Annotated in this window: 38 protein-coding genes; 6 read left to right on the top strand and 32 right to left on the bottom strand. The window is 71.2% G+C overall.

The window, feature by feature from the left end:
- Window positions 1–248: EamA family transporter (locus ACXJMZ_RS32580; RefSeq protein ID WP_457033621.1), on the top strand; the 248-nt coding region annotated here is incomplete at its 5' end.
- A 27-nt stretch (window positions 249–275) separates the two neighbouring features.
- Complete coding sequence (locus ACXJMZ_RS32575; protein ID WP_457033620.1) at window positions 276–1,301, top strand: helix-turn-helix domain-containing protein; 1,026 nt, start codon at window positions 276–278, stop codon at window positions 1,299–1,301.
- Between the two features lie 9 nt (window positions 1,302–1,310).
- On the opposite strand, the gene ACXJMZ_RS32570 is transcribed toward ACXJMZ_RS32575, so the two are convergent.
- The 15 genes from ACXJMZ_RS32570 to ACXJMZ_RS32500 form a co-directional block, all read right to left on the bottom strand.
- Window positions 1,311–2,954: a peptide-N4-asparagine amidase gene (locus tag ACXJMZ_RS32570; RefSeq protein WP_457033619.1), complete on the bottom strand. Its 1,644-nt coding sequence runs from the start codon at window positions 2,952–2,954 to the stop codon at window positions 1,311–1,313.
- A 104-nt stretch (window positions 2,955–3,058) separates the two neighbouring features.
- Window positions 3,059–3,868 carry an Fpg/Nei family DNA glycosylase gene (locus tag ACXJMZ_RS32565; RefSeq protein ID WP_457033618.1) on the bottom strand — a complete coding sequence of 270 codons (810 nt, stop codon included), beginning with the start codon at window positions 3,866–3,868 and terminating at the stop codon, window positions 3,059–3,061.
- Between the two features lie 78 nt (window positions 3,869–3,946).
- A complete protein-coding gene (locus tag ACXJMZ_RS32560) occupies window positions 3,947–4,597 on the bottom strand; it encodes a LysE family translocator (RefSeq protein ID WP_457033623.1) in 651 nt (216 codons plus the stop codon).
- Window positions 4,598–4,777: 180 nt separating this feature from the next.
- A complete protein-coding gene (locus tag ACXJMZ_RS32555; RefSeq protein ID WP_457033617.1) occupies window positions 4,778–5,518 on the bottom strand; it encodes an AAA family ATPase in 741 nt (246 codons plus the stop codon).
- Window positions 5,519–5,546: 28 nt separating this feature from the next.
- The gene (gene aroQ, locus ACXJMZ_RS32550) at window positions 5,547–5,987 is read right to left on the bottom strand and encodes a type II 3-dehydroquinate dehydratase (RefSeq protein WP_457033616.1); all 441 of its coding nucleotides are present in this window, start codon (window positions 5,985–5,987) and stop codon (window positions 5,547–5,549) included.
- Window positions 5,984–7,072 (bottom strand): 3-dehydroquinate synthase, encoded by a 1,089-nt coding sequence (gene aroB / locus ACXJMZ_RS32545; protein WP_457033615.1) that lies wholly within the window; start codon window positions 7,070–7,072, stop codon window positions 5,984–5,986. The genes aroQ and aroB overlap by 4 nt, the downstream gene beginning before the upstream one ends.
- A complete protein-coding gene (locus ACXJMZ_RS32540) occupies window positions 7,069–7,584 on the bottom strand; it encodes a shikimate kinase (protein ID WP_457033614.1) in 516 nt (171 codons plus the stop codon). The genes aroB and ACXJMZ_RS32540 overlap by 4 nt, the downstream gene beginning before the upstream one ends.
- On the bottom strand, window positions 7,581–8,765 hold the full coding sequence (aroC, locus tag ACXJMZ_RS32535) for a chorismate synthase (RefSeq protein ID WP_457033622.1): 1,185 nt from the start codon (window positions 8,763–8,765) through the stop codon (window positions 7,581–7,583). Before aroC ends, ACXJMZ_RS32540 begins: the two co-directional genes overlap by 4 nt.
- A gap of 117 nt (window positions 8,766–8,882) precedes the next feature.
- Window positions 8,883–9,716, bottom strand: a complete 834-nt coding sequence (locus ACXJMZ_RS32530; protein WP_457033613.1) for a shikimate dehydrogenase — start codon at window positions 9,714–9,716, stop codon at window positions 8,883–8,885.
- Window positions 9,713–11,431, bottom strand: coding sequence for an endolytic transglycosylase MltG (gene mltG, locus ACXJMZ_RS32525; RefSeq protein ID WP_457033612.1), 1,719 nt, complete (start codon window positions 11,429–11,431; stop codon window positions 9,713–9,715). The genes ACXJMZ_RS32530 and mltG (ACXJMZ_RS32525) overlap by 4 nt, the downstream gene beginning before the upstream one ends.
- Window positions 11,432–11,543: 112 nt before the next feature.
- Window positions 11,544–12,671: an endolytic transglycosylase MltG gene (gene mltG, locus ACXJMZ_RS32520; RefSeq protein WP_457033611.1), complete on the bottom strand. Its 1,128-nt coding sequence runs from the start codon at window positions 12,669–12,671 to the stop codon at window positions 11,544–11,546.
- A 67-nt stretch (window positions 12,672–12,738) separates the two neighbouring features.
- A complete protein-coding gene (ruvX, locus tag ACXJMZ_RS32515; RefSeq protein WP_457033610.1) occupies window positions 12,739–13,221 on the bottom strand; it encodes a Holliday junction resolvase RuvX in 483 nt (160 codons plus the stop codon).
- The gene (gene alaS, locus ACXJMZ_RS32510) at window positions 13,221–15,890 is read right to left on the bottom strand and encodes an alanine--tRNA ligase (RefSeq protein ID WP_457033609.1); all 2,670 of its coding nucleotides are present in this window, start codon (window positions 15,888–15,890) and stop codon (window positions 13,221–13,223) included. The genes ruvX and alaS overlap by 1 nt, the downstream gene beginning before the upstream one ends.
- On the bottom strand, window positions 15,890–16,321 hold the full coding sequence (locus tag ACXJMZ_RS32505) for a DUF6167 family protein (RefSeq protein WP_457033608.1): 432 nt from the start codon (window positions 16,319–16,321) through the stop codon (window positions 15,890–15,892). The genes alaS and ACXJMZ_RS32505 overlap by 1 nt, the downstream gene beginning before the upstream one ends.
- Window positions 16,322–16,323: 2 nt before the next feature.
- Window positions 16,324–16,803: a DUF948 domain-containing protein gene (locus ACXJMZ_RS32500; RefSeq protein WP_057228183.1), complete on the bottom strand. Its 480-nt coding sequence runs from the start codon at window positions 16,801–16,803 to the stop codon at window positions 16,324–16,326.
- 204 nt (window positions 16,804–17,007) lie between these two features.
- Here ACXJMZ_RS32500 and ACXJMZ_RS32495 point away from each other — a divergent pair, with 204 nt between their 5' ends.
- Complete coding sequence (locus ACXJMZ_RS32495; protein ID WP_457033607.1) at window positions 17,008–19,158, top strand: ATP-binding protein; 2,151 nt, start codon at window positions 17,008–17,010, stop codon at window positions 19,156–19,158.
- Here the strand turns inward: ACXJMZ_RS32495 and rpsD are convergent.
- The 3 genes from rpsD to ppk2 all read right to left on the bottom strand — a co-directional run bounded on the left by rpsD (window position 19,146) and on the right by ppk2 (window position 22,264).
- Window positions 19,146–19,760, bottom strand: a complete 615-nt coding sequence (gene rpsD / locus ACXJMZ_RS32490) for a 30S ribosomal protein S4 (RefSeq protein ID WP_457033606.1) — start codon at window positions 19,758–19,760, stop codon at window positions 19,146–19,148. The two genes, ACXJMZ_RS32495 and rpsD, sit on opposite strands and share 13 nt — an antisense overlap.
- 311 nt (window positions 19,761–20,071) lie before the next feature.
- Entirely contained in the window at window positions 20,072–21,421 is a 1,350-nt protein-coding gene (locus tag ACXJMZ_RS32485; RefSeq protein WP_457033605.1) for a replication-associated recombination protein A, read from the bottom strand.
- Between the two features lie 33 nt (window positions 21,422–21,454).
- Window positions 21,455–22,264, bottom strand: coding sequence for a polyphosphate kinase 2 (ppk2, locus tag ACXJMZ_RS32480; RefSeq protein WP_457033604.1), 810 nt, complete (start codon window positions 22,262–22,264; stop codon window positions 21,455–21,457).
- 184 nt (window positions 22,265–22,448) lie between these two features.
- Here ppk2 and ACXJMZ_RS32475 point away from each other — a divergent pair, with 184 nt between their 5' ends.
- Window positions 22,449–23,345 carry a LysR family transcriptional regulator gene (locus ACXJMZ_RS32475; protein ID WP_457033603.1) on the top strand — a complete coding sequence of 299 codons (897 nt, stop codon included), beginning with the start codon at window positions 22,449–22,451 and terminating at the stop codon, window positions 23,343–23,345.
- Between the two features lie 99 nt (window positions 23,346–23,444).
- Here ACXJMZ_RS32475 and ACXJMZ_RS32470 read toward each other — a convergent pair whose 3' ends face one another.
- From ACXJMZ_RS32470 to ACXJMZ_RS32455, 4 genes are all read right to left on the bottom strand, one after another.
- Window positions 23,445–23,951, bottom strand: coding sequence for a GNAT family N-acetyltransferase (locus ACXJMZ_RS32470; RefSeq protein ID WP_457033602.1), 507 nt, complete (start codon window positions 23,949–23,951; stop codon window positions 23,445–23,447).
- Window positions 23,952–24,048: 97 nt separating this feature from the next.
- On the bottom strand, window positions 24,049–25,839 hold the full coding sequence (aspS, locus tag ACXJMZ_RS32465; protein ID WP_457033601.1) for an aspartate--tRNA ligase: 1,791 nt from the start codon (window positions 25,837–25,839) through the stop codon (window positions 24,049–24,051).
- Window positions 25,836–27,098, bottom strand: a complete 1,263-nt coding sequence (gene hisS, locus ACXJMZ_RS32460; protein WP_457033600.1) for a histidine--tRNA ligase — start codon at window positions 27,096–27,098, stop codon at window positions 25,836–25,838. The genes aspS and hisS overlap by 4 nt, the downstream gene beginning before the upstream one ends.
- 12 nt (window positions 27,099–27,110) lie before the next feature.
- Entirely contained in the window at window positions 27,111–27,818 is a 708-nt protein-coding gene (locus ACXJMZ_RS32455; RefSeq protein ID WP_457033599.1) for an MBL fold metallo-hydrolase, read from the bottom strand.
- Window positions 27,819–28,065: 247 nt separating this feature from the next.
- Here ACXJMZ_RS32455 and ACXJMZ_RS32450 point away from each other — a divergent pair, with 247 nt between their 5' ends.
- Entirely contained in the window at window positions 28,066–28,875 is an 810-nt protein-coding gene (locus ACXJMZ_RS32450; protein WP_457033598.1) for a peptidylprolyl isomerase, read from the top strand.
- Window positions 28,876–29,014: 139 nt separating this feature from the next.
- Complete coding sequence (locus ACXJMZ_RS32445; protein WP_457033597.1) at window positions 29,015–30,244, top strand: DUF349 domain-containing protein; 1,230 nt, start codon at window positions 29,015–29,017, stop codon at window positions 30,242–30,244.
- Window positions 30,245–30,305: 61 nt separating this feature from the next.
- On the opposite strand, the gene ACXJMZ_RS32440 is transcribed toward ACXJMZ_RS32445, so the two are convergent.
- From ACXJMZ_RS32440 to pdxT, 10 genes are all read right to left on the bottom strand, one after another.
- The gene (locus ACXJMZ_RS32440) at window positions 30,306–32,723 is read right to left on the bottom strand and encodes a RelA/SpoT family protein (RefSeq protein ID WP_457033596.1); all 2,418 of its coding nucleotides are present in this window, start codon (window positions 32,721–32,723) and stop codon (window positions 30,306–30,308) included.
- Between the two features lie 133 nt (window positions 32,724–32,856).
- A complete protein-coding gene (locus ACXJMZ_RS32435; RefSeq protein ID WP_457033595.1) occupies window positions 32,857–33,408 on the bottom strand; it encodes an adenine phosphoribosyltransferase in 552 nt (183 codons plus the stop codon).
- Between the two features lie 22 nt (window positions 33,409–33,430).
- Window positions 33,431–34,552: a protein translocase subunit SecF gene (gene secF / locus ACXJMZ_RS32430; RefSeq protein ID WP_457033594.1), complete on the bottom strand. Its 1,122-nt coding sequence runs from the start codon at window positions 34,550–34,552 to the stop codon at window positions 33,431–33,433.
- 4 nt (window positions 34,553–34,556) lie between these two features.
- Window positions 34,557–36,302, bottom strand: coding sequence for a protein translocase subunit SecD (gene secD, locus ACXJMZ_RS32425; RefSeq protein ID WP_457033593.1), 1,746 nt, complete (start codon window positions 36,300–36,302; stop codon window positions 34,557–34,559).
- A 144-nt stretch (window positions 36,303–36,446) separates the two neighbouring features.
- Entirely contained in the window at window positions 36,447–36,860 is a 414-nt protein-coding gene (gene yajC, locus ACXJMZ_RS32420) for a preprotein translocase subunit YajC (protein ID WP_457033592.1), read from the bottom strand.
- 211 nt (window positions 36,861–37,071) lie between these two features.
- Entirely contained in the window at window positions 37,072–38,148 is a 1,077-nt protein-coding gene (ruvB, locus tag ACXJMZ_RS32415) for a Holliday junction branch migration DNA helicase RuvB (RefSeq protein WP_457033591.1), read from the bottom strand.
- A 22-nt stretch (window positions 38,149–38,170) separates the two neighbouring features.
- Window positions 38,171–38,782: a Holliday junction branch migration protein RuvA gene (ruvA, locus tag ACXJMZ_RS32410; protein ID WP_184911742.1), complete on the bottom strand. Its 612-nt coding sequence runs from the start codon at window positions 38,780–38,782 to the stop codon at window positions 38,171–38,173.
- A complete protein-coding gene (gene ruvC, locus ACXJMZ_RS32405) occupies window positions 38,779–39,336 on the bottom strand; it encodes a crossover junction endodeoxyribonuclease RuvC (protein WP_057228473.1) in 558 nt (185 codons plus the stop codon). Before ruvC ends, ruvA begins: the two co-directional genes overlap by 4 nt.
- A gap of 117 nt (window positions 39,337–39,453) precedes the next feature.
- Window positions 39,454–40,212, bottom strand: coding sequence for a YebC/PmpR family DNA-binding transcriptional regulator (locus ACXJMZ_RS32400; RefSeq protein WP_457033590.1), 759 nt, complete (start codon window positions 40,210–40,212; stop codon window positions 39,454–39,456).
- A 66-nt stretch (window positions 40,213–40,278) separates the two neighbouring features.
- On the bottom strand, window positions 40,279–40,890 hold the full coding sequence (gene pdxT, locus ACXJMZ_RS32395) for a pyridoxal 5'-phosphate synthase glutaminase subunit PdxT (protein WP_457033589.1): 612 nt from the start codon (window positions 40,888–40,890) through the stop codon (window positions 40,279–40,281).
- Window positions 40,891–40,952 lie beyond the last annotated feature (62 nt).

Raw genomic sequence — 40,952 nt, 5'->3', positions numbered from 1 at the left:
ACCTGGCGGTGGCCCGCCGCCACCTGCTGCCGCTGACCGCCGTCGGCCTGGCCGACGTGGCCGCCAACGGCGCGTACGCCGCCGCCTCGCACAGCGGCTCGGCAGCCGTCGCGGCGGTGCTCGCCTCGCTCTACCCGGTGGTCACCGCGCTGATGGCGCTCGGCCTGCTCAAGGAGCGTCTGCTGCGGGTCCAGGTGGTCGGCGCGGGCCTCGCGCTGGCCGGGACGCTGCTACTGGCGGCGGGCTGACCTGCCCGGTGTCCCTATAGTTGCGGGATGGCACGCACCGTACGCACCGTATCCAAGACCACCTTGTTCGACCTGACCGCCGCCGAGCGCTCCGCCCTGGAAGGGCTGGCGCAGCGGCCCACCGCGATGGGGATGCGGGCCAAGATCGTGCTCGCCTCCGCCGGGCAGGGCAAGGCCGCGAAGCCGGTACCGGTGGACACCGTGCTCGCCGAGCTGAACGCCTCCCGGGAGTCGGTCAACAAGTGGCGCAAGCGCTTCCTGACCGAGCGCCTGGCCGGGCTCTCCGAGGAGCTGCGGGCCGGCGGCCCGCGCACCATGACGGACGAGCAGATCGCCAAGGTGGTCGGTGAGACGCTCGGCAAGAAGCCCCGCCTGGGCACCCAGTGGACGGCCCGTGAGCTGGCCGAGCGGACCGGGGTCTCGCAGCAGACCGTCGCCAAGGTCTGGCGCGCCTTCGACCTGGCCCCGCAGCGCACCGAGGCCGTCACGCTGGCCACCGACCCGCTCGCGCTGGACCGCGCCCACGACGTGGTCGGCCTCTACCTCGCCCCGCCGGAGCGGGCCCTGGTGGTCTGCGTGGACGAGAACCGGCGCAGCGCCACCGGCTACGCGGGCAACCCCGACCGGGGCCTGGCCGAGGTCCTCGAACTGACCGACGGTCAGGTGGTCGGCTCACTGCACCGCCGGCACCGGGCGGTGGAGTTCCGCAAGTTCCTGGACAACCTGGAGAACACCGTCCCGGCCGGCCTCCAGGTCCACCTGATCTGCGACAGCTACGCCACCCACAAGGCGCCGACGGTGAAGAACTGGCTGCTCGCCCACCCGCGCTTCCAGCTCCACTTCACCGGCACCGGCCCGGCCTGGACCGAGCTGGCCTCCCGCTGGCTCGCCGCCCTGCGCAGCACCGACACGGCGCTGGCGCAGCAGGTCCGGGACTGGGTCGGCACGCTCGGAGCGGAGACGGCCACGGACGAGGAAGAGGAAGCGGAGACCCTGGCGTCGTTCGCCTGGACCAAGGACACCGCGGCGATCCAGCAGGCCCTGGGCGGCTGAGGTCGCCCATCAGACCGGCCAGCCGTCCCGGGTGGTGATGGTGCGCCCGTACGGACCGTCCGGCCCGGTGCTGCGGTAGGTCTCCACCGAGCCGCCGGTGCGGACGGTCGCGTCGCCGTCGTGCCGGTGGGCGGACGGGGCGTAGGTGTGGTTTACCGTGCTGCGGCGGCCGTCGTCCGTCGTGGTGCGGTGGTGGCCGAGCACCATCTCGGTGCGCTGGTCGGTGCTGCCCGCGGCGTCGGCCGTGTAGCGGTAGCGGACGTCCAGCGGAGCGCTCTCCTGGACGGTACTGGTGGACGGCGGGCCGCCGCCCCTGCGGGTGCTGGTCGAGGTCTGGTCGGTGCGGTTGTGCAGCGTCAGATCGCCGCCGCCGTCCCGCAGTTGCTGGTCGGAGCGGAAGGTCCGGTCGCTCCTGACCTCGGTGCTGACCCGGCCGTGCGAGGTCTGTACCCAGCCCTTGGCCAGGTCGTGGCGGGCCGCGGTGACCGTCCAGTCGCCGCTGCCGCCGCCCAGGTCGGTGAGCTCGGTGCGTACGGCGGCCTCGGGGGCGACCTGGTGCTGCGTCAGGGCGCCGGAGGTGCGGGTGCTGCCGTGGTCGACGGTGGCGAACAGGTTGAGCTGGCCGGTCCAGCCGTCGTTGCTCTGCCGCTCGGCCGCGTTGACGGTGAGTGAGACGGCGTGCGGGCGGCCGTCCAGCAGCAGTCCGACGTACGGGGTCAGGTCGACCTGGTACGCGGGCAGGTCGAAGGCGAAGATGCCCGGGGTGGGCCGCCAGAGCAGCGGGTCCCAGCCGCCGGTGTAGATCACCGGATAGGGCCACACCGCCCCGGCGACCCGGCCGTCCACCGCGAGCCGCAGTTCCCGGAACGGGCCCTGGCCGCAGTAACCCCGGCCCGGGTTGGCCCGGACGAACTCCTCGGGTGCGGAGGCGTACGCGAACTCCTCGCAGGCGCCGCCGCCGCGTGCGTACACCTCGGCGGTCAGCCGCTCCAGGTTCTGCGGGAAGGTGAACTCCCTGCTGGTGCCCGGGTGCGCCTGGTCGAGGGTGAAGCCGCCGCCGGTGAGCACCCGGTCGGCGGTGCGGGCGGCGGGCCAACTCGCCGAAGCGGTGTAGAAGGTGAAGGTGGCCGAGATCACGAAGACGCCGGTGTAGGTGCCGTCGGTGACGTTGGCCAGGTCGAACTCGAAGGGCTGAGTGCCCGTCAGCACCGGCGCGTACCGGGTCACATCACGCTCGACCCGCCACTCGATGCCGTCCCGGGAGGGCTCGGGCGTGGAGGACATCAGCACCTCGACCCCGCCCACCCGGACGGTGAACAGCCGGTCGAACTGCCGCCCCGCGACGCTGCCGTGCAGGTCGAGGACCACCTTGGACCAGGGCCCTGCACAGTCGGCGGGCGGGGTGAGGGAGCCGCTGTACGGGGTGTCGGCCGGGCTGCCGTAGCCGTCCTTGAACGCCCGCTCGTGCATCACCTCGACCACGCAGGACCGGGTGTCCGGCCTGGTCAGCGGCTGTGCTGCGGAGATCGGGTCGTGGTAGTCGGAGCCGAAGTCGGCGTGCGCGGTGCCGCCTCCGGCCAGGACGGCCGCGAGGGCCAGGACGGCGGCACCGAGGGCGCGGGCCGCTCGGCGCAGTACGGGACGGGCGGACAACGCGGCCTCCGGGGCTGAGGGTTCCGACAGTGGCACCGGCATCCTTCCGACAGTGATCTGGACCTGTCAATGCCGCCGCCACAATCGAGCCCCCGCTAAGCCGGTCAGCGCTGCTGGCAGCGCGGGCACCAGAAGAGGTTGCGGGCCGCGTGCGTCTCGGTCCGCACCTCGGTGCCGCAGACCAGGCACGGCATCGCGGCCCGCCGGTAGACGTAGACCTCGCCGCCGTGGTCGTCCACCCGGGGCGGCCGCCCCATCGCCTCGGGGGTGTGCTCGGGACGGACGGTGTCGATCCGGCCGATGCCCGCGCCGTCGTGCATCAGCTCCACCAGGTCGGCCCAGATCGCGTCCCACTCGGCCCGGGTCACGTCACGGCCCGGGCGGTGCGGGTCGATGCCGAGCCGGAACAGCACCTCGGCCCGGTAGACGTTGCCGACGCCGGCCAGCACCTTCTGGTCCATCAGCAGGGCCGCCACCGTGGTCCGGCTGCGGGAGATCCGCTCCCAGGCCGGGCCAGGGTCGCTGCCGGGGCGCAGCGGGTCGGGCCCGAGCCGGGCGTGGATCGCCGACTTCTCGGCGCCGGTGAGCAGTTCACAGGTGTTGGGACCGCGCAGGTCCGAGTACGTCTCGTCGTTCTCCAGCCGCAGCCGCACCAGCCCCACCGGCGCGGGCGCCGGGGCGGTGCCGAAGGTGAACACCCCGTACAGCCCGAGATGGACGTGCAGCCAGCGGTCACCGGCGAACCCCAGGAACAGGTGCTTCCCGTGCGCCTCCGCCTCGGCGACGGTCTGCCCGTCCAGTAGTGCCGCGCCCTCCGCGAACCGCCCCTGCGGGCTGCTCACCCGGGCGGGCCGGTGGGCGAACGCCTTGGCGTGCTCGGTCGCGAGACGGTGGATGATGTGGCCCTCGGGCACGAGCTCTCCCCTCCAGGACGGGTGCGTGACGACCGTCCGATTCTCGCAGGCGGGGCCGACAGTCCCGGCCGCACCGGGTCAGGGCGCCGCCGCCACCGCCTGGGAGCGGTCGGCGGCGATCCGTACCGCGAAGGCCCCCAGCAGCGTGCCCATCGCGTACCGGTGCACCCGCTGCCACAGCGGACGCCGCGCGAAGAACACCGCCACCGAACCCGCCGTCAGGACGAAGAACACGTTCCCGGCCAGGCCGACCGCGATCTGGGTCAGCCCCAACAGCAGGCTCTGCACCGCGACATGGCCACGTTCGGGCGCGACGAACTGCGGCAGCAGCGAGACGTACAGGATGGCGATCTTCGGATTGAGCAGACAGGTCAGCAACCCCATCAGGAACAGCCGCGTCGGCCGGTCGGGCGCCAGCTCCTTCGGCGTGAACACCGATCCGGCCCCGGGCCGCACGGCCTTCCAGGCCAGCCAGAGCAGGTACGCCGCACCCGCCAGCTTGAGTGCGAGGTAGATCTCCGGCACCACCGCGAACACCGCCGCGATCCCCGCCGTCGCCGCCGCCAGGTAGGTGAGGAACCCGACCCCGACCCCGGCCAGCGAGATCAGCCCGGCCCGGCGCCCCTGCGCCACCGACCGGGACACCAGATAGATCATGTTCGGCCCGGGCGTCAGCACCATCCCCAACGACACCACCGCGATACCGGCTATCGCACCGACCTCGACCACACCGTCCCCCTCAGCCACGACCGCTCCGTCGAACCCGATCATGATGCCACGACGGAGTGACGGCAGGTCAGTACTGCCGGGGCGGGGTGCCGGGCTGCATCGGCGGGCATGGCCCGCACCTTGTCGGTCGGACGTACGACCGACCAGCTGTCCGAAGGCGGAGCGCGGCAACAGCAGGCGTCAGCGGCCGGCCAGCCGGGCCGCTATCACCTGGTCCAGGGCGGCGGCGGTGCTCGGGACGTCCAGGTGGGAGTTGTCGATGATCGGCAGCCCGGAGTTGTACCAGCCGGCCATCCGCCCGTGGATCCGGGCCACCTCCTCGTCGCTCAGGCGGCGGGTGCCGGCCCGGCGGGCGTTCCTGGCCAGCACCGAGTCGAGGCCGGGCAGCAGCACCACCGGGATCATGCCGGGGCCGATGTGGCGCTTCCAGCCGCCCAGGCCGACGGCGGGCAGGTCGGGGAAGACCGCGTCGTCGATGATGCAGGAGATGCCGTTGGCCAGGTAGTTCCGGCAGGCGAAGCCGCAGGTGCGGCGGGCCAGCCGGTACTGCGCCTCGGAGGCGTTGTTCCAGCCGGACTGCGGGTTGGCGAACCCGGCCTGCACCCACTCCCGGACGTCGTCCAGGCTGATGTGCGCGGTCGCGGTCGGGCGGCGCTCGGCCCAGTGTCTGGCCACCGTGGTCTTGCCCGCCCCGGCGGGGCCGATCAGCAGCACCGCGAGCGTGAGTGCGGGCGCCTGCGGCGGCGGCAGCTGGACCGGTGCGCCGGTCGGAAGGGCGAAGTGACCGGTGGCGGCCTGCGGCGGGTACGGCGGCCGGACCGGCTGGGCCGGATAGCCCGGCGGCACCTGACCTCCCCCTGCGTACTGCGTCACTGAGCACCTCCCGACGGGGACACTACACGTCGGCCCGGTGGCGGGCACAGCCCGCCACCGAGTTTTTGATCATGCGTCAGCGGGTGGTGAGCTGCTCCGCGAGCGCACGAAGCGCCAGCTCATAGCTGCCGATCCCGAATCCGGCGATGGTGCCGGAGGCGACCGCGGCGATCACCGAGTTGTGCCGGAAGGTCTCCCTCGCGTACGGGTTGGAGATGTGCACCTCGATCAGCGGGGCGGTCCGCTGCGCGGCGGCGTCCCGCATCCCGTACGAGTAGTGCGTGAAGGCGCCCGGGTTGATCACCACGGGGGTCTTCTCGTCGGCGGCCCAGTGCAGCCACTCGATCATCTGCTGCTCGGAGTTGGTCTCCTTGACCTCCACCTCGAAGCCGAGCTCCTTGCCGAGCTTGGTGCAGCGCTCGACCAGCCCGGCGTACGAGGTGGCGCCGTAGACGTCCGGCTCCCGGCTGCCGAGCCGGCCCAGGTTGGGGCCGTTCAGCACCAGCACCCGGCTCACGACGACACCTCGGCGTACGCGGCCACCAGCACCTGCGGGTCGGGGCCCTCCAGCACCGAGGTCTTGGCCAGACCGTCCAGCACGATGAAGCGCAGCAGGTCGCCGCGCGACTTCTTGTCGATCTTCATGGCGTCCAGCAGCTTCGGCCAGGCGTCCGCCCGGTAGGTCAGCGGCAGGCCGACCGAGCCGAGCACCGTGCGGTGCCGGTCGGCGGTCTCGTCGTCCAACCGGCCTGCCAGACGGCCGAGTTCGGCGGCGAACACCATGCCGATGGAGATCGCGGCGCCGTGCCGCCACTTGTACCGCTCGTTGCGCTCGATCGCGTGGCCCAGGGTGTGGCCGTAGTTCAGGATCTCGCGGAGGCCGTTCTCCTTGAGGTCGCCCGAGACCACGTCGGCCTTGACCTGGATCGCCCGGCGGATCAGCTCCACCGTGTGCTGCCCGGCCGGCGTCTTGGCGCCCTCCGGGTCGGCCTCGATCAGGTCGAGGATCACCGGGTCGGCGATGAAGCCGCACTTGATTACCTCGGCCAGGCCGGAGACGTAGTCGTGCTTGGGCACGGTCTCCAGGGTGGCCAGGTCGGCCAGCACACCCACCGGGGGGTGGAAGGCGCCGACCATGTTCTTGCCCTCGGCGATGTTGATGCCGGTCTTGCCGCCGACCGCCGCGTCCACCATGCCGAGCAGCGTGGTGGGCATCGACACCCAGCGCACCCCGCGCAGCCAGGTGGCCGCCACGAAGCCCGCCAGGTCGGTGGTGGCCCCGCCGCCCAGGCCGACGATCACGTCGCTGCGGGTGAAGCCGGTCTGCCCGAGCACCGACCAGCAGTACGCGGCCACCTCGGCGCTCTTCGCCTCCTCGGCGTTCGGCACCTGCAGCAGGATCGCGTCGTAGCCCTCGGCGGCCAGGTCCTCGCGGATCGCCTCGCCCGAGGCCTCCAGCGCCTCGGGGTGGATGATCGCCACCCGCTTGGCCCGGGTGCCGATCAGCCGGCCCAGCTCGCCGAGCAGCTGACGGCCGATCAGCACGTCGTACGGGTCGTGCCCGGCACTGCCGCCGACGTGGATGGTGACGGTGTCGCTCATGGGGTCTTCAGCTCCAGTGCTTCCAGTACGGCGTCCGCGACCTGCTCCGGCGAACGGCCCTCGGTGGCCACCACTGCGGTGGCCACCTCCAGGTACAGCGGGCGGCGGGCCTCCATCAGCTCGCGCCAGGCGGCGCGCGGGTTCACCGCGAGCAGCGGGCGCGGGGCGTCCAGGCCGACCCGCTTGACCGCGTCGCCGAGCGCCACCTCCAGGAACACCACCGGGAGGCCGCGCAGCAGTTCACGCGTCGGCTCCGCCATCACGGCGCCGCCGCCGAGCGCGAGCACTCCGTCGTGCGCGGCGGTGGCCGCCTCGACGGCGCGCAGCTCCAGCGCCCGGAAGTGCGGCTCGCCCTCGTCGATGAAGATCTCCGGGATCGGCTTGCCCGCGAGCAGCTCGATGTCCTGGTCGGTGTCCCGGAAGGTGACGTCGAGGCGCTCGGCGAGCAGCCTGCCGACCGTGCTCTTGCCGGCCCCGGGCGGGCCGACCAGCACGACGAGCGGTGCGGTCATCGGACGATCAGGTTGTCGAGGTAGCCCTGCACGTTGCGGCGGGTCTCGGAGACGTTGTCGCCGCCGAACTTCTCCGCCACCGCGTCGGCCAGCACCAGGGCCACCATCGCCTCGGCGACGATGCCCGCGGCCGGCACGGCGCAGACGTCCGAGCGCTGGTGGTGGGCCTTGGCGACCTCACCGGTGCGCACGTCCACGGTCTGCAGCGCGCGCGGCACGGTCGCGATCGGCTTCATCGCGGCCCGCACCCGGAGCAGCTCACCGGTGGACAGGCCGCCCTCGGTACCGCCGGAGCGGCCGGAGGTCCGCTTGATGCCCTCGGCGCTCGGCACGATCTCGTCGTGCGCCTGCGAGCCCGGCACCCGGGCCAGCTCGAAGCCGTCGCCGACCTCGACGCCCTTGATCGCCTGAATACCCATCAGGGCGGCGGCCAGCCGGGCGTCCAGCCGGCGGTCCCAGTGCACGTGCGAGCCGAGGCCCACCGGCACGCCGTACGCCAGCACCTCGACCACGCCACCGAGGGTGTCGCCGTCCTTGTGGGCCTGGTCGATCTCGGCGACCATCGCCTTCGACGCGTCCGGGTCCAGGCAGCGCACCGGGTCCTCGTCGAGGCGGGCCTCGTCGGAGGGCAGCGGCAGCACACCGGCCGGGGCCTTGGCGGCGGCCAGCTCGACCACGTGCGAGACGATCTCGATGCCGCAGGTCGCCTTGAGGTAGGAGCGGGCCACCGCGCCGAGCGCGACCCGGGCCGCGGTCTCCCGGGCGGAGGCGCGCTCCAGGATCGGGCGGGCCTCGTCGATCGAGTACTTCTGCATCCCGGCCAGGTCGGCGTGGCCGGGGCGCGGGCGGGTCAGCGCCTCGTTCCTGGCCAGACCCGCGAGGATCTCCGGGTCGACCGGGTCGGCCGACATGACCTGATCCCACTTGGGCCACTCGGTGTTGCCGACCATCACGGCGACCGGGGAACCCATGGTCTCGCCGTGCCGGACCCCGCCGAGGAAGGTGACCTCGTCCTGCTCGAACTTCATCCGGGCACCGCGGCCGTAGCCGAGCCGCCGACGGGCCAGCGCGTCGGCGACCAGTGCGGTGGTCACCGGCACCCCGGCCGGCAGGCCCTCCAGGGTCGCGACCAGTGCGGGGCCGTGCGACTCCCCCGCCGTCAGCCAGCGCAACGTACCCAACGGGAGCTCCTTCGTCAGCGGCCGGGCGGCCGGGCGTTCGTTCGCCACGATCCTTTCACGTCCCGGGAGCCATCGGGCGCATGGTCCGCGTTGCGGACATGATCGGTCCGAACCTTGTCAGCTTGCCCCGGCCAGCGCGGCCTCGCCCGCGGCCCGCATCGCGGCCAGCGGGCCCTCGGCCACGCCGGTGAAGTACTCGAACTGGAGCACCGCCTGATGCACCAGCAGATCGAGGCCGCCCAGCACGGTGGCGCCGCGCGCCGAGACCGCCGTGACCAGCTCGGTCGGCCACGGGTGGTAGAGCACGTCGAACAGCGCGCCGGGTGCGCCAGTGATCCCCGGGGCGAACGCGTCGGTGGCCCCGGCCGGGGTGGTGGAGACGGTCAGCGGCGCGGCCAGCGCCGAGGCCCCGTCCGCCCAGTCCGCGGTCCGCAGCTTGAGGCCGAGCCGCTCGCCCAGCTCGCGCATCTCGGCGGCCCGCTCGGCGCTGCGCACGTAGACGGTGACCTCGCCGGTGCAGACCTGGGCGAGCGCGGCCAGCGCCGAGGAGGCGGTCGCACCCGCGCCGAGCACCGAGGCCGACTCGACCGAGTCGATCCCGCGCTCGCGGAGCGCGTTCACCAGCCCCGGCACGTCGGTGTTGTCACCGCGCCGGTGGCCGTCCGCGCCGAACACCACCGTGTTCACCGCGTCCACGCTCAGCGCGGTCGGGCTGACCTCGTCCAGCAGCGGGATGATCGCCCGCTTCAACGGCATGGTCAGCGACAGCCCGGCCCACTCCGCCGGGTCGAGGCCGGCCACGAAGGCGGGCAGCCCGGCCTCGTCCACCTCGTACCGGCCGTACTGCCACTGCGTCAGCCCGAGCGCCGCGTACCCCGCCCGGTGCAGCACCGGCGAGAGCGAGTGCGCGATCGGCGAGCCGAGCACGGCCGCCCGGTGCCGCGTCGTCACGTCTTGCACATCCCGGCGGCCTCGTCGAAGCCCCACTTGTTGGCGGTGCAGTAGTCCTTGACGTCCTTCTTGAAGGCGTCGAAGGTGACCGCGAAGCGGGTCTCCTGCGGGGAGAGCGCGACGAAGTAGACCCAGTCGCCCGGCGTCGGGTTGAGCATCGCCTTGATCGCGTCGTCACCGGGGTTGGAGATCGGGGTCGGCGGCAGGCCCTTGTTGACATACGTGTTGTACGGGCTCTTGTCACCGTCCTTCTCCGCGACGGTGAACTTGGTGCGGCCCAGCTTGTACTGCAGTGTGGTGTCGAGCTGCAGCTTGCCCTGGGTCGCGGGGGTGTTCAGGCGGTTGGAGATCACCCGGGCGATCTTGCCGAAGTCGGCCGAGTTGTTGCCCTCGGCCTGCAGGATGCTGGCCGCGACGAGCACCTCGTAGCCGCTCTTGAGGCCGATCTTCTGCGCCCCGGCGTCCAGGTTGAGCTCCTGGTAGTGCTGGGTGGCGTTGGCGACCATCTGCTTGAGCAGGTCCTCGGGCTTCATGCCCTGGCTGATCGGGTACTTGGTCGGGTACAGGAAGCCCTCGAGGTTGCCGTTGGCGTACGGCGGCAGGCCGAGGGCCGCCACCTGGGCCTTGGCCACTCCCGCGGTGGTGCCCGGTGCGAGCTTGAGCTTGCCGTCGATCAGCGCGTAGGTGTCGACGGCCTTGCGGCCCTCGGGCACGATCAGCGCGTTGCCGCCGGCCGACTCGACCAGCAGCTTGACCGCCTCGTCGCCGGACATCTGGTGGTGCAGGGTGAAGAAGCCCGGCTGGATCGTGATCGCCTTGGGGTTCCGGTTGAAGGCGGAGGTGAACGCGTCGATGCTCTTCACCACGCCGGCGTCCCTGAGCACCCGGCCCATCACCCCGCCGGCCGAATCCGGCTTGATCTCCACCTGCACCGAGCCGGTGCCCGCGCCCGCGAAGTCCGGCGGCGGGCCGAAGTGCTCCTGGTAGAAGCCGTACCCCCACCAGCCGGCCCCGGCCACGCCGCCGAGCAGCACCAGCGCGACCACCAGGCAGGCGCCGCTGTTGCGGCGGCCGGACTTCTTGCCCTTCTCCTTGCGGTTGCGCTCGGCCGAGCGGGAGTCGTCCTGATCGCCGAAGAAGGACTCCTGATCCGGCTCCTGCTGCGCCTCGACCTCGTCGTCCGCCCACTGCTCGGGCTCGGGCTCGGCCACCGAAGGCCGGACCTGCGGCGCGTCCAACGCGGCGGCCTCGGCCTCCCAGTCGATGCCGTCCGGGCCCGGGCCCGCGGGCTGCGGCGCGGCCGGCTGCGGGGGCTGCTGCTGGTAGCCCTGCTGCTGCGGCATCGGGCGGCGCGGCTGCTGCACCTGCTGGGGCTGCGGCTGCTGTACGTACTGGGGCTGTTGCTGCTGCTGGCCGTACTGCGGCTGCTGGGGCTGCTGCGGGTAACCCGGCTGCTGCGGCTGCCCGTAGCCGCCGTACTGACCCTGCTGCGGGTAGCCGGGTTGCTGCGGCTGCGGCTGCTGGCCGTACTGCGGCTGCTGCTGCGGCCACGACTGCTGCGGCTGCTGCGGGTAGCCCTGCTGGCCTCCGCCGTACTGGTCCTGGGCGTACTGCGGCTGCTGCCACTGGTCGCCCGGAGCACCGCCCGGCCCGGGATCGCCCGGCTGCCAAGGCCGCGTGCCCTGGGGCTGGTAGCCCCCGCCCAGATCAGTCATCGATCCCCTTAAGCCGGTCCGGCAAGACATCTCGAACCGGCGTGCTAAAGCAACGTTTGGAGGGAGACGTTACCGTACCGCAGCGTTAACTCCGGTGGGCCCGGACGGACAGTCAGTGACCGCCTGCGCTCGGTGAGGAGGACTGCTCGGCCTGCCGGGCGTTGAACTCGGCCACGTTGCGCTGGTGCTGCTCGTAGCTGTCGGTGAAGCGGGTGTCGCCCGGCCCGACGGTGACGAAGTACAGCCAGTCCCCCTCGGCCGGGTGCGTCGCCGCCTGGAGCGCTTCCCGCCCCGGGTTGGCGATCGGGGTCGGCGGCAGGCCCGGGTGCAGGTAGGAGTTGAACGGCGAGTCGAGCTTGGTGTCACCGGCGGTGGTGGTCAGGGTCGACCGGTTCAGTGCGTAGTTGATGGTCGAGTCGAACTGCAGTGGCATCGACTTCGCCAGCCGGTTGTAGACCACCCTGGCCACCTTGGTCATGTCCTCGGGGTTGTCCGCCTCGCCCTGCACCAGACTGGCCAGCGTGAGGATCTCGTACGGGCTCCGGCCGAACGCTTCGGCCGCCTCCGCCACCCCGTCCGAGGTCTGCCGCTTGGCCGCCTGAGCCACCATCAGCTGCAGCAGCGTCAGCGGGGTGGTCTCGCCGGTGACCGGGTAGGTGGAGGGGAAGAGGTAGCCCTCCGGGTTGCCGCGGGCCGATTCGGGCAGGCCCAGTGCCGCAACCTGCTGCCCGGCCACCCCCTTGGTGGTCCCCGCAGCCAGCTTGAGCTTCTGGTCGACCGCCGCGTAGATCTGCTCGGCCCGCCGGCCCTCGGGAATGGTCAGCGCGTTCGCGTTGGCCGGGTCCAGCAGGACGTTCAGCGCGGAGACGGCCGCCATCCGCAGGCGCAGCGTGTACGTGCCCGGCTGGATCCGGGTGCCCGCCGGGCTCTTGGCCGCCGCCTCGGTGAACGCCCGGACGCTGGCCACCACGCCCTCATTCTGCAGGGTCTGGCCGATCTGGGTGAGGGTCGCGTCCTGGACCACCGAGATCTGGGCGGTGCCGGTGCCCGACCCGGCGAAGTCCGCCGCCTTCTCCTGGCCCGACGGCCAGAACAGGAAGGTGGCCAGCGCCGCCAGGCCGAGCACCCCGGCCAGCGCGAGCACACTCAGGCAGCAGGCCAGACCAGTGCGCAGCCGGCGCGGGTCGGGCGGCTCGATCCCGGGCGACTGCCCCGGCGGCAGCCCCTCGGGCTCGGCCACCGGCGCGCCGAGGTGACCGCCTGCGGAGTTCCGCAGGTGCCCCGTCCGGGACGCTAGATCAGAATGATCAGCTGATCGGCTCGACGCTCTCACCGGGGGCGCGACCACTCACCCGTTCGGTCTCAAGGGCGCTCTGCAGGATCACCACGGCGGCTGCCTGGTCGATCACCGAACGCCCCTTCTTCGCGTTCCGGCCGGAGGCCCGCAGGCCCTGGGCGGCGGTGACGGTGGTCATCCGCTCGTCCACCAGACGCACCGTCACCGGGTAGACCAGCATGGCCAGCCGGCCCGCGTACTCGCGGACCTTGAGGGCGGCCGGGCCCTCCTTGCCGCTCAGCGAGCGCGGGAGGCCGACCACCACCTCGACGGCGTCGTACTCCTCGACGATCGCCTTCAGCCTCGCCTGCGAGCGGCCGCCCGCCGGGACCGTCTCCACCGGGGTGGCGATCAGCCCGTCGGGGTCGCAGGAGGCGACCCCGATCCGGGCGTCGCCCACGTCCACGGCGATCCGGCGGCCCCGGCGGAAGACCTTCTCCTCCTGAGCCTCCATCAGCTGGCGCGCTCCGCGACCAGGCCACGGACGGCGGCGATCGCCTCGTCCACGGCGGCCGGGTTGCTGCCACCGCCCTGGGCGACGTCGTCCTTGCCACCGCCGCCGCCACCGAGGGTCTTGGCGGCGACCTTGACCAGCTCGCCGGCCTTGACGCCGCGTGCGCGGGCGTCCTCGTTGGTGGCGATCACGGTCACCGGACGGTCGTTGGCCACCGTGAACACAGCGACCACGGCCGGGCGGGAACCGAGCCTGGCCCGCACGTCGAGGACCAGCTTGCGCAGGTCGTCGGCGCCGGTGCCGTCGGCGACCCGGGCGGCCACCACCGTGACGCCGTTGACGTCCTCGGCGCTCCCGGCGAGACCGGCGGCGAGCGCCAGCACCTTCTCGGCGCGAAAGCGCTCGATCTCCTTCTCGGCGTCCTTGAGCTTGGCGAGCATGCCCGAGATCTTCTCCGGCAGCTCCTCGGGACGGCCCTTGACCAGCTCGGTGAGCTGGGCCACCACGGTGTGCTCCTTGGCCAGGAACTTGTACGCGTCGGCGCCGACCAGCGCCTCGACCCGGCGCACGCCGGCGCCGATCGAGGCCTCGCCGAGCAGCTTCACCAGGCCGAGCTGGGCGGTGTTGCCGACGTGCGTGCCACCGCAGAGCTCCTTGGAGAAGTCCCCGATGGTCACCACCCGGACGGCGTCGCCGTACTTCTCGCCGAACATCGCGATGGCACCCGACTTGCGGGCCTGATCCATCGTCATGACCTCGGCGGTGACCTCGAGCTCACGGGTCAGCACGTCGTTGATCTTCTGCTCGACGTCCACCAGCACCGAGCCCGGCACCGCGGTCGGCGCGCCGAAGTCGAACCGGAACCGGCCCGGGGCGTTCTCGGACCCGGCCTGGGCGGCGGTGGGGCCGAGCGCGTCCCGCAGCGCCTGGTGGGTCAGGTGGGTGGCGGAGTGCGCACGGGCGATCGCCCGGCGGCGGTCCAGGTCGATCTGGGCGTACGCGTGCGCGCCCAGCACGACCTCACCGACCACCACGCGGCCCTTGTGCACGACCACGCCGGGCACCGGCGCCTGCACGTCGCGGACCTCGACCACGGCGCCGGAGTCCAGCCGGATCCGGCCCTGGTCGGCGAGCTGGCCGCCGCCCTCGGCGTAGAACGGGGTGCGGTCGAGCACCAGCTCGATGTCGTCGCCCTCGTGCGCGGCCGGGGCCGACACACCGTCGACCAGCAGGCCGACCACGGTGGCCTCGCCGTGCGACTCGGTGTAGCCGGTGAAGACGGTGGCACCCGAGCGGTCCGCCACCTCGCGGTAGGCGGAGACGTCGGCGTGGCCGTGCTTCTTGGCCCTGGCGTCGGCCTTGGCCCGGTCCCGCTGCTCCTTCATCAGGGTGCGGAAGCCGTCCTCGTCCACCGACAGGCCCTGCTCGGCGGCCATCTCGAGGGTGAGGTCGATCGGGAAGCCGTAGGTGTCGTGCAGCTGGAACGCCTTGGCACCGGCGATCACGGCCGAGCCGGCGGACTTGGTCTCGGCGACCGCCGTGTCCAGCAGCAGAGTGCCGCTGCGCAGCGTCTCGAGGAAGGAGGCCTCCTCGCCGACGATGACGGCCTCGATCCGGTTCTTCTCGGTGAACAGTTCCGGGTACTGCGGACCCATCGCGTCGATGGTGACGTCCGCGAGCACCTTGGCGACCGGCTCGGTGGCACCCAGCAGCCGCATGTTGCGGATCGCCCGGCGCAGGATCCGGCGCAGCACGTAGCCACGGCCCTCGTTGCCGGGGGTGACACCGTCGGAGACCAGCATCACCGAGGTGCGGATGTGGTCGGCGACGACCCGCAGCGAGACGTCCGACTTGGTGTCGGCGCCGTACTTGTGGCCGGTCAGCTGGGCCGCCCGGTCCAGGATCATCCGGCTGGTGTCGATCTCGAAGAGGTTGTCGACGCCCTGCAGGATGGTGGCCAGGCGCTCCAGGCCGAGGCCGGTGTCGATGTTCTGGTTCGGCAGGTCGCCCAGGATCGGGAAGTCGTCCTTGCCGGTGCCGGCGCCACGCTCGTACTGCATGAAGACCAGGTTCCAGATCTCCATGTAGCGCTCGCCGTTGACGGCCGGGCCGCCCTCCTCGCCGTACTCGGGGCCGCGGTCGTAGTTGATCTCCGAGCACGGGCCGCACGGTCCTGGAACGCCCATCGACCAGAAGTTGTCGGCCTTGCCGAGGCGCTGGATCCGCTCGGCCGGGACACCGATCTTGTCCCGCCAGATCGCCTCGGCCTCGTCGTCGTCCTGGTAGACGGTGATCCAGAGCTTCTCGGGCTCCAGGCCGTAGCCGCCCTCCGCGACGGGGGTGGTCAGCAGCTCCCACGCATAGCTGATCGCCCCCTCCTTGAAGTAGTCACCGAAGGAGAAGTTGCCGCACATCTGGAAGAAGGTGCCGTGCCGGGTGGTCTTCCCGACCTCCTCGATGTCCGGGGTCCGGACGCACTTCTGCACGCTGGTGGCGCGGCTGAAGGGCGGCTTGACCTCGGCGAGGAAGTACGGCTTGAAGGGCACCATGCCGGCCGGGACCAGCAGCAGGGTGGGGTCGTCGGCGACCAGGGACGCCGACGGAACAACGGTGTGGCCGCGCTCCTCGAAGAAGCGCAGCCAACGGCGGCGGATCTCTGCCGACTCCATCATTGGTCCTTCCGGTTGGTGGTTCCGCCGGGCAGCTCGTCGAGCTGACGCGGCGTCGAATCAATGGCTTGGGGGGTCTTGCTCGTCTTGCTGTTGCGAAGGCTGGGGCGCAGGGCGGCAGCCGGGGAGCCGGGTGCCGCCGAGATAGCTCGGTACTGCGGCTCGCCGCGCAGCGCTCGCCGACGGGTCGGCTCGACCACGGCGGTGCCGTCCAGGCCGAGGTCGCCGCGCAGCTGCTCCTCGCGCTCGGCCATCCCGGCCCGGACGTCGGCGGCGAACCGCTTGGCGGTGTCGCCCAGGTGCAGGGCGCCGCGCGCGGCGGTACCTGACAGGCTGTCGGGAGTGAGCCGGTGCACGGCCTCGTTGGCCTTGCTCATGGCCCAGACGGTGGCTCCGGCGCCGACCGCCATCCAGAAGATGCGTCGCACCATGGTCAGCCCCTCACCGCTCGGCGTACCCGGCCCAGCAGCCCGCCGCCGCGCGGTGCGGTGGCGGCCCGGACCTCGGCCCGGATCAGCCGGGCCAGTTCCTCGCGCTCGCCCGCCTGCTGGGGCACCGTCAGACCGGCCTGCTGGCGGCTGACCGCCTTGCGGACGCCGTAGCTGAAGGCGGCCACCTTCACCAGCGGGCCGCCGATGGTGGCGGCGACGGTGGAGGACAGCGCGTTGGCGTTGGCAGCGGCGTCCTGGACGTTGGCGGTGATCTCGTCGACCCGCTCCAGCTGCTCGTTCGCGCTCCGGACGGCGGCGCCCGCGTCGGTCAGCAGCGGCACGGCCTGCTCGGTCACGGCGGCGACCAGCACGGTGGCCTCGCGCAGCACCTTGGAGAGCCGCACCAGCACCACGGCGAGCAGGGTGACCAGGACCGCCCAGAACACGGCCACCAACAGGCCGGCCAGCTCTCCCACGGACACCTTGCGCGCTCCCTACTTGCCACGTATCTCAGGTTTGAACCCTATCGCGCTCCGCAACGAGTTACTCGCACCCACCCAGGGCCTCGGCGACTGCGGGCGATCGATTGCCTGGCCGGTCACCTCAGTAACCTACCGGTGGGTCACCTCGTTGGGCGGGATGGCTCGCAGGTCGCGGGCCCGGTACCGGCCACGGGGGCGACGGAAGTGTTCAGTGCGACAGACCGGCTGCCCGCCGAGTTGACCAGCTTCGTCGGCCGGGAGGCCGAACTCGCGGGCCTGACCGGCCTGTTGCGAGCCGGACGGCTGGTCACCGTGACCGGCCCCGGCGGCGTCGGCAAGACCCGGCTGGCGCTGCGCGCGGCCGCTGCGGCGGCGAGCCGCTTCGCGGACGGCGTCCGGCTGGTCGAGGTGGGCGCCGTCCAGGACCCGCTGCTGCTGGGGCACGCCGTACTGGAGGCGCTCCGGCTGACCGACTCGACCGCCCGGCCGCCCGAGGACGTCCTGGTCGAGCAGCTGGCCGACCGCGAGCTGCTGATCGTGCTGGACAGCTGCGAGCACCTGGTGGCGCCCTGCGCCGAGCTGGTGACGACCTTGCTGCGGGCCGCCCCCGGGCTGCGGGTGCTGGCCACCAGCCGGGAGACCCTGCGGGTGCCGGGCGAGCACCGGATGCCGATCGCCCCGCTGCCGGTCAGCACCCCGGACGGCGCCCCCGCCGAGGCGGTCCGGCTGTTCGCGGACCGGGCCGCCGCCGTCCTGCCGGGCTTCGAGCTGACCGACCGTAACCTGGCCGAGGTCACCCAGCTCTGCCGCCGGCTGGACGGCATCCCGCTGGCCGTCGAGCTGGCCGCCGGGCGGCTGCGGGCGCTCTCGGTGGAGCAGATCGCGCTCCGGTTGAACGACCGCTTCCGGCTGCTCACCGGCGGCGACCGGAGCACCCCCGAACGGCACCAGACCCTGCGCACCACGATCGGTTGGAGCCACGAGCTCTGCACGCCGAAGGAACGTTTAACCTGGGCCCGGCTCTCGGTCTTCTCCGGCAGCTTCGACCTGGACTCCGCCGAGTACGTCTGCGTCGGCGAGGGCCTGGCCGCCGACGAACTCCTCGACCTGATCGGCGAGTTGATCGGCAAGTCGGTGCTGCTCCGGGAGGAGGGCGAGCTCGGCGTCCGGTACCGGCTGCTGGACACCCTGCGTGAGTACGGCGCCCAGTGGCTGCGCGCCACCGGCGAGGAGTACCGCCTCCGCTGCCGGCACCGGGACTGGTATCTCGGGATGGCCAGCTGGGGCGAGATCGAGTGGTTCGGCCCGCGCCAGCAGGAGACCGCCGAGCGGACCAGGCTGGCCCACCCCAACCTGCGGACCGCACTGGAGTTCTGCCTGGCCGAGCCCGGCGAGGAGCAGCTCGCGCTGCTGCTGGCCGGCACCCTCTGGTTCTACTGGGTCGGCTCCGGCCACCTGGGCGAGGGCCGGCACTGGCTGGACCGGGCGCTCGCGCTGGCCCCCGAGCCGACCGAGGCCAGGGCCAAGGCGCTCTGGGTCACCGGGTACATGGCCACCCTGCAGGGCGATCTGGTCCGGGCCAGGCCCGCGCTGGCGGAGTGTCACCGGCAGGCACTGGAGACCGGCGACGACCGCGCACTGGCGTACGCCGTGCACCGGCAGGGCTGCGCCGCCCTGATCGGGGACGAACTCGCCCGGGCCACCGAGCTGTTCGAGGACGCGCTGTGGCACTACGACGCGATCGGCGAGCTGAACAGCAACGTGCTGATGGCGATGTTCGAGCTGGGCGTCGCCTACCTGTTCCAGGGCGACACCGAGACCGGCCTGCACTGGTTGGACAAGGTCAGGGAGACCTGCGAGGAGCACGGCGAGCAGTGGGCGTACGCCTACGGGCTCTACGCGATGGCGTACTCGAACTGGACGGCCGGCGAGCTGCGCAAGGCCCGGGCACACGCCCGGGAGTGCGTGCGGCTGAACCACCTGTTCCGGGACCTGCTCGGGGTGGTGCTGGCGCTGGACATGCTGGCGGTGCTGGAGACCGAGGGCCCGGATCCCGACCTGTACGAGGCCCGGGTGCTGCAGGGCGCGGCGCACCGGATCTGGCGGGCCGTCGGAAAGCCGTTCTTCGGCTCCCGCTCGTTCAACGGCCCGTACCGGACCTGCGAGGAGCGGACCGGGGAGGGGCTGCCCGAGCAGGAGTTCGGCGAGGCGTTCGCGCTGGGCGCGGCACTGGATCTGGACCAGGTGGCCGCCCGGGTGCTCGGCCGGGAGCCGGTGGACACCCCCTGGAACGGGACGAGCCCCGCAGCCGAAAGGCTGCGGGGCTCGGTACCGACCGCGGGTCAGCGCGAGTAGTACTCGACGACCAGCTGCTCGTCGCAGATCACGGGGACCTCGCGACGGAGCGGGGCACGGTCCAGGCGGAACGCCAGGGCGCGAAGGTTGACCTCGAGGTACTTCGGGGTCTGACCCTCGCCCGCGTAGCCACCCTCACGGGCGACCTGGAACGGGACCTTCTCCTTGCTACGGTCACGCACGGTGACGACGTAGCCCGGCTTCAGCTGGAACGACGGCTTGTTGACCTTGCCACCGTTGACCTCGATGTGGCCGTGAACGACCATCTGACGAGCCTGGTAGATGGTGCGGGCGATGCCCGAACGCAGGACCAGCGAGTCGAGGCGGACCTCGAGGTCGGCGATCAGCGCGTCACCGGTCTTGCCCTCGGCCTTCTTCGCGCGGTCGAACGCGCGGGCCATCTGCTTCTCGCTGAGGTCGTACTGCGCGCGCAGACGCTGCTTCTCGGTCAGACGGACCTTGTAGTCAGAGTTCTGCTTGCGGCCACGGCCGTGCTGGCCGGGCGGGTACGGGCGGGCCTCGAAGTACTTGACGGACTTCGGGGTCAGCGGAATGCCCAGGGCACGGGCAATCTTGACCTTGGGGCGCTTCTGGTTCGCCATGAACCAAACCTTCCTTGCGAATGAATACGGCTGCACCAGGTGTTGATGGAGGTTGCTCCTCGCGACCAGGAGAAAAACCACCCCGAGGGGTGATCAGCCGCTCTCCGGGCCGGGCACATCTGTGCTTGCACACGTGCGGCCCATCGCCGGGAAGGTGATGGGCTGCCCGCGACACCGAAAACGGTGCGCAACGCTCCAGGAGAATCCCTACGAGAGGGAGACTCGGGCCACTGCCCCGCTGGTGCGGACGGTCGGTGGGCTCACGCTCACCGCCGTACCCGGGACAAGGCACTTCGAGTCAGTGTACAGGTTTACTGATCTCCTCTGAGCCGGCCCCTGGTCCACTCCACGGTGTCCGCGTACCTGGCCTCGCCGCCACGCCTGGTCGGCCGGTAGTACTCCTTGCCGTGCACCGCGTCCGGGGCGTACTGCTGGGTGGCGATGCCCTCCGGCAGATCGTGCGGGTACTGGTAGCCCTGGGCGTGGCCGAGCTTGGCCGCGCCCTTGTAGTGCCCGTCCCGCAGGTGCGGCGGCACCGCGCCGGCCAGGCCCTGCCGGACGTCGGCCAGCGCCGCGTCGATCGCCAGGTAGGCCGCGTTCGACTTGGGGGCCAGGGCCAGCGCGATGGCGGCCTGGGAGAGGATGATCCGGGCCTCCGGGAAGCCGATCAGGGCCACCGCCTGGGCGGCCGCGACGGCGGTCTGAAGGGCCGTCGGATCGGCTAGGCCGACGTCCTCGCTGGCCGAGATCATCAGCCGCCGGGCGATGAAGCGCGGGTCCTCCCCCGCCTCGATCATCCGGGCCAGGTAGTGCAGGGTGGCGTCCACGTCGCTGCCCCGGATCGACTTGATCAGGGCGCTGGCCACGTCGTAGTGCTGGTCGCCGTCCTTGTCGTAGCGGACGGCCGCCTGGTTCACCGCCGTCTCGGTGGTGGCCAGCGAGATCGTCTGCTCGCCCTTCTCCAGCGCCGCCCCGGCCGCCGCCTCCAGCGTGGTGAGCGACCGGCGGGCATCGCCCCCGGCCAGCCGGACCAGGTGGTCCTCCGCCTCCTGGCTGAGCGTCAACTGCCCGCCCAGACCGCGCTCGTCGGCCACCGCGCGGTGCAGCAGCAGGCGGATGTCCTCGTCGGTCAACGACTCCAGCGTGAGCAGCAGCGAGCGGGACAGCAGCGGGGAGATCACCGAGAAGTACGGATTCTCCGTGGTGGCCGCGATCAGGGTGACCCAGCGGTTCTCCACGGCGGGCAGCAGCGAGTCCTGCTGGGCCTTGGAGAAGCGGTGGATCTCGTCCAGGAACAGCACCGTCTCCCGGCCCGACATGCCGACCGCGCGCCGGGCGCCCTCGATCACCGCCCGGACCTCCTTGACCCCCGCCGTGATCGCGGACAGCTCGACGAACCGGCCCTCGACGGCCTGGCTGATCACGTGTGCCAGTGTGGTCTTGCCGGTGCCGGGCGGCCCCCAGAGGATCACCGAGCTGGTCGCGGCCGGGCCACGCGTGCTGGCCACCAGCCGCCGCAGCGGCGAGCCGTCCTTCAGCAGCTGCCGCTGCCCGGCCACCTCGTCCAGGGTGCGCGGGCGCATCCGTACGGCCAGCGGGGCCCGCCCCGGCTCCTGGCTCTGGCGTTCCTCGGCGGCTGCGGTGAAGAGGTCCGGTTCCACGCCTTGAGGGTATGCCAGTGCGCCGACACGCCTTTACGGCCTCAGCTTCGCCGCATGGTCGGGGACGTACTTCTGCAGGTCGCGCGGCGGCCGCTGGTAGCCCCGCGCCTTCGGCCGGGGCGGCAGCTCCACGGGGGGCATGGTGACCTCGTGGTACGGCAGCGTGGAGAGCAGGTGGGCGATCATGTTGATCCTGGCCCGCCGCTTGTCGTCGCTCTCCACCACGTGCCAGGGCGAACCCGGGACGTCGGTGTAGACGAACATCTCGTCCTTGGCCCTGGAGTACTCCTCCCAGCGCGAGATCGACTCGGTGTCCATCGGCGAGAGCTTCCAGCGCCGCATCGGGTCCTCCAGCCGGTCCCGGAACCGCCGCTCCTGCTCGGTGTCGCTGACCGAGAACCAGTACTTGCGCAGCTCGATGCCCGCCTCGATCAGCATCCGCTCGAAGGTCGGGGCCTGGTGCAGGAACTGCCAGTACTCCTCCGGGGTGCAGAACCCCATCACCTTCTCCACCCCGGCCCGGTTGTACCAGCTCCGGTCGAACAGCACGATCTCCCCGGCGGCGGGCAGCTGCTCGACGTACCGCTGGAAGTACCACTGGCCGCGCTGGCGCTCCGTCGGGACGGGCAGGGCGGCGATCCGGGCGACGCGCGGGTTGAGGTACTCGGTCACCCGTTTGATGGCGCCGCCCTTGCCGGCCGCGTCCCGGCCCTCGAAGAGCACCACCAGGCGGACGCCCTCGACCCTGACCCACTCCTGGAGCTTCACCAACTCGCTCTGCAAACGGAGCAGTTCCTTCTCGTACGGCTTCTTCGGAAGCCGCCTCCTGCCGTCCGCCGCCATCCGGCCCTCCGCTCACGGGTGCTGACGAGCACTCACATTACGGCTGATCAACGACGCCCGCAGGTCGGCGCGGCCCGGTACCGGCAGACCCCTGTACTGCCGGTACCGGCACCCGCCGGTGAGGCGATCACCCTGCCGCAGCCCCGGCCCGCCGGTCCAATTACCCGTTCCATAACCTGTGGGCATGGATATCGACACCCGGTTGCTGCGCTCGTTCGCCGTGGTCTGCGAGGAGGGTCAGCTCACCGCGGCGGCGTCCCGGCTGTCCGTCTCCCAGCCGACCCTGACCAAGCAGATCCGGCAGTTGGAGACACTGCTCGGCGTCCAGCTCTTCGAACGCACCCGGGCCGGCGTCACCCCCACCCCGGCCGCCGAGACGCTGACCCGGCACGCGGCGGCCGTCCTGGACGGCTGGGACGGCGCGGTCCGGGCCACCCGGCAGACCGCCACCGAGGCCGAGGGCCTGCTCCGGGTCGGTTTCGAGGGCAGCACCATCAACCTGGTCGGTCTGGCCACCATGGCGGAGTTCGGGCGGCGGATGCCCGGCTGGCAGGTCCGGATGCGGCAGAACAACTGGTTCGACGTCAGCTCCGGCCTCGGCACCGGCGAGATCGACCTCGCCCTCTGGCACGCCCCCGCCGACCTCGGCCCCGAGTACGCGGCCGCCCGGCTGGCCGTGGTCGACCGGATCGCCGTGCTGTCCTCCGAGCACCCGCTGGCCGCCCGGGAGGTCCTCGACGTCCAGGACGTGCTGGCCGAACCCTTCGTCGCCATCCCCGCCGAGGCCGGCTTCTGGCGCGACTACTGGCTCGGCGCAGCCGAACGCGGCGGCCGCCCGGCCCGGATCGGCGCGGTCGCCCACAACGCCGACGAATGGCTCGCCGCCGTCGCCTGCGGCCAGGGCATCGGCTTCGCCCCCGAGGCCATGCGACGCCTCGCCTCCCGCCCGGACGTCGCCTACCGCACCGTCACCGGCCTGAGCCCAAGCCACGTCGGCCTGTACTGGCTCCGCGAACGCCCGATGACCCCGGCCATGGCCGCCTTCATCGAGAGCTGCCGCCAAACCGTCAAGCTCTCCTGAGGTGGCACACGCCAGGGGCTCGGGGCTCTGCTGAGGTGCGGCTCCGCCGCGCGGGCGACGCCGACCTCAGGAGCGTTCAACGTGCGCACCAGGTCAGGGCTAGAGTCCGCCAAAAGGTTCCGGGTAGCGGCACTGCCCCTTCGGGCTGCCGTCGTACGCCGGGAGCGCGAGCGCCTGGAAGTACTCCCCCGGCACGTCGAACGGGCCCGTGACGTCGTGCTCGGCCGCCGGGGTGAAGCCGAACCGCCCGTAGTAGTCCGGATCGCCGAGCACCACCACCAGCTTCTCGCCGGCCGCGACAGCGGCCTCGAGCGCTGCCCGCACCAGCAGCACGCCGACCCCCTTGCGCTGCCACTCCGGCGCCACCGCGACCGGCGCGAGCGCGAGACCGGTCGCGTCGCCGACCTCCAGACGGGTCAACAGGACGTGCCCGACGATGAGTTCGCGTCCGTCCACGGCGACCAGCGAGAACCGGGGCAGCCAACTCCCGTCCCGCCGTAGTGCGTCCACCAGGTCGGCCTCGTCCGGTCCGGGGAAGGCCGCCATGTGCACCCGTCGGGTCGCCGGTGCGTCCGAGGGGTGCTCAACTCTGGTGCTGACGTTCATGGTTGATCCTTCCACGCCTTTGTGGACGAGATGATACGAGAGCCCCGGCCGGTGCAAACCGCACACCGGCCGGGGCCCTGATCGTACAGATCCTGCGTCAGGCCTCGTTGGCCGTCTCGGACTTCGCCTCATCGCGCTGCTTGGGCTTGCTGTCGACACCGGCCTCCCGGCGCTGGGCCGGGGTGATCGGGGTCGGTGCCCCGGTCAGCGGGTCACCACCGGTCGAGGTCTTCGGGAACGCGATGACGTCCCGGATGGTGTCGTACCCGCCGAGCAGGGTGACGATACGGTCCAGGCCGAAGGCGACCCCACCGTGCGGCGGCGGGCCGTAGTTGAAGGCGTCGAGCAGGAAGCCGAACTGCGACTGCGCCTCCTCCTCCGACAGGCCGATCGCGTCGAACGCCCGCTTCTGCACGTCGCGCTGGTGGATACGGATCGAACCGCCGCCCAGCTCCGAGCCGTTCAGCACCAGGTCGTACGCGTTGGAGAGCGCACTGCCCGGGTCGGTGTCGAAGGTGGCCAGCGACTCGGCGGTCGGCGCGGTGAACGGGTGGTGCACCGCGTGCCAGCCCTGGAACTCGCCCTTGTCGTTCTCGATCGGCTCGAACATCGGGAAGTCGACCACCCAGAGGAAGGCCCACTGCGACTCGTCGATCAGGTCGCAGCGACGGCCGATCTCCAGCCGGGCCGCGCCGAGCAGCTCCTGCGAGGCGGTCTTCTTGCCCGCCGCGAAGAACACCGCGTCGCCCGGCTTGGCACCGGCCGCAGCGGCCAGCCCGGCCAGGTGCTCCTCGGAGAGGTTCTTGGCGACCGGGCCGCGCAGCTCGCCGGTCTCGGCGTCCACCAGCACGTAGGCCAGGCCGCGGGCGCCGCGTGCCTTGGCCCAGTCCTGCCAGGCGTCCAGCTGCTTGCGCGGCTGGGACGCGCCACCGGGCATCACCACGGCGCCGACGTACGGGGCCTGGAAGACCCGGAACTCGGTGCCCTTGAAGTACTCGGTGAGGTCGGTGAGTTCCTGGCCGAAGCGGACGTCCGGCTTGTCGGAGCCGTAGCGGTTCATCGCGTCCGCGTAGGTCATCCGGGGCAGCGGGCTCGGCAGCTGGTAGCCGTGCACCTCGGACCAGATCCGGGAGACGACCTTCTCGCCGAGCGCCAGGATGTCCTCCTGGTCGACGAACGAGGCCTCGATGTCGAGCTGGGTGAACTCCGGCTGCCGGTCGGCCCGGAAGTCCTCGTCCCGGAAGCAGCGGGCGATCTGGTAGTACCGCTCCATGCCGGCCACCATCAGCAGCTGCTTGAACAGCTGCGGCGACTGCGGCAGGGCGTACCAGTGACCCGGCTGGAGCCGGACCGGCACCAGGAAGTCGCGGGCGCCCTCGGGGGTGGAGCGGGTGAGGTACGGCGTCTCGATGTCGAGGTAGTCGTTCTCCTCCATCACCGTACGGATGATGTGGTTCACCTTGGAGCGCAGGCGCAGCGCGCGGGCCGGGCCCTCGCGGCGCAGGTCCAGGTACCGGTAGCGGAGGCGGACCTCCTCGTTGACCGTGCCGGGCTCGTACTCGGCGACCTGGAACGGCAGCGCGGCGGACTCGGAGAGCACCTCGAGGGCGCCCACCACGACCTCGACCTTGCCGGTCGGGATCTCGGGGTTCTCGTTGCCCTCCGGGCGGACCCGGACCTCACCGACGACCTTGACGCAGTACTCGGAGCGCAGGTCCCCGATCGCCTCCAGGTCACGGGCCACGATCTGCACGGTGCCGGAGGCGTCGCGCAGGTCGATGAAGGCCACGCCGCCGTGGTCGCGGCGGCGGGCGACCCAGCCGGCCAGGGTGACGGTCGTTCCGGCGTGCTCCGCGCGGAGCGTGCCCGCGTCGTGCGTGCGGATCACAGCTGCTTCTCCTTCAGGGTGGTGACGAGTGCTTCGAGTTCGACGGGGGTCTGCTCGCCGGTGGTCAGGTCCTTGAGCTGGACGACACCGGCGGCGAGATCTCGGTCCCCGGCGACCAGGGCGAAGCGGGCGCCGGAACGGTCGGCCGACTTCATGGCGTTCTTGATGGTCTTCACACCGAAGGCGAGGTCGGTGGCGATGCCCGCCCGGCGCAGCTCGGTGACCTTGCCGAACAGCACGTTCTTGGCCTCCTCGCCGAGCGCCACGGCGTACACCGAGGTGGTGGCGGGCAGCTCGAGGACGATGCCCTCGGCCTCCATCGCGAGGAAGGTGCGGTCCACGCCGAGGCCCCAGCCGACGGACGGCAGCGCGGGGCCGCCGAGCATCTCGGAGAGGCCGTCGTAGCGGCCGCCGCCGCCGATCGCGGACTGGGCGCCGAGACCCCCGTGCACGAACTCGAAGGTGGTGCGGGTGTAGTAGTCCAGGCCGCGGACCAGCTTCGGGTCGTCGACGAAGGCCACCCCGGCGGCGGTCAGCAGCGACCGGACCTGCTCGTCGTACGCCTTGCACGCCTCGCACAGGTAGTCGCGCAGCATCGGCGCGTCGACCAGCTGGTCCTGCACGGACTGCCGCTTGTCGTCGAGCACCCGGAGGGGGTTGATCTCGGCCCGGCGGCGGGTGTCCTCGTCCAGGTCGAGACCGGCCAGGAAGTCCACCAGCGCGGTGCGGTAGACCGGGCGGCACTCCTTGTCGCCCAGGCTGTTGACCAGCAGCTGATAGTTGGTCAGCCCGAGCGAGCGGAAGGCGTCGTCGGCCAGGATGATCAACTCGGCGTCCAGCGCCGGGTCCTCGGCGCCGATCGCCTCGGCACCGATCTGGGCGAACTGGCGGTAACGGCCCTTCTGCGCCCGCTCGTAGCGGTAGAAGGAGCCCGAGTACCAGAGCTTGACCGGCAGGTTGCCGAGCTTGTGCAGGTTGGCCTGGAGGGTGGCGCGGACCACCGAGGCGGTGCCCTCGGGACGCAGCCCGAGCTCGTCGCCGCCCTTGGTGGTCAGGCTGTACATCTCCTTGGAGACGATGTCGGTGGACTCACCGACACCCCGGGAGAAGAGCTTGATGTCCTCGAAGACGGGCGTCTCGATGTAGCCGTAGCCGGACCGGCGCAGCGGGGCACTCAGCCGCTCGCGGATCGCCAGGAAGGTGGCGGAGCTCGGCGGCAGCAGGTCGTAGGTGCCCTTGGGGGCGCTGAAGGTGTTCAACTTCTCTATCCGTCACATTCCTCGTCGCGGGAAGGCCGGGGCGCCGAGCGCTCCCGCCGCCTGCTGGAGGTAGGGGTTGGTGGCGCGCTCACGGCCGATGGTGGTCTGGCCGCCGTGACCGGAGAGGACCACGGTGGCGTCGTCGAGGGGCAGGCAGACCCGGGCCAGCGAGCGCATGATCGCCTCGCCGTCTCCCCCCGGGAGGTCCGTACGCCCTACCGAGCCGGCGAACAGCAGGTCGCCGGAGAACAACACCGGTGGGATGTCGTTGCTCGAAGGCGTCCGGAAGGTCACCGACCCCCTGGTATGGCCGGGCGCATGATCGACCGTCAGGTTCAGACCTGCCAGCTCCAGCACGGCACCGTCGGTCAGTTCCCGTACGTCGTCCGGCTCGCCGACCGTGATCGAGCCCATGATCTGCTGCCCGATCGAACGGCCCAGGCCACGGGCCGGGTCGGACATCATGTAGCGGTCCTCGGGGTGGATCCAGGCCGGGACGCCGCTCGCGCCGCAGACCGGCACCACCGAGGCGATGTGGTCGAGGTGTCCGTGCGTCAGCAGGACGGCGACCGGCTTGAGCCGGTGCTCCCTGATCAGGTCCTCGACACCCTGCGTCGCCTCGTGCCCGGGGTCGACGATCACGCACTCCTCACCGGCTGCCGGTGCGACCAGGTAGCAGTTGGTGCCCCAGGCTCCGGCGGGAAATCCGGCGACGAACACGTGATTCCTTCCCCTCGGGTAGCGATGAATGTCAAGTACTCCGTGAAGCCTACCGGCGGTACCGCACGGGTTCCTAACCGGTTACCTGCGAGTCCGGACGCCTGAATCGTGACCTCGGACCTGCACAGCTGATCTCGTACTTACGCACGAGGTCCCTACACTTGGCCGCCTGCGGATGCGATGATCCGCATCAGCATCCCGAAGTCAGCATCCCCAAGAACTCCCCATCTTTCAGGAGACACGGCCGGTGGTCACCAGCGAACAGCGTCGACGTCAGCTCGCCCGCGAGAAGTACGAGCGGCAGATGGAGCGCCGGGTCGAGGCCCAGCAGAAGGCCAGGCGTCGCAACGCGATCGTCGGCGGCGCCCTCGCCGTCGTGGTGATCGCCGCGGGTGGCGCCTGGGCCGGCGGGGCCTTCGACTCCGACCCCAAGGCGCCCGGCGCGAAGGACGCCGCGCAGGCCGCGCCGACACCGACCGCCGCCGTCACCCCGGTCAAGGGCTGCGAGACCCCGGCCGCCGGTGCGCCGAACGGCAAGCAGTGGAAGACCGAGCCCCCGCTGGCGATCGACACCAAGGCCGGCTACACCGCGAAGCTGGCCACCAGTTGCGGCGAGGTGACCATCACGCTGGACGCCGCCAAGGCGCCGCACACCGTCAACTCCTTCGCCTACCTGGCCAGTGAGCAGTACTTCGACCACGTGAAGTGCCACCGCCTCACCACCGAGGGCATCTACGTGCTCCAGTGCGGCGACCCGGCCGGCACCGGCTCGGGTGGCCCCGGCTACCAGTTCGCCGACGAGAACCTGACCGGCGCGACCTACCCCGCGGGCACCGTGGCGATGGCCAACGCCGGTCCGGGCACCAACGGCAGCCAGTTCTTCCTGGTCTACAAGGACACCCAGCTGCCGCCGAGCTACACCCCGTTCGGGAAGATCACCGGCGGCCTGGACGTGCTCAGCCGGGCCCTGGACATCCCGGGCCCGGCCACGCCGGAACCCGACCGGCCCGGATACGGACAACGCCGGTGCTGGTCGCCTATCTTGCTTGTTGTATAGGGTGCCCTGACCGTCGGCCGTCACCCTCGGCGCACAACTCGACGGCTCGGACGGCGGACTCCATCGGTCCGCCGCACATCAACTGTGGACGACGTACGTGCTCCGTGCGGGCCGTGACGTCATGTGGAGGAGGCGCGCTGTGAGCAGCGAACCGTGGGGCCGTGTCGACGAGCAGGGGACCGTCTACGTCAGGACCGCCGACGGCGAGCGCGTCGTCGGCTCCTGGCAGGCGGGCTCCCCCGAGGAGGCCCTCGCCTACTTCGAGCGCAAGTACCAGGGTCTGGCGGCCGAGATCGCCCTGCTGGAGCACCGGGTCCGCAAGACCGACCTGGGTACCAAGGACGCCCAGACCGCGCTCGACCACCGGCGCGCGCAGGTGGTCGAGGCGCACGCGGTCGGTGACCTGGCCTCGCTCGCCAAGCGGCTGGACACCCTGACCGGCGAGATCGAGACCCGGCAGAACGAGCGCAAGATCGCCAAGGCCAAGGCCCAGGACGAGACCCGCGAGGCCAAGGACAAGCTGGTCGCCGAGGCCGAGCAGCTCGCCGAGTCCACCCAGTGGCGGGAGGCCGGGGACCGGCTGCGCGCGCTGGTGGACATCTGGAAGGGTCTGCCCCGGCTGGACCGGAAGAGCGACGACGAGCTGTGGCACCGCTTCTCGCACGCCCGCTCGGTCTTCTCCAAGCACCGCAAGGCGCACTTCGCCTCGCTGGACTCCGAGCGCGAGCAGGCCAAGGCGGTCAAGGAGAAGCTGGTCGCCCAGGCCGAGGCGCTCTCCAGCTCCACCGAGTGGGGTGACACCGCCGCCGCCTACCGGGATCTGATGACCAGTTGGAAGGCTGCGGGCCGCGCCCAGCGGGACGCGGAGGAGGAGCTGTGGGCCCGGTTCCGGGGCGCGCAGGACGTCTTCTTCCAGGCCAGGTCGGCCACCTTCAGCGAGCGGGACGCCGAGCAGGGCGAGAACCAGAAGCTCAAGGAGGCCCTGCTGATCGAGGCCGAGGCGATCCTGCCGATCACCGACCTGAAGGCCGCCAAGGCCGCGCTGCGCGGTGTCAGCGAGCGCTGGGAGGCCATCGGCCACGTCCCGCGCGACGCCAAGCCGAAGCTGGACGCCCGGCTGGGCACGGTCGAGCGGGCGATCCGCGAGGCCGAGGAGGCCGAGTGGCAGCGCTCCAACCCGGAGGCCCGGGCCCGGGCCACCGGCATGACCAGCCTGCTGCAGTCCGCCGTGGACAAGCTCCAGGGCGAGCTGGACAAGGCCAGGACGGCCGGCAACGCGAGCAAGGCCGCCAAGCTGGAGAACGAGCTGGCGGGCCGTCAGGCCCTGCTCGACCAGGCCCTGAAGAGCCTGGAGGAGTTCAGCGGCTGATCCGCCGCCGACACCGCAGAAAGGGCCCCCMCCGAGGTGGGGGCCCTTTCTGCTGCACCGGCTACTTACGGGCCGAGGTGACCCGGTAGACGTCGTACACGCCCTCGACGCCGCGGACCGCCTTGAGCACGTGCCCGAGGTGCTTCGGGTCGCCCATCTCGAAGGTGAAGCGGCTCATCGCCACCCGGTCCCGGGAGGTCTGCACCGCCGCCGACAGGATGTTGACGTGCTGGTCGGAGAGCACCCGGGTGACGTCCGAGAGCAGTCGCGACCGGTCCAGCGCCTCGACCTGGATCGCCACCAGGAAGACCGAGGACTGGGTGGCCGCCCACTCGACCTCGATCATCCGCTCCGGCTGCTGGGTCAACGACTCGACGTTGACGCAGTCCGCCCGGTGCACCGAGACACCGTTGCCCCGGGTCACGAAGCCGACGATCGGGTCGCCGGGCACCGGGGTGCAGCAGCGGGAGAGCTTGACCCAGACGTCGTCCACGCCCTTGACGATGATGCCCGGGTCACCCTTGGCCCGGCGCCGGGTGGCCCGGCTCTGATGGGTCGTCGGGGTCGCCGTCTCGGCCAGGTCGTCGGTCGCGCCGTCCTCGCCGCCGAGCGCCTGGACCAGCTTCTGCACGATGTTCTGCGCCGCGACGTGGCCCTCGCCGATCGCCGCGTACAGCGACGAGATGTCGGGGTAGCGCATCTCGTGCGCGAGGGTGACCAGCGAGTCGCCGGTGAGGATGCGCTGGATCGGCAGACCCTGCTTGCGCATCGCCCGGGCGATCGCCTCCTTGCCCTGCTCGATCGCCTCCTCGCGGCGCTCCTTGGAGAACCAGGCCTTGATCTTGTTGCGGGCCCGGGGCGACTTGACGAAGCCCAGCCAGTCCCGGGAAGGACCGGCGTTCTCCGCCTTGGAGGTGAAGACCTCCACCGCGTCGCCGTTCTCCAGCGTCGACTCCAGCGGCACCAGCCGGCCGTTGACCCGTGCTCCTATGCAGCGGTACCCGACCTCGGTGTGCACCGCGAAGGCGAAGTCCACCGGGGTGGCGCCGGCGGGCAGCGCTATCACGTCACCCTTGGGGGTGAAGACGAAGACCTCGTTGGTGGAGAGGTCGAAGCGCAGCGACTCCAGGAACTCGCTCGGGTCCTCGGTCTCCTTCTGCCAGTCCAGCAGCTGCCGCAGCCAGGCCATCTCGTTGACCGCGCCGGCCTTGTCCTCCTTGCGGACCTGGGACGGCGTGTCACTGCGCACCTTGGAGGCACCGGCCACCGCGCGCTGCTTGTACTTCCAGTGCGCGGCGATGCCGTACTCGGCGCGGCGGTGCATGTCGAAGGTACGGATCTGCAGCTCGACCGGCTTGCCGCCGGGGCCGATCACCGTGGTGTGCAGCGACTGGTACATGTTGAACTTGGGCATCGCGATGTAGTCCTTGAACCGCCCCGGCACCGGGTTCCACCGCGCGTGGATGGTGCCCAGCGCCGCGTAGCAGTCGCGGACGGTGTCGACCAGGACCCGGATGCCCACCAGGTCGTAGATCTCGGCGAAGTCGCGGCCTCGCACGATCATCTTCTGGTAGACCGAGTAGTAGTGCTTCGGACGGCCGGTCACCGAAGCGGTGATCCGGGCCCCGCGCAGGTCGCCCTGGACCTGGTCGATCACGGTGGCCAGGTACTCGTCCCGCTTGGGTGCCCGCTCGGCCACCAGACGCACGATCTCGTCGTACATCTTGGGGTAGAGGATCGCGAAGGCGAGGTCCTCGAGCTCCCACTTGATGGTGTTCATACCCAGCCGGTGCGCCAGCGGGGCGTAGATCTCCAGCGTCTCGCGGGCCTTCTTCTCCTGCTTCTCCCGCTTGAGGTACCGCATGGTGCGCATGTTGTGCAGCCGGTCGGCCAGCTTGATCACCAGGACCCGGGGGTCCTTGGCCATCGCGACCACCATCTTGCGGACGGTCTCGGCCTGCGCGGCCTCGCCGAACTTGACCCGGTCCAGCTTGGTCACGCCGTCGACCAGCAGGGCCACCGAGTCGCCGAAGTCCTTGCGCAGGGTCTCCAGGCCGTAGTCGGTGTCCTCGACCGTGTCGTGCAGCAGACCCGCCATCAGAGTCGCGGCGTCCATGCCGAGTTCGGCCAGGATGGTGGCGACCGCGAGCGGGTGGGTGATGTACGGGTCGCCGCTCTTGCGCTTCTGGCCGCGGTGCCACTTCTCGGCCACCGCGTAGGCGCGCTCGATGTCACGCAGCAGGGCCGGGTCGGCCTTCGGGTCCTGGGCCCTGATGGTCCGGAACAGCGGTTCGAGCACCGGGTTGAGCAGGGTGCTGCGCTGGCCGCCGAGCCGGGCCAGCCGGGCCCGCATGCCGCCGGTGGCGGAGGGCTTGACCACTGCGGGGGGCGGTGTCGGACGTACCGGGCCGGCCCCCGAGGGCACGGGCCCGCTGTCGGGGGCGTCGGCCTTGGCCGTGGGCACAACCTCGTCGGGCAAGGACACTCCTCGTGGCGCGGTGCCTTCCCCTCGCACGAGAAGGGGAACGGATGATTCTTCATGGTACCGAGCCCGGGTAAACGTCGAGGCACGGGCATCCTCAGKATGCCCGTGCCTCGGTTCAAGCGCAGGTTCAGACGGTGACCAGGGTCTCCAGCGGCGCGTCGCCCAGGTGCGGGGTGAGCCGCTCGCGGCCGTCCAGGAAGCCGAGCTCCATCAGCACGACCACCCCGGCCAGCTCGCCGCCGGCCCGGCGGACCAGGTCCAGCGAGGCGCCGATGGTGCCGCCGGTGGCCAGTACGTCGTCGATCACCAGCACCCGCTCGCCCTGGGTGAAGGCGTCGCACTGCACCTCGAGGGTGGCCGAGCCGTACTCCAGGTCGTACGACTGCGCGTGCACCTCACCGGGCAGCTTGCCCTTCTTGCGGATCGGCACGAAGCCGAGCCCGGCCGCGAAGGCCGCCGGGGCGGCGAGCACGAACCCCCGTGCCTCCAGACCGACCACCTTGGTCGCACCGAGCGCCTTGGCCCGGTCCGCCAGCGCCCGGGTGAGGGCCGCGAAGGCCTCGGCGTCGGCGAGCAGCGGCGCGATGTCCTTGAACAGCACGCCCGGCTTCGGGTAGTCCGGTACGTCCCTGATCCGGCTGTTGAGCAGCTCGGCCAGGACGGGGTCGGGAGAGGTCACGGGGGTCCTTCGGTCCGGTCGGTCAGTGCTTGCCGGACGGGCGGCCCTTGCTACGGGACCGGCTGACCGGCTGGTTGCGGTTACCGACGATACCCGCTGCCCCGTCCTCGTCCCCGGCCTGGTCGTCCTCGCTCGGGTCCGCCTCGCCCGAGGCGGCCCGCTCGGCTTCGGCCTTGGCGTCCGCGGCCCGGCGGGCCTCGACCTTCTTGGCCAGCGCCTTCATCTCCGGCTGCATCTCCTTGAGCTGCGCGTACAGCGGCGTGGCCACGCAGATCGAGGAGTACGCACCGGCGGCGAGGCCGATGAAGAGGGCGAGCGAGATGTCGTTCAGGGTGCCCGCGCCGAGCAGACCGCCACCGATGAAGAGCAGTGCGGCGACCGGGAGCAGCGCCACCACGGTGGTGTTGATCGAGCGCACCAGGGTCTGGTTGAGGCCCGCGTTGGCGGCCTCGCTGAAGGTGCGCTTGTTCTGCCGGGTGATGCCCTTGGCGTTCTCCTTCACGGTGTCGAAGACGACCACCGTGTCGTAGAGCGAGTAGCCGAGGATGGTCAGGAAGCCGATCACGGTGCCCGGGGTGACCTCGAAACCGACCAGGGCGTAGACGCCGATGGTGATCAGGAGGTCGTGGATCAGCGCCACCAGGGCGGCGATCGCCATCCGCCACTCGAAGGCGATGGCCAGGTAGATGGTGACCAGCACCATGAAGATCACCAGGCCGAGCAGCGCCTTCTTGGAGATCTCCTCGCCCCAGCTGGGGCCGACCACCTGGGCGTTGATGTCGTTGGCCGGGATGGCCAGGTCCTTGGAGAGCTCGGTGATGAAGGTGGCCGCCGGGAGCTGCTCCTCCGCACTCACCTGGATCTTGATCGCGCCCTTGTCGGTGGACTGCACCAGCGCGCTGGTGTCCTTGAGGATGTCGTCCGCCGCGGCTTGGGCCTGGGAGACCGTCAGACCGGGCTTGGTGATGGTGTAGACCGAGCCGCCCTCGAACTCGATGCCGAGCTTGAGGCCGAACGCCAGACCGATCCCGGCGATCAGCACGATCAGGGCGGAGAGGCTGTACCAGAGCTTGCGCCGGCCGACGAAGTCGAAGCTGACCTCACCCTGGTAGAGACGGTGACCGAGGTTGCTGAAGCGTGACATCGCGTCAGACCTCCTTCGCGGCGGAGGCGGAGGTGCGGCGACGACCGCGCACCAGAGGACGGGCACCCAGGCGCTGCGGGTCCAGACCGGACCACTTGTGCCCCTCGGCGAAGAACTTGGTCCGCGCCAGCAGGGTGATCATCGGCTTGGTGAAGAGGAAGATCACCACGACGTCGAGCGCGGTGGTCAGGCCGAGGGTGAAGGCGAAGCCCTGCACCTTGCCGACCGAGACCAGGTAGAGCACGGCGGCACAGAGGAACGAGACGAAGTCCGAGACCAGGATGGTGCGCCGGGCCCGGGGCCAGGCGCGCTGGACGGCCGGGCGCAGCGGGGCACCCTCGCGGACCTCGTCGCGGATCCGCTCGAAGTACACGATGAAGGAGTCCGCGGTGATACCGATCGCGACGATCGCACCGCAGACGGCCGGCAGGTTGAGCGCGAAGCCGATACCGGCGCCGAGCAGCGACATGATCGCGTAGGTCAGCGCGGCGGAGACCAGCAGACCCGCGATCGACACCAGGCCGAGGCCGCGGTAGTAGACCAGCGAGTAGAGCACCACCAGGATCATGCCGATCCCGCCGGCGATCAGACCGGCCTTCAGCTGGTCGCCACCGAGCTGCGGGGAGACCGTGGTGACGTCGCTCATCTCGAAGGTGAGCGGCAGCGCACCGAAGCTCAGCACGTTGGCCAGGGCCTTGGCCTCGCTCTGGGTGAAGCTGCCGTTGATGACCGCGTTGCCGGCGATCGACTGGCTGACGTACGGGTGGGAGACCACCTTGCCGTCGAGCACGATGGCGAACTGGTTGGCCGGGCTGGGCTGGGTGGCGAGCTGACCGGTGGTGGTGGCGAACGCCTTGGAACCGGTGTCGTCGAACTGGAGCTGGACCTGCCACCCGGCAACACCCTGGGTGTCGAAGGAGGCGATCGCCTTGTCGATGTTCCGGCCGTTCACGGCTACCGGACCGAGCGCGAACTTGTACCAGACGCCCTGCTCGGCGTCGAAGCTACAGGCGACCGCGTTCTTGGCCGGGTCGGTCTGGTAGTCGAGCCGCTGCGCCTGGTTCGAGCAGTCCAGCTTGGTGAACTGCTCCTGCAGCTCCGGCGGGACGGTGCCCTGGGTGAGCGCGGCCGACATCTCGGCGGCGGTCGGGGCGGACGCCGCGGCGGTCGGGGTGGCACTCGCACTGGCCGAGGCGGTCGGGTCGGCCTTCAGCCCGTCGGTGACGGCACGGCCGGCCTTGGTGGCCGAGGCGCTCGGGCTCGGGGCCGGCGCAGCCGAGGAACCGGCGCTCGGGCTGGCCGAGGGGGTCGCCCCGGCACTCGGCGTGGCCGCCGGCGCGGTGGGCAGGGCGCCGGTGGGCGCGAGCGCCAGCACCGGGCGGAAGTAGAGCTTCGCGGTCTGACCGATGTCCTTGATCGCCTGCTCATTGCCGCCATCCTTGTTCGGGATGTTGACGATGATGGTGTCGGACCCCTGCGTCTGGACCTCGGCCTCGGAGACGCCGAACGCGTTCACTCGCTTCGTCAGGATGCTGACCGCGGTGTCCATGTTGGTCTTGTTGATCGCGGCGGGGTTGTCCGACTTGGCGGTCAGCGTGATGCTGGTGCCGCCCGCGAGGTCGATCCCGAGACGCGGCGTGGTGTGGCCCGTCCCGAACATGAGGGCGACCAGTCCGACGGTGATCACCAGGATGAAGGCCAGTGCCCGCCCCGGGTAACCGTCGCGCGGGCGCGACTTGGGTGATGCCACCTTGCTCGTTTCTCCCTGTCCATGGCGCCGGCCACCGGAACCCTGTCCGGTAGGTGGCGGATAGGGGGAAGGTGGCCTGACGGCCCGTGAGGTCCTTTGGACGCGCGGTCGGTTGCCGCGCGGCCGAGGGTGTGCCCGACCGTACTACTTGTTCTTCGGAGCCTCGTCGTCGGTACCGTCGGTGTCCGACTCGTCCTTCTTGTCGAAGCTGAGCGGCTTCTCGTCGGTCTCGACGATCTCGTCGGCCTCATCGGCGGCGTCCGTCGGCTCGTCCTCGACCGGACGGCCGTTGATGATCGCGTCGTACTCCTCCGGGTCCAGCACCGCGGCGATCGCACCCTTGGTGAAGTGCACGACCGTGCCCGGGGCCACCTCCAGCTCGACGGTCTCCTCGTTCACCGACTTCACCAGGGCGTAGATGCCACCGATGGTGCGGACGCCCGAACCGGGCTCGATCGCGGAGCGCATCTGCTTGGCCTGGTCCTGGCGCTTCTTGTTGGACCGGAACAGCATGAACAGCACGGCGATCATGATGAGGGGAAGGAGGAACGGTTCCACAGCCTGGTGTCCTATTCAGGCCGCCCACCGAGGGGTGGCCAGTGGAGATTCGTCGGCCCATCAGGTCGAGAGGGGCGGTCCGGCGGAGTCTAAGCGACCCGCTCTGATCGGACAACGCCAAGCATGTCATCCTGCCGCCGTTGGTGGCGACCTTCCGCCTGCACAGTTTGGCCACGACCTGTGTCCGAAAACCGAAGCTCCCGAGCAGAGGTCAGCCGCCGGCCTTGCCGAACAGCTCCGGCTGGCCGGGCACCGCGCCACGCGGGGACTGCGGCGGCGGCACCATCCCGAGGTGCTGCCAGGCGGCCGCCGTCGCGATCCGGCCACGCGGCGTACGGGCTAGCAGGCCCTCCCGGACCAGGAACGGCTCGGCCACCTCCTCCACCGTCTCGGCCTCCTCCCCCACCGCGACGGCCAGCGTGGACAGGCCGACCGGGCCGCCGCCGAACAGCCGGAGCAGCGCGTCCAGCACCGCGCGGTCCAGGCGGTCCAGACCACGGGCGTCCACCTCGTAGACGGCCAGCGCCTGGGCTGCGATCTCCCGGTCCACCACGCCGTCGTGCCTGACCTGGGCGAAGTCCCGTACCCGGCGCAGCAGTCGGTTGGCGATCCGGGGCGTACCGCGCGAGCGGCCGGCGATCTCGGCGGCGCCGGCGGTGTCGATCTGCACGTCCAGCAGGGCGGCCGAGCGGTGCACCACCCGCTCCAGCTCGCTCGGCGCGTAGAACTCCATGTGGCCGGTGAAGCCGAACCGGTCGCGCAGCGGGGGCGGCAGCAGCCCGGCCCGGGTGGTCGCGCCGACCAGGGTGAACGGCGGCAGCTCCAGCGGGATCGCGGTGGCGCCGGGCCCCTTGCCGACGATCACGTCGACCCGGAAGTCCTCCATCGCCAGGTAGAGCATCTCCTCGGCCGGGCGGGACATCCGGTGGATCTCGTCCAGGAACAGCACCTCGCCCTCGGTCAGCGAGGAGAGGATCGCCGCCAGGTCACCGGCGTGCTGGATGGCCGGGCCCGAGGTGATCCGGATCGGAGCGCCCAGCTCGGCCGCGATGATCATCGACAGAGTGGTCTTGCCCAGCCCGGGCGGGCCGCTGAGCAGCACGTGGTCCGGCGTGGTGCCGCGCTTGCGGGCGGCCTGCAGCACCAGCGAGAGCTGCTCGCGGACCCGCTCCTGCCCGATGAACTCGTCCAGCACCTTGGGCCGCAGCGCCGCCTCGACCGCCTGGTCCTCGCCGTCGGCGGCTGCCGTCACCAGGCGGTCGGCGGGGTCGGAGTCGTACGGGCTCATCGGGCGGGCTCCTGAAAGTGCGTCAGCGGGTGCGGTTGAGGGTGCGCAGCGCGGCCTTCAGCAGGGCGCCGACGTCGGTACGGCTCTGCGCCTCGGCCTCGGGCGTGACGGCGGTGACCGCCTCGTCCGCCTCGCGCGGAGCGTAGCCGAGACCGACCAGGGCGGCGTGCAGCTGCTCGGACCAGGGGGCCGGACCTGCGGCGATCGGCTTCTGGGCGGGGACGCTGCCGTGCGGGGCGCCGAGCTTGTCCTTGTACTCGAGCAGCAGCTTCTGGGCCAGCTTGGGGCCGATCCGGGGCACGGCGGTGAGCGACTTGGCGTCCCCCTGGGCGACGATCCGGCGCAGCTCGTCGGGGGTGAAGGTGGCCAGCATGCCCAGCGCCATGGTGGCGGCCACCCCGCTGGCGGTGAGCAGCACGTCGAAGGTGGCCCGCTCGTCCTCGTCGGCGAAGCCGTAGAGGGTGAGCGAGTCCTCCTTGACGATCAGCGCGGTGGTCAGCCGGGTCGGCTCGCCGATCCGCAACGCGGCCAGCGTGCGCGGGGTGCACTTCACCAGCATGCCGACCCCGCCGACCTCGACCACGGCGCTGCCGGGGGTGATGGCGGCGACCGGGCCCTGGACGAAGGCGATCATCGGCGGTACTCCCTGATCCTGGGGTTGCTCACTGGCTTGCTCGCGGCCTGGCCCGCGACGGCGGCGGCGATCCGGTTGTGTGCCGTACCGCGCCAGATGTGACAGATCGCCAGCGCCAGCGCGTCGGCGGCGTCGGCGGGCTTGGGCGGCTCGGCCAGCCGCAGCAGGCGGGTGACCATCGCGGTGACCTGAGCCTTGTCGGCCCGGCCGTTGCCCGAGACGGCGGCCTTCACCTCGCTCGGGGTGTGCAGGGTGACCGGGATGCCTCGCCGGGTGGCGCAGAGCATCGCCACCGCACTGGCCTGCGCGGTGCCCATCACGGTGCTGACGTTGTGCTGGGCGAACACCCGCTCCACCGCGACGAGTTCGGGCTGGTGAGTGTCGAACCACTGCTCCAGGCCCTGCTCGATCAGCAGCAGCCGCTGCCCGATCTCCGCCTCGGCGGGCGTACGGATCACCCCGACCCCGAGCATGGTGAGCGGTCGGCCGGGAGTCCCCTCCACCACGCCGACTCCACACCTGGTCAGCCCAGGGTCAACTCCCAGCACCCGCACCTGTGAACCCATCTCTGTCGTCCGACCTGCGAAGGCTACCGCCCGGGTCGGACAACCGGACGAACGACACCGGCCCGGCAGTCCGCTGGGGACCACCGGGCCGGAGGGCAGAGCTAGTTACTCGGCGTCGAGCTCCGCACCGACCTCGTCGCTGATGTCGAAGTTGGCGAAGACGTTCTGCACGTCGTCGCTGTCCTCCAGCGCGTCGATCAGCTTGAAGATCTTGCGAGCACCGTCCACGTCGAGCGGGACCAGCAGGTCCGCCACGAAGTTGGCGTCGGCCGAGTCGTAGTCGATCTTGGCATCCACCAGGGCGGTGCGGACCGCCACCATGTCGGTGGCCGCGCTGATCACCTCGAAGGAGTCACCGAGGTCGTTGACCTCCTCGGCGCCGACCTCGAGGACAACCTCGAAGACCGTGTCCTCGTCGACCCCGTCCGCCTTCGGGACGATGATGACGCCCTTGCGGTTGAACAGGTACGAGACCGAACCCGGGTCGGCCATGTTGCCGCCGTTGCGGGTCATCGCGACCCGGACGTCGGAGGCCGCGCGGTTGCGGTTGTCGGTGAGGCACTCGATCAGGACCGCCACGCCGTTGGGGCCGTAGCCCTCGTACATGATGGTCGAGTAGTCGGCCCCGCCGGCCTCGGCACCGTCACCGCGCTTGACGGCGCGGTTGATGTTGTCGATCGGCACCGAGCTCTTCTTCGCCTTCTGGATGGCGTCGTAGAGCGTCGGGTTGCCGGACGGGTCGCTGCCGCCGGTGCGGGCCGCCACCTCGATGTTCTTGATCATCTTGGCGAAGAGCTTGCCGCGCTTGGCGTCGATCGCGGCCTTCTTGTGCTTGGTGGTAGCCCATTTAGAGTGGCCGGACATCACCAGCTCCTTTTCGTCGCCAAAGGGAAATGAACAGAAGGGATCTTACCGGTGCCGCGCGCCGCTTCAGCGACCGGCACTCTCGACCATGCGTACGAAGTACTCGTGCACCCGGTGGTCGCCGGTCAGCTCGGGGTGGAACGAGGTTGCCAGCAGGTTGCCCTGACGGACCGCCACGATCCGGCTGTCCGGGCCGTCGGCCGCGGGCAGCTCGGCCAGCACCTGCACACCGGCGCCGACCGCCTCGACCCACGGGGCCCGGATGAAGACGCCGTGCACCGGCTGCTCGCCGAGGCCGTCGAAGGCGACCCCGGACTCGAACGACTCGTTCTGCCGGCCGAAAGCGTTCCGACGGACCGTCATGTCGATGCCGCCGACGGTCTCCTGGTCGTCCCGGCCGTCCAGGATCTTGTCGGCCAGCATGATCATGCCCGCGCAGGTGCCGTAGACCGGCATCCCGGCCCGGACCCGCTCGCGGATCGGCTCCATCAGGCCGAACAGCAGGGCCAGCTTCGACATCGTGGTGGACTCCCCGCCGGGGATCACCAGCGCGTCGACGTCGGCCAGCTCCTCGGGCCGCCGCACCTCGCGGGCGATCGCGTCGGCCGCGGCCAGCGCGATCAGGTGCTCACGGACGTCGCCCTGCAGGGCCAGCACGCCGATGACGGGGGTACTCACGGTCACTACCTCTTCACGTTGTTACGTCGGACGTGCGACGGCCCGCCGCGCGATCAAGGCTG

It is taken from the genome of Kitasatospora sp. P5_F3 (genome assembly GCF_054049135.1).
This window is presented reverse-complemented; position numbering and strand designations above follow the sequence as displayed.

What these genes read in the sequence shown, in the direction of transcription:
- ACXJMZ_RS32575 (WP_457033620.1), top strand. Translation starts at nt 276, where the DNA reads ATGGCACGCACCGTACGCACCGTATCCAAGACCACCTTGTTCGACCTG.
- aroB (WP_457033615.1), bottom strand. Translation starts at nt 7,072, where the DNA reads ATGAGCGACACCGTCACCATCCACGTCGGCGGCAGTGCCGGGCACGAC.
- ACXJMZ_RS32540 (WP_457033614.1), bottom strand. Translation starts at nt 7,584, where the DNA reads ATGACCGCACCGCTCGTCGTGCTGGTCGGCCCGCCCGGGGCCGGCAAG.
- mltG (WP_457033612.1), bottom strand. Translation starts at nt 11,431, where the DNA reads ATGACTGATCTGGGCGGGGGCTACCAGCCCCAGGGCACGCGGCCTTGG.
- ruvX (WP_457033610.1), bottom strand. Translation starts at nt 13,221, where the DNA reads ATGGAGGCTCAGGAGGAGAAGGTCTTCCGCCGGGGCCGCCGGATCGCC.
- alaS (WP_457033609.1), bottom strand. Translation starts at nt 15,890, where the DNA reads ATGGAGTCGGCAGAGATCCGCCGCCGTTGGCTGCGCTTCTTCGAGGAG.
- ACXJMZ_RS32505 (WP_457033608.1), bottom strand. Translation starts at nt 16,321, where the DNA reads ATGGTGCGACGCATCTTCTGGATGGCGGTCGGCGCCGGAGCCACCGTC.
- rpsD (WP_457033606.1), bottom strand. Translation starts at nt 19,760, where the DNA reads ATGGCGAACCAGAAGCGCCCCAAGGTCAAGATTGCCCGTGCCCTGGGC.
- ppk2 (WP_457033604.1), bottom strand. Translation starts at nt 22,264, where the DNA reads ATGGCGGCGGACGGCAGGAGGCGGCTTCCGAAGAAGCCGTACGAGAAG.
- ACXJMZ_RS32475 (WP_457033603.1), top strand. Translation starts at nt 22,449, where the DNA reads ATGGATATCGACACCCGGTTGCTGCGCTCGTTCGCCGTGGTCTGCGAG.
- ACXJMZ_RS32470 (WP_457033602.1), bottom strand. Translation starts at nt 23,951, where the DNA reads ATGAACGTCAGCACCAGAGTTGAGCACCCCTCGGACGCACCGGCGACC.
- secF (WP_457033594.1), bottom strand. Translation starts at nt 34,552, where the DNA reads ATGTCACGCTTCAGCAACCTCGGTCACCGTCTCTACCAGGGTGAGGTC.
- ruvB (WP_457033591.1), bottom strand. Translation starts at nt 38,148, where the DNA reads ATGAGCCCGTACGACTCCGACCCCGCCGACCGCCTGGTGACGGCAGCC.
- ruvA (WP_184911742.1), bottom strand. Translation starts at nt 38,782, where the DNA reads ATGATCGCCTTCGTCCAGGGCCCGGTCGCCGCCATCACCCCCGGCAGC.
- ACXJMZ_RS32400 (WP_457033590.1), bottom strand. Translation starts at nt 40,212, where the DNA reads ATGTCCGGCCACTCTAAATGGGCTACCACCAAGCACAAGAAGGCCGCG.